Here is a 57,060-nt window from a genome sequence, read left to right on the forward strand (position 1 = left end):
CGAAGAACAGCGTGCCCGAAGCGACCCAGCGCGAATAGTCTGGCAGATCCATCGAATTCGCGTTCGGACCGGGCTTGATCGAAGTCTTGGTGTAGCCAAGGCCGCCGGTGAAGCCGAACCCTTCAAGCGCCGGGGTGATGACTTCGAACGGAAGCGTGCCGGCGAGTTCCACGCCATAGAGCTTGCCGCCCGAACCGTTGACCGCCGTATTGATCGTGCCGACGAAGTTCGTGATCGGAACCGGGGCAACGATGGGCAGGCCGGTGTAGTCGTAAGGAACGACATCCTTGTAGATGTAGTTGTCGAGCTTCTTGTAGAACATCTGCAGGCCGACATAGCCCTTGCGTCCGAAGTACTTCTCGATGTTCAGGTCAGCTGCCCACGCACGGTACGGACGCAGCTGCGGGTTACCGCCGTTTCCGGTGATCACGCCGCTGTTGACATTGTAGCTGTAGTCCAGGCTGACCTTCATGTCCTCGAAGCGCGGACGCTGGATCTCGCGGGCCGCAGCAAAGCGGACAACCCAATCACCCGGAATGCGGAAGTTGAGGTTGAGGCTGGGCAGGATGTCCCAATAACGCGCGCCGCGGGTGACAGGCACCAGCGATGCAGCTGCCAGGTTCACGAAGCCGCGCGACTTCTGCTCGGTGTTCTGGGCCAGAACGCCGATGTTGCCATCCATCTCGACATCGCCGAGCGTCGCCTTGAGGTCGCCCTTCAGGTAGATCGACATCACGCGCTCGGTGACCGAGTAGGCCTTGGCGGGCACGTCCTTCGAGGCATTGAGCGTCTTCACGTAGACGCCGTCCTCAAGCATCCTGAACGGATCGTAACCGATGATCGGACCAGCACCGATGAAAGACAGGTCGGTTGCGCCGGTACGGTACTTCTCGGGCACCACCAGCGACTTCACGCCACCGGCAAGGTTGAGGAAATATTCTTCCGGAGTCTTGGCCTTGGTGCGATCGACATAGGCCGAGCCAACAGTGATCTTCGAAAGAAAGCTGTCTTCCAGCTCCTTGCCGACTTCGATCTGGAAGCTCTTGATCTCGTCGTCGATGATGCGGTCGTTGTAGTAGCCTTCCTGCGAACCCTTGGGCGCACCACCACCCCAACCGAGCGGATCGGTCAGCACGATGGTGTTGTAGTTGCCGTAATCGAGCACGTGGCTGGTGAAGCTGGTGCCGGTCGGCCCGCTGACGAAAGTCAGTGTGTCCGCCGCGCCAACGCCCGCGCCCGGACCAGTGCCTGCGTTGGTTTCGAGGCTCAGTTCGTTGCGGTCCGTCTTCGAATAGCCGAAGTCGAACGAAGCCGACCAGCCATCTTCGCCAGCCCAAGCCGCGTTGAAGCCGCCCGAGAAGATGTCGGAGTTGCGCTCGTAGCCGTGGTTGTTGACGACAGCTTCGACGCCAGAGAACGTGCCCTTGGTGATCAGGTTGCCATTGGTCTCGATGCCGGTCGGCGACAGCTGCGCTCCGCTCCAGGCAAGCGGGAACTCGATGCCGCGCTTGATCTGCTTGTCCTTGAAATTGCCGTAGAAGCCGTCAACCGTCAGAGTCAGTTCGTCGACCGGCTTGAACTGCACGGTGCCCTGGATGCCGAGGCGCTTGAGCTGCGTGGAAACGCCAAACGGCTTCATGCCGCCGATGATCTTGGTGTTGTTCGGGCCGTCGGCGTAACCCCAGGCTTCGAATTCCTGAGCCTGGTAGGGCTCGTCGGTGTAGGCGGCCGACAGTGCCACGCCGAGACGGTCTTCCATGAACTGGCCGACGTAGGTCGCAGTTGCGCGATAGCCGAACTCGTTGCTGTCCTTGTTGACCTTGCCGAGGTCTGCATAAGTGCCGCGGCCGCCGAACGAGAGCAGGCTCTTGCCAAATTCGAGCGGGCGGATCGTCTTGATGTCGACGGTACCCACGAGGCCCTGGTGGACAAGGTTCGCCTGCGGTGTCTTGTAGACGTCAACGCGGCTGACGATTTCCGACGGGAACTGGTCGAACTCGACATTGCGCTGCTCGCCCGTCGAGGTCTGCGGGCGACCATTCAGCGTGGTCGAGGACAGGTCCGCGCTCGAACCACGGATAGCGATCGAGTTGGCGCGGCCGAACAGGCGCTGGGTGGTGAGGCCCGGAAGACGCGCGATCGATTCACCGATCGATGCATCGGGAAGACGGCCGATGTCTTCTGCCGAAACCGATTCCACGATGACCGGCGAGGTCTTCTTGACGTTCACGGCCGTGGCGAGCGCAGCGCGGAAGCCGGTCACGACGATGGCTTGTTCCTGAGCTTCAGGAGCGGTGTCAGCCTGCGCCTGATCCTGTGCCGGGGCAGCATCCTGCGCCATGGCCGGGGTCGCGGCGAGCGCAACCGTGATGGCGGCGAGCGATACGCCCGCAGCAGCGGATAATGTGCGAATTGCCATGTTGAAACTCACTCCCCCAAGCCGGACTGTCCCGGCCCTGAACCTTTTGCGAATACCTGTGCTCGAACTGGGCGGAGCCGCTGATCCCGGCCTTCCGCTCCATTTCGGTTTAAGGGAGCGATGAAGATTGGCGAATATGGCATACGTATACTATGCATGCGCCGGCACCCGGATTGGTTTCAGATGATGCTATTTGGCAACGCTCGAGCTGCGCGCAAAACGCTTAAAAAATGGGCGTTTTCCTTGCGATTCGACTGGCGCAGCCGCCACCCCATTGCATGACCGAAACATCGCGCATAAAGTCGGCGATGACCGACCACGGGACCACACCGGGCGGTGGGAGTGATCGGGATATGGGGCGCAGGCCTTCCAACAAACCAACCAGTTTCGACATTGCCTACCTTGCCGGCGTATCACAGCCCACTGTGAGCAGGGCGTTGCGCGGCAGCAAGTCCGTCAGTCTCGCAACGCGGCAGAAGATCGAGGCTATCGCTCGGCAACTCAACTACACGGTCGACAAGAACGCTTCGTCGCTGCGCTCGCAACGGTCAAACACGCTGGCTCTGCTGTTTTTCGAGGACCCAACGCCGGACGAATCCAACATCAACCCGTTCTTCCTCGCCATGCTCGGGTCGATCACGCGGCATTGCGCCCATCGCGGGCTGGACCTGCTCATTTCGTTCCAGAAACTGGATGACGATTGGCACAAGCGATACCAGGACAGCCATCGCGCGGACGGCCTGATCCTGCTTGGTTATGGCGACTATACGGCATACGAGCCGCGGCTACGCCAGTTGCTCCGATCCGGCACGCATTTCGTACGCTGGGGCTCGGTTGACGACGGCACAATCGGAGCCACGGTCGGGTCGGACAATTTCGGCGCGGGACGGCTTGCGGGCGAGCACCTTCTGGCACGCGGACGAAAGCGGATCGCGTTCCTCGGCCAAGCGGATTCGCACTATCCGGAATTCGAACAGCGCTATGCAGGCCTTGCCAAAGCTGTCGTGACAGCAGGCCTCTCACCAGACCCGGCCCTGCTCGTCGACGCCGTCTCATCGGAAGAAAACGGCTATCACGCCGCGCGCGAGCTCCTGTCGCGGGAGGCACCGTTCGATGCGATCTTTGCCGCCAGCGATCTCATTGCGGTAGGCGCCATGCGTGCACTTTCCGAAGCCGGACTTTCGGTTCCGGACGATGTCGCGGTCGTCGGCTTTGACGACATTCCGGCCGCGGCCTTCACGTCACCTCCGCTCACCACGATCATGCAGGATATCCGGCTGGCTGGCGAAGCACTGGTGGAAAGCGTTCTCGCGCAAGTCGAAGGCCGCCCGGGCAATCCCCGCGTGCTGCCGGCCCGGCTAGTGGTTCGCGCAAGCAGCGGTGGTTGATCCCCCGGCGGTCTTGGTATTCGTATGCGCATCGATTGCAGGAACGTCCGGTTTCTGCAACTTCGCACGGCCTGATTGCAATGCAATGGCCGCGCGAGACGGCCACCTGGCGCACGAATAGCGCCCCATGGAGAGCCGATGACCACCTCGATCCGCCAACCCGCAAGGGAGAAACCAAGGCAGAGCTTCTGGGGACTGTGGAACATCAGCTTCGGCTATTTCGGTATCCAGATTGCTTTTGCACTGCAAAACGCCAACGTCAGCCGCATTTTCCAGTCACTTGGCAGCTCCGTCGATGATCTCGCCTTCCTGTGGATCGCAGGACCAGTCACCGGCCTGATCGTGCAGCCGCTGATCGGGTATCATTCGGACCGCACATGGGGCTTCCTCGGCCGCCGTCGCCCCTATTTTCTTGCCGGTGCCGTTCTGGCCGGATTGGCGCTGATCGGCCTGCCCAACACCGGGCTGCTCCTGCTCGCCGCGGCCTTTCTGTGGCTCCTCGATGCCTCGCTCAACGTCGCGATGGAGCCGTTCCGCGCCTTTGCCGGAGACATGACGCCGGACGACCAGCGCGCGCAGGCCTTCGCCTTCCAGACCTGCTTTATCGGGGCTGGCGCCGTGTTGGGCAGCCTCGCGCCGGCGCTTTTCAACTGGCTCGGGATTGCCAACGTCGCTCCTGAAGGAGTGATCCCGCCGTCCGTCCGCTACAGCTTCTATCTCGGCGCGGCGGCAATGATCTTCAGCGTTGGCTGGACGGTGCTACGAGTGCGCGAATACTCGCCTGCGGAGATGGCAGAGTTCGATGCCGACTCCGACCACAGTCAGGGCGGAGAGCACCAGCCACTGATCTATCCGCGCCGTGGGCCGTTCTGGGTGATTGCCGGGATCGTCATGCTCGGCTTGGTCGAAACGCTCGCCCTCGACAAGCAACTCTATGTCCTTGGTGCCGGGCTGTGTGCCTTCGGACTGATCCAGATTGGCGTTCGTGCCACGTCGGCCAAGGGCGCGCTGGCGCACATCGTCAGCGATCTTGCCCAGATGCCCGTCCAGATGCGCCAACTGGCATTTGCGCAGTTCTTCACGTGGATCGGCTTCTTTATCGTCTGGATCTACACGACGCCGGTGGTCACCGCGCAGGCATTCGGCGCGACCGACACGACCAGCTTTGCCTATAACGCAGGCGCGGACTGGGTCGGCATCATGTTCGCGTTTTACAACGGCGTTGCCGCGCTTGCAGCGTTCCTGCTGCCCGTCCTGGCCCGCCGCATTGGTAATGCTGCGACCCACGCGGTCGGGCTGCTATGCGGGGCAGCGGGCTTCGTGGGGATTCTACTGATCCGCGATCCGAATGCGCTGCTGCTGCCGATGGTCGGGATGGGCATTGCCTGGGCATCCGTGCTGTCGATGCCCTACGTCATTCTGACGAGAGTGCTGCCGCCACGAAAATTTGGGATCTATATCGGCATCTTCAATTTCTTCATCGTCATACCGCAACTCGTAGTCGCTACACTGATGGGCGGCGTGATGCGCAGCTTCTTCCCCGGAGAGCCGCGTTGGACGATGTTGGTTGCAGCACTGATGATGACGGCGGCTGCAGCGGCCATGATGCTGGTGAAGGAAAATGCGAAAGTGACAAGCGAATGAGCGACAAAGGTCTGATCGGAGCGGTCGAAGCCGGCGGCACCAAGTTCGTGCTTGCCCTTGCCACGCATGAGGGTGGAATCCTCGCCCGCACGCGCATGCCGACCAATACGCCTGCCGAGACTTGGCCAGCGATGCAGGCTTTCTTTGAAGAAGCCAGCGCGCAACATGGTCCGATCGCGGCGTTCGGTGTGGCAAGCTTCGGCCCGATTGACATCGACCCGACGTCATCCACATACGGCACTTTCACCACCACGCCCAAGCCGGGCTGGTCAGGCGCACGGTTTCACGACGTGCTGTCCGGATTTGGCGCCCCGATCAAGGTAGACACCGACGTGAACGGCGCTGCGATCGGCGAATGGATGGCCGGGGCCGGACAAGGCTGTCGCACGCTCGCCTATACCACCATCGGAACAGGCGTTGGCACCGGCGTGGTGCGCGACGGGCAGTCGCTGATGGGCATTTCGCATTTCGAAAGCGGCCACATCCAGCCTCCGCGCGATCCGTCGCGCGATCCCTTTCCTGGCATCTGCCCCTATCACAGCGACTGCCTTGAGGGCCTGGCTTGTGGACCAGCCATTGAAAAGCGCTGGGGCACGAGCCTCGACAAGCTCGGGTCAGAGGAAGTGGGCATCGTGGCCGACTACATCGCCCACCTCGCCTCGACGCTCGTGCTGCTGCACATGCCGGACCGGCTGATCTTCGGCGGTGGCGTGATGAAGGCGCCCGGGCTGGTTGAATCTGTGCGCAAGGCCACGGCTGCCAAGATTAATGGCTATGTCCAGCACCCACGCCTCGACTCCGGGCTACAGGGCTACATCGTCACCCCGGGCCTTGGCGATGATGCCGGCATCACCGGCGCCATCGAACTGGGCCGTCAGGCGCTCGAGGCGAGGTAACGGGCAGAGAGCCTGCCGGTGCCACGCAGCGCCCATGCCTCACCGGCAAGGCGATGTTGCAAGGTGAGGCAGTCCGCCCCTGCCCCGGCGACGATCTCGATGCTGCCATAGTCGAGCCAGATCTCGACTGGCCCGACGCCGGTGAGCGCCATTTCGCTCCTGTGATCAAGCTGTGGCGTCACCGCGTCCTTGCGGATGACCTCGATCCTGCCTGCTTTGCAAGCGCAAGCGAGCGAGCGGCCCGCGTCATCGGAGAGCGTGAACGCCCAATCGCCAGCGTCCGCCGTCAGCATGGCGCAACTCGGCAGCGGAAAGCAGCCATGGTCCAGTTCGATCTTCTCGGCATCGCCGAACAATGCGCGGCATGATCGTTCGATCGACTGGACGAGCACGAAACCGCCCTCGCCGCGTCTGAAGGAAAGCCTGCGAGGCAGGCTCATCGCGCCGCGCCAGCCCTGCAGCGGCAAGTGCTTCTGCACGGCATGGTTACCCATCCAGCCAATCCACGTCGGCCGATCCAGGCGATCACGCGGTTCGATCCAGCCAATTGCAGCGTAGAACTCATCGCCATGGTCAGCCACCAGCCAGGCACTTTCGGCCGTGAACCGAACACCATCAAAGCTGCCGACCCGATAAAGAGCGCCCGATCCCGGTGCGCCTGAAAGCACATCGACCTTGAACAGCCAGCGCGTCTGATCCGTGCCTTCAACAGGCAATTCGACGAGGAATGGGCATTCCCACAAGTGCCCCGGAGCACCGTCCGTCGGTATCTCGGACAGCTCTTGCCATGATTTCAGGTCGTCCGATCCATAGAGCAAGGCGCGATTTTCGTCGGACAGAACCACGGCCATGATCCAGCGCCGCGTCGGCTCATGCCAGAACACGCTGGGGTCTCTGAAGTCTGCCATCTGGCGATCCAGCACCGGATTCGCTGCATACTTGGTGAAAGTCCGCCCCAGATCACTGCTTGCGGCAATGCATTGGAACTGGTGCTGTCGATCCGTTCTTGCGCCGGTGTAGATCGCGATTATCGCACCATGTCCCAAACCCGCACTGCCAGCATGATCGATCACAGCCGAGCCCGAAAAGATCATGGTCTGGGCTTCCTCCGCCAACGCGACCGGCAGTTCCTGCCAATGCGCAAGGTCGGGCGAAACGGCATGCCCCCACGACATGTGCCCCCATTCCTCGCCGAAGGGATTGTACTGGTAGAACATGTGCCACTCGCCATCCTGCCAGACGAGGCCGTTGGGATCGCTCAGCCAGTTGGCGGCGGGAGCATAATGATAACGAGGGCGCATCTCAGGCCTTTTCGGGCGAATTGGGGATCGATTGGGCGGGAACGACGTCAAAAGCGATGGTCATTCGCTCTCCGTCGGTGAACGGCACTGTGCCGTGCCACATGGTCGAGGGAAACAGCACGAGCCGGCCAGGCTTTGGTTCGACCGAGCCATAAGGCTCAAGCCCCAGCCCGAGTTCGGGCGGCGGGTTGCCGAATTGCAGGTAACCTGCCGGCGCCGGTCCCCGCTGCGACGCCTCCGGCGCGGTCACGTATAGCGCGGAGCTGATCCAGCCCATCGGGTGCGTGTGCGTGGCGTGATAGCCGCCGGGGCGCAGCTTCACTGACCAGCTGCCGGCGAACAGGAACCGGCCTCGCGGCGCGGCGAACAGTGGGTGTGCGGCGTCAGGCGGCGACAATTCATCAATGTAACGCGCGACTGCGGCTTCGATCTTGCTCCTTGCTGCAGCGATCACGGGATCGATCCGCAGGAGCAGCGGCCGTTCGGTCTGGGTGCCACCGCGAACGGACTGTTCGTGCCATGGCTCGTTCATTGTGTGCAACTGACGGAGCGTTCGTGCCAGTTCAGCCAGTTCTTCAGCGCTGAAGCCGAGATCGAACGAACGCACATCGCGCATCCCGCCGTCGAGCCAATCAACGCGGGCATCGCCGAGGAGCCGCCACGCGAGGGAGAGATAGGACCAGAAGGCCCGCATCGGCGGAGTGCCAGCGTGGCGCAGACAGACGTCGCGCGCGCGCTCGATCTGTCCGCCGCGCAGGAAGTGCCTCACGCGGGCGAGATCGAGTCCGACATCCTGAACATGCTCCACGCCGTCGAACAATGCCGCGTTCTCAGCCGCTTCACCGCTCTCGCTGGCAATGAACAGCTTGCCGAGCAGCGATGCCTGGCGTTCGCCCAATGCCGCTTCGGAGTCGGTGATGACAGCGCGGGCGTTTTCCCATTGCCGGGCCGTGGCCAGCACATGGAACCACGCCATCCTCAGGCCGAAGTTGGCCGGATCGCGCTCGATCGCGGCAGGAAAGCTGCGCGCAAAGTCCCGATCGCCGGCCGTCGCGCGCATTCCGCAAAGACAGCGATGGCCCTCGATCCAACCGGGATTGGCGGCCAGCACGGTTTCCAGTAGAGCTTCTGCTTCTGTCAGCCGTCCTTCCGCCGCCAAGGCTGCGGCGCGGCTGCGCTGAAGGTCTATCCGCTGGGGCTGCAATCTTGCAGCATCGGCATAGAGGTCCGCAGCATTCAGCCCGGCCTCGAACGAGATCTGCGCGAGCCCCAGCGCCACGTTTGGATCGTTCGGAACGGCCTTGGCTGCCAGCAGGATCGCGTCAAGCGCACCGCCAAGGTCCTGCACTTCGCGCAAGGCAATGGCGCGTTGGAACAGGGCTTGCGCCTCGCTCATGCTGCGCCGTTGGCCTTGATGAACTGCTCGTGGGTAGGCTGCTGAAGCGCTGCGTGGTGCATGGCGGCACGGAGCTTGCCCAGCCACTCGCGTCCGTCGATTCCGCGGTAGTCGGCGAGCGGATCGGTCCGCTCGGGAATGTTGCCCTGCCCGATATGCACCGCCAGCCAAGAAGGCGCGCCGAACAGGTCGGCATCGCGCTGCACAAGACGGCCGTAACGGCGGAAATGCTCGATCTTGGTGTTGAGCGTTTCGGGAATATCCATCGCTGCGCAGTAGCGCCAAAGCTCGGAATCATCGCGCGTGGTGAGCTTGTAGTGCAGGATCAGGAAATCGCGGATCCGCTCGTACTCGTTGATGGCGATGCGGTTGTACTCCTCGATCACCATCGGATCGAAGGTGCGGTCGGGGAACAGCGCAAGCAGCTTGGAGATGCCGGCCTGGATCAGGTGAATCGAGGTCGACTCCAGCGGCTCCATGAATCCACTCGACAGACCCACTGCGATCACGTTCTTCTCCCAGAACGACTTGCGCCGCCCGGTAACGAAACGCAGCGGACGCGGATCTGCCAGCGCCTTTCCATCAAGGCGCGACAACAGCTTCTCCGCCGCCTCGTCCTCGGACAGGAACTGGCTGCAGAACACATAGCCGTTGCCGGTGCGATGCTGCAGCGGAATGCGCCATTGCCACCCGGCTTCCCGCGCGGTCGACCGCGTGTAGGGCGTCAAGGGATAGGCATTCTCGCACGGCACCGCCATGGCCCGATCGCACGGCAACCAGTGCGTCCATTCCTCATAGCCGGCCTTGAGCGCACCTTCGATCAGCAGGCCGCGAAAGCCCGAGCAGTCGACAAACAACTCGGCCTCGATCTTGCGACCGTCATCAAGCGTCACCCCCGTGACGAAGCCGGTTTCGGCGTTCTGCTGCACGCTGGCAACCTTCCCCTCGATGCGCGTGACGTCCTTGGCTTCGGAGTACTCCCGCAAAAACTTCGCGTAGAGTCCGGCGTCGAAGTGATAGGCATAATCGAAGGTGGACAGCACATTGCGCTGATCCGGCATCGGCGGAGCAAAGCGGTTTTCCTTTGCCAGTGCCCAAGCCATCGAGTGTTCGTCCAACGGCGCAGTCTCACCGGCTTCGCGCGCCCGCAGCCAGTAATGGTGCAGGTTGACGATATCGAACGCCCGGCCGTGCGGACCGAACGGATGGAAATAGCTGTTGCCAAGGCTGCCCCAGTCGACGAACTCGATGCCCAGCTTGAAAGAGCCCTTGGTCTTGCGAACAAACTCGCGCTCGTCGATCTGCAGGGTCTCGTTGAAGGTGCGGATCGGCGGGATAGTCGCCTCGCCCACGCCGACAGTGCCGATTTCTTCGGACTCCACCAGCGTGATGCTGCAATTGTGCCGCAGCGCTTGCGCCAAGGCCGCAGCAGTCATCCATCCTGCGGTGCCACCACCAATCACGGCGACAGAGCGGATCATCAGATCAGGGTTGCTCATGCGATACTGCTCATTCCGGCATGCCTCTCGTTGGCGTCCCTTCTTTCCTATCGCTCTTGCGGCGATATTGGAACGGAAGGGCGGAACGCGAATTGCGCCCCGCCCCTCCCTCATGCGACCCGAAGTGGCTGGGAAGCGCGATACGCGCGCTCCCCCGCCAGCATCAGAAGTTGTAGCGGACCGAAGCCGAGACCGTACGGCCCAGTGCCGGAGCGCCACCGATGACGACCGGGTTGGTGGTCGGATCAGCAATGCCGCCGTTGCCGCGCAGGTCGAAGGTATCGAACACGTTGTAGACCTGCAGGCCGAGTTCGAGATCCTTCATCGGATAGACGCGCAGCGACGGGTTGAAGATCGCCTTGCCCGGATATTCGAACCCGCCATCGTCGATCGCGCTGGTCTGCCCGGTCATGGCAATACCGACAGTGGCAATATCGCCGATGTCGTAGTTGGCCGATGCCGTGTAGATCAGGTCAGGCAGGTTCGGCGAACGCGTGTAGGACGTGGCGCCCGCCGACTGCCGCTTGGCCTTCGAGTACGTGGCGTTGCCGACGAAGCTGAAGCCACCATTGCGATAAGTTGCGAAGAGTTCCGCACCGGTGGACTTGAACTTGGCGTCGATGACGCAACCGCCCGAACCGCCGGGGCAGCGCGTGGCCGAAAGCTCATAGGTCGATTGCTTGAAGTTGCCCTTGAGCAGCGTCATTTCCATCGTGAACTGCCCACCGAGCAGATCGCCACGGCTCTTGATGCCCAGTTCGTGCTGCGTGACGAAGTCAACCGAAGGCGTCACGCCATCTGCCGAGCAGCCATTCTTGCCGATGTCGCTCGCACGGCACAGAGCACCGTCGTTGCGGATCTTGCCGCCTAGGGTCTGGCGGTCGCTGTTGAAGCGGCCACCGCGAGAAGTGCGGGCAAAGATCGTCACGTTCGGCGTGACCTTGAACAGGCCGCCCACGGTCCACGAGGTGTAACTGCGGGTGTAGTTCAGGTTCTCGCGAACGCCATTCGCGGTGATCGCAGGGATGGTCACGCCGTTGCTGTTGATCGGGAACTCGGCCCCGCCGCCGATGGCATAGCCGGTCGACTTGATGCGCTCGAAGCGGACCGAACCGTCGAGCCCGAACTGATCGTGGTCGAAATCGAGCGAGAGGTACGGAGCCGTGTTTGCATACGACAGGTCGTAATCGCGAGCGCAGCATTCGCCCCAGTTGTTGTTATAGCCCGACGTACCGGCCTGGGTCAGCTTGTTGCCCGCGCTGTCGAACAGGTCGAGCTGCGAGGGGTTGTCACCGTTCAGTTCGCGCAGCGACTTGTTGACGTGCCAGTCCATCGCGATCTTCTGGTTCATGTAGAACAGACCGGCGCGGGTGGTCAGCTTGCCCGAGGCGACGTCGAACTTGCCAGCCAGGGTCAGGTCATTTGCAAAGCTGCCAATGTCGCGGATGTTGGTGCGGACGTTGACGTTGTTGTCGAGATAGCGGTCGGTAAACAGCTGCCCGGCCTTGGGTCCGCTGGCATAACGGATCGCAGCAACGGTGCTGCCGTTGACGGTCGAACCGAGCACCGACGAGGTGAGCGCAGTGTTGAGGAACGGCGAGGCAAACGCACCACTCATGTTGGTGTAGCGCATGTTGTTGTCGACAGTGATGCCGCCGTCGAAGTCGTAGTGGAACTGGCCACCGAAGGACTGCGCCTTGGTGGTGATCCCGTCCATCTTCACGCGCTCGAGGTTGCCCTCGCGATTGTAGATCAGGAAGTCCTGATTGTAGATCGAGTAGTTCGAGGAATCCCGACCATCAAAGCCCGGATAGGGGCGGATGTTCGTTACCTTCTTGCCGGTGATCGTGGCAAGTGCGGGTGCACCGGTGTAGTTCGGCTCCTGCGTATCGGCCACCTTGAAGTTCAGACGGAAATAGCCGCGGCCCTCGTTGAATTCCTTCGTCAGGTTGCCCTTGATCTGGAACGAGTCAGACACGGTATAGTCAGCCTTCAGCGGACCGCGGCCGTTCTTTACGTAACCACCAATGTGGAAGTACATCGTGTCGTTGATCGGACCGCCATAACGGAAGTCGGCGCGGGTTTCGTCGTAGCCGAGGCCGCGATTGATCGAGACGAAGCCGCCTTCCTGCTTGCCGGTGTGGCTGATGTAGTTGATGACCGCGCCCGGTGCCTGCGAAGCAAAGGTGCCGGCCGAACCACCGCGCACACCTTCGATATTCTGCACCGACCCATCGAAGCGGGTCCAGTAGTCGTTGTTGCCGAACTGGATGTCGCCGAACAGCACGGTCGGAAGACCATCCTCCTGGATCTGCACGAACGGCGAACCGCCAGTGGCGACCGGAAGACCACGCACAGCAATGTTCGAGTTACCGCCTGGGCCGGCGGTACCGGCAACCTGGATACCCGGGATGGCGCGGAACACTTCGGCTTCCGAAGTCGGACGGATGGCCTGAATGGTCTCCGACGAAATCGAGCTGACCGACACTGCACTGTTGAGCTGGGTCTTGTCGCGACCCGAAGCAGTCACGACGATTGCATCGAGACCGGTTGTCTCCGGTGCGGCTTCGGCGCTGTCAGCCTGCGCAGCGTCCTGTGCGAATGCGGGCATGGCCGTCATCGCGCTGCAGAGCGCGACAAGCGAGGCACAGCCGTAGAGGGGTGTAAGCTTCATATTTCCTCCCACCAAGATGCTCCTGCAGCGTCTGCAGGAATCAGTCACCCTCTCCCTAAGACCGACTACAATCGTTTGCAACACGAAATAGCAATCGATTGCATACTTGCAGAAACTTGTGCTCAATACGCCACACCATGCCCATCCTCACCGATCTCCAAGCCACCTAAATCATTGACACGCGCGCCGATAACATCGCATCAATCTCGCGAGGGGCGTTGCGCATGACCGCGCGCAGAAGCGCTTGTGCAGGACATGCAAACTACATGGACGATGTGAAAAAACCCGGCAAGATCAGGAACATTGCAGAGCTTGCGCGGATAGCAGGCGTCTCTGCCGGAACCGTTTCCCGCGCCTTGGCCGACAAGTCACTCGTCAACAAGGAGACGCGTGAGCGTATTCAGGCACTGGCGCGCGAGCACGGCTTTCGTCCGAACCAGATGGCGCGGCGGCTCCGAACGCAGCAAACCGGAGTGATCGGCGTGGTCATTCCGCTCGGTCACGAGCGGCGGCAGCACATTTCCGACCCATTCTTCATGACCCTGTTCGGCTACCTGGCCGATGAACTTACCGAAAGCGGCCATGACCTCATGCTGTCGCGCGTCATACCCGGTGACGACGAATGGCTGGACCGGATCGTCGATTCCGGCATGCTTGATGGCGCGCTGGTCATTGGGCAGTCCAACCAATTCGACGTGATCGAGCGCGTCGCGCAACACTACCGCCCTCTCGTTGTATGGGGCAGCCATCGTGAGGGACAGGCGCAATGCACAGTGGGCGTCGATAACGCGGCTGGCGGCGCGCTTGCGGCACGGAGATTGCTGGCGCGTGGGGCCAAGCGCCTGGCCTTTTTCGGCGATCCTAACGGTCCCGAGATCGCGGAACGCCAGCGCGGCGTGGAGCAGGAAGTCGCCAAGGCGCTTGACGCATCCCTGGTGTGCTTCCCCACCCATCTCGCCAGCGAGGAAATGGCAGCGCAGATCGCAAGCCACCTTGCCGACCTCGACGGTGCTGTGGATGGGATCGTGTGTGCGTCCGATATCATCGCGATGACGACGATTCGCATCCTCCATGAGCACGGGATCTCCGTGCCCGATCAGGTTGCCGTGACCGGCTTTGACGATCTTCCCATCGCCACCCGCATGGTGCCACAGTTGACGACCGTGCGGCAGGACATTGCTGCGGGCGCTCGCGCCATGGTCGATGCCCTGCGCCGACGCATCGCCGGGGAAGACGCGCCCTCCACCATCATGCAGCCGGAACTGATCCAGCGCGAAAGCGCCTGACGTTTCAGGCGACGGTCACGCTGTCGCCATCGAACCGCAGCTGGAAACGGGGCGCTGGCGTTCCTCCGAAGTTGCTGCGCAGCAACTCGGGGTTCGTGGCGGTGGTGCGGCCTTCCATGCCCCAGTAGTCCACGAAGCTCCACACCACGCCCTCGCCAGTAACCCACCAGCTGTAGGACTGCTTCGCCTCCGCGTCGGGGTTGGCGGCAACCAGACTGGTGCCGTTGATCGGTCGCCACGGCCCAGCCATGCTGTCGGCAACCATTCCATAAAGGCCGTTCGGTCCCGCCACCGCCTCGGGCGCGAAAGTATGCGTCTGGGTCGACCAGAAGAGATAGTATCGCCCGTCGCGCGCGATCACATGCGGTCTTTCGAGTTCGTTGTTCACGCCAACTGCATCGATCAGCGGATCACCGAGAATCCACTCACCCTCCTGCAACGTTGCGATCCCGATGTTCCCGTTGAAGGGGTGATCTGACCACGCCGCGCTGCCGGTGAACAGAATATGCGCCCTGCCCGTGGCCGGGTCGCGCAACCAGGCAGGGTCGCGGAAGCCCTTGATCTGGCCGGGTGCTCCCCTGTCCTGCCGGTCGAGCACATAACGGACCCCGTCGGCCACGACGATCTCGCGCGGCTCGCGCCATGATCCGGGGCCATCGGCGTTGAGCGTGCCCTCGCTTACGAACAGGCGCTGTTCGAAAGTTTCCTGTGGATCCCCGCGGCGGCCGGCGGCGGTAAAGAAGTGTTGTACGGTCTGCCCGTCGTCCATCAAAACGGCTGAGCCCGCCCACTCGCGGCTTCCCGGAGTGAAGCCGTCCGGAAAGGCATTTCCGTGATCGGTCCAGCCATCGTTACCGAATGAAATCAGACGGATACGCGCGTGGCCGTGTCGCTCGACCGGGTCAGCAAAGACCGGAGACGACAAGAAAAACCACCAGTTCCGGCCGTTGTGCTCAGCCGTTCGTCCGTCCTCATGTGCGAGCGGCCAGCAGTCCCACAGGTCGAGGTGATCGAACAGGCGGACGACATCGGATTTGCCGATCAGCGGAATCCGGGGCGGATTGCCGTAACCAGACGGCGCCCAGCGGCTTGCACCAAAGGCAGCATCAGTCTGAACCGGAACGGAAATTTGGGACATTGCAAGCTTTCTCGAAAAGAACTTCAGGCGCGTTTGCGCATGTGAAAGATGGACACGGTCTCTGCCTTTGACGGGGGCAAGGGCAGGCCGGCGTTGCTGAGCCAGCTGGCTGGCAGGCTCTGGGGCGTTGACTTCATGGCTTCGAAGAACGGTGCGCTGTGAGCCGCATGGCCACCCTCGCCACCGGCAATGCGGAGCAGCCGAACGTCCCAAGCCCCTGATTTTCCGCAAAAAGGCAGGGTAACCGGCTGAGGTCGGCGATCCGCTGGCGGCTCTGCGCGGATAACGAACAGGAGGAGTTCGTCCTCGCGGCCTTGCGCCTGCCAGAGGACTCCGTCTGAGCCCTCGCCCTGCCAGACGCGGCCTTGGTGGAGCAAGTCACGCCATTGTTTGTGAAAGGAAATCCAGTCCGCCAGTTCGGCGCGTTCGGTGTCGGAAAGGGTGCGCGGGTCCATTTCGACGCCGAGGTGGCCGGTCATTGCCATTGCGGCACGAAAGGCAAGCGAGTGACGACGACCGGTGGCGTGCGCCGGGCTCGCGGCGATGTGCGATCCCATCACTTCGGGCGGTAAAAACGAGAGAAATCCGCGCTGTATGCCGATCCGACTGACGGCATCGATGTTGTCGCTGGTCCAGTAGCGGTGGCAGAAGTCGGCCATTCCGGCATCATTTCGGCCACCACCGCCGGCGCAGGACTCTACCTCAACTCTCGGGTGCGAAGAGCGAACTCTCGCGAGCAGAGCATAGACTCCACGAAGCTGAGCGGCACCACCGGCAGGCGCAAGATCGCGGTTGTGATCCCACTTGAGGTAGGTGATCGGAAGCTCGGTCAACAGCCTATCGAGACACCCAAAAAGATAGTCGCGAACGTCCTCGCGTCGCAGATCCAATACCAATTGATTGCGCGCCGTTGGACTTGCCCTTCCCGGCAGCGACAATGCCCAGTCGGGACGTGCGCGGTAGAGGTCGCTGTCGGGATTGATCATCTCCGGCTCGACCCAGAGCCCGAATTCCATGCCCAAAGCATTTACCCTGTCAGCCAGAGGCTTGAGACCGTTCGGATACTTGCGAGGATCGGGCGTCCAGTCACCGAGGCCGGCAGTGTCGTCATCGCGATTGCGGAACCAGCCATCGTCGAGGATGAAGCGTTCCACGCCGACCGATGCAGCCGCTTCGGCGAGAGCGACGATGCGCTCTTCGTCATGATCGAAGTAGCAGGCTTCCCAGGAATTGAGGTGAACAGGGCGCGGCCGCATCGCGCCGTCCGGCCACTGCAGCCGAGCGCGTACCGCATCGTGAAATGCCGATGCTGCACCGTTTCGCCCGGTGGTGGAAACTGCGAAGATCGAATCGGGCGCTGTCCAGTTCTCGCCCGGCGCAAGGGTTACTTCCCCCGGCTGGAGCAAGGCGCCGGCGCTGAGGGTCCAGAAGCCCTCGTCGTCGCGCTCTATGGCGATGCGATTGTCGCCGGACCATGCCAGTTGCAGCGCGCGGACGGTGCCGGTGTGGAGTGTGGCGCCCTCGTCCAGAACGTAGACCCCGCCCGGACCGCCGTGCCCCGAGATACCGCGACGGACCTCGCGTGCCCAAGTCTGCTGCGGCATGGCTTCGCGGCACTCGACCAATTCCGCATTGTGGCGGCCGCGCCAGGACAGGATCTCGCGGGCAGTGGCAGTGAGTGGAAGCAGCGCGCTGGCCAGCCAGTCCACGGTGAAAGGTTCAGCGCCAGCGTTGTGAAGGCTGTTGCGGCATACGTATGCTGTGCCGGCGACCTCGAAAACCTGCCTCAGTTCGACACCGGCAATTTCGTCGCGGTGCCGCAGCGTGACCGCGTTCTGGCTTTCCGTGATTTCACAGAAGGTAAATGCCACCGGTAGCGCACTACCATTCCGGCTGATCCGCAGCAGTTCCGGCCCAAACCAACCCAAGCCAGAGACTGGTGCTACGCTTAGCGGCACTTCCTCGTCGAGCGAGTAGGATGCAGGGCCGCGGGTTTCGGCCAGCAGCGGCAGGCTATCGACCGCTACCGTGGGGCCAAAGTGGCGCCATACAGGAGACCCGCCGTCTGGCGCGTCCCAGACCAGCGAGCCGTCGCCCGCATTCAGGACAATCGGGCGCGTCATCAGGCTGCGGCTGCTGGCTGCGGCATCGCGCTGACCCGGCCTTCGCGGACCCACAGCACCGAGAGTCCCGCCAGCGCCAGCGACACACCGCAGAACATCAGCATATTTCGCGGATCGCCGCCGAGCGCGAGCTTGTAGGCATCGAAGCCGATGGACACGAAGCCGAGGTCGAGCCTGCTCATCACCACCGCAAACAGCAGCATCGGGATGACGATCATCATGTTGAATATACCCATGTAGACGCCGGTGCGCTGCGGCGGGATCGAGTTGGTGAGGATCGCATAAGGGTTGCCCATGATGCTGCCCCACGCCAGCCCGATGCCGATTGCCGGCAGGAACAGCAGGGCCTTGTCCGTGACGTTGGGCAGGAGGAACATCCCCACGCCGCCAACGAACAAACAGAGCGCGTGAAGCGGCCCCGGCCCGATCCGCTTGACCAGCGGCACCATTGCGAAAGCGGTGACGAACGAGATGGCGTTATAGAACGCCGCAACTTCGCCGTTGGTCAGGACTGCCGTGTGAAACGCGCTGCTATGGACATCGGCGGTGCCATAGACCGTGCGGCTGATCGAATAGACGGCGTATGTCCAGTAGCCGGACATTCCGACCCATTGAAACAGGCTCATCAGCCCGAGCTTGCGCATGGCCACCGGCATGTCGGCAATCGCCTCGCCGATTTCGCGCAGGGTGGCCCAGGCGCCCTTGGGCTGCGCCTTGATGTGGGCCACTTCCTCGGCAGTCAGGGGCAGTTCGGGAACACGGAGAACCGACCACAGGATGGTGGTCAGTGACAGCACAGCGCCGATCATGAAGACGATGCGCACGGTGTAGGGAATGCCGTGGCTGTCGACCCAGTCCTGATTCATGCCGAAGCCGACGAGGAGCGACGGCGTGAGGAAAGCCAGCATCTGGGCGAGACCGGTAAATGCACTCTGCGAAAGGAAGCCGGCCTGGCGCTGATCCGGGTTCAGGCGATCAGAGACATAGGCGCGATAGGGCTCCATCGTGATGTTGTTGCCGGCATCGAGGATCCACAGCAGCGACATCGCCATGAGGATCGAACTGGAAAGCGGCATGAAGAACAGGCCAAGGCAGCAGAGCACGGCGCCGATCAGGAAGTACGGGGTGCGACGGCCCCACTTGCTGGCTGTGCGATCGCTCATCGCGCCGATGATAGGCTGCACCAGGAGGCCGGTAATCGGGCCCGCGAGTTGGAGCATAGGTAGCTGGGATTCGTCAGCGCCGAGGTAGCTGTAGATCGGCCCCATGTTGCCCTGCTGCAGGCCGAAACTGAACTGCAGGCCAAGGAAGCCGAGATTCATTTCCAATATCCGCGCCAGTGGCAGATGCGGCCTGCGGATACTGTTTCCTTCGTGCATGCGCGAACTCTCCCGTCGGGTTCACGGACCCGTTGGAACAACCATGTCACATGCGCAGAGCAAAAACAACAATCGATTGCAATATGGGCTTGCCGAATGTCGCCACCGGGGAAATTGTGATTAAATCAGAACTGGAGGGCGCTTTCGGGCGTGGCCGCCAACACGGCCTCGGCGCGCTCGCGCATCCGATTTGCGAACTGGCCATGGGTGACGATGTAGAGATCGTTCGCGAGTATGGCATCCGCGACCATTTCGCCAACGAGATCAGGGTCCATCCAGTCGCTGCCGACGACGCGCTCTGCCAAGGCCTGTTCGGATGCAGCGAAACCGCTGCCCTCACGCAGATGCGCTGGCCGATTTCGGGCCGCCTCGTGAATGTTGGAGCGCACGAAGCCCGGACAGAGGACGCTGCTGCCGATGCCCTTGGCGGCAAGATCGGCCCGCATGTTTTCGGACAGATTCAGCACGGCCGCCTTGCTGGCGGCGTAGATCGCAAGGTGCCCCGGCATTACAACCGTTGCCGCGAGCGAGGCAGTGTTGACGACATGGCCGCCGCGCCCATGCGCGATCATCTGCGGCAGGACCGCCTGCAAGCCGTTGACCACGCCGCCGAGATTGACGCCAAGGCCGAAGTCCCAATCAGCATGAGTTGCCTCGAGCACCGGCCCTTCTACCCCGACACCAGCGTTGTTCACCAGAATGTCCACGCCGCCCAGTTCGTCGTCGAGACGCCGTGCTGCTTCGGCGTAAGCCTGGCGGTCGGTAACGTCGAGTTCCATGGCGATCACGCTTTCGCCGAGACCTTCGGACGCCAGTACCCTGAGGGCCTTACCGATGTGATCTGGCCGCAAATCGGCGATTATGATGAATGCGTCGCGTTTGGCGAGAGCCTTGGCAATCCCGAGGCCTATGCCGGAAGCCCCGCCCGTGATGAAGGCATTGCGGCCGGCAAAGGATGTGATTGCCATCGTCATAATCTCCTGCCCGACGCCTTATTCGCCGGGACTTATCAGCACCTTGCACTGATGCGTGCGCTTGCGCAGGCTTTCGAACACGTCGGGCGTTGCATCGAGCGAAATCGTGTCGGTCACCAGCAGGCGCGGTTCGGCGGCGCAGCGATCAAGCGCATCGAGCGCAGCTTCGTATTCCTGCCGCGTGAAGAAGGCGGACGTCACCAGCTTCACCTGCTTCGACAGCATGGCGAAGCTGTTGAAGCTGTCGGGACGGGTGCAGAGCCCGAGCAACGTGATCGTGCCATCGTTGCGGACCTGATCAACCGCCTGGGCGATCAGGCCGGGCATGCCGACGCATTCGAACACGACATCGGCCTTGCCACCCAGCGCCTTCTCAGCGCTAGCGACGGGGTCGGCGGGATCGACGACGAAATCGTGTGCGCCCATCTGTAGCGCCCGATCGCGCTGCCATTCGGCAAGGTCCTGCACGACCACGCGCCCTGCCCCGAACCGCCGTGCCCAGAAGGCGACAGCGAGGCCAATGGGGCCAGCACCGAGGACCAAAACACGGTCACCGATCTTCATTCGGCTGAGCGCGACGCCATGAAGCGCGACGGCCAGCGGTTCGACGATCGCGCCATCGGCGAGGCTGGCGCTGGATGGAAGACGCACGCACTGGTTCGGGCGGGTCAGGGCGTATTCGGCATAGCCGCCGCCCTGAAGCCCGAATTTCTCGCACCACTGGACTTCCCCAGCGCGGCAGGCGTGACACTGGCCACAGCTTTGCAGCGGGATGACCGAGACGAGATCGCCGGTCCGCAGGCCTTCCACGCCCTTGCCGAGAGCAACGACTTCGCCCGCGAATTCATGGCCGAGCACGGAACCGGCGCCCTGCCCGTAAGCCGGGTCCTCGGTCATGTGCAGATCCGAACCGCAGATGCCGCAGCGGCCGACCTTGACCACGACATCGCCCTCCCCCGGCGTGGGATCGGCGATGGTCTCGATTGCCAGGGGCTTGTGCAGCCCCTGCATCACGGCGGCGCGCATGGCGGTGTCCTTACTTGTACTTGCCGAGCATCATGCCGCCGTCGATCACCACGTGGCTGCCAGTCATATAGTCCGACGCATCCGAGGCGAGCAGAAGCGCAAGCGGCTTGAGCTGGTCCGTCTCGGCAACGGAGCCGAGCGGGACGATGGCGTCCCACGCGGCGCGGGCAACAGGATCCTTCTTGAGCCAGCCACCGCCGATGTTGGTGACGAAGGGGCCGGGGGCGATGGCGTTGATGCGAATCTTGAATTCGGCGAGTTCGAGGCCGAGGGCGCGCACCATGTGCAGCACGCCAGCCTTGGCGGGCATATAGGGCAGGCCGACGATCGGTTCGGTGACGAGGCCGGCATTGGAGGCGGTGGTGATGATCGAACCTCCGGTACGACCGTTGGCGCGGCCTTCCTTCTTCATGATCCGCACGGCATTGCTGACGGTGTAGAATACGCCGTTGAGGTTGATCTGGATCGAACGGTCCCAACGGTTATGGTCGTAAGTGTCGACCTGTCCGTCCTCGTTGCGGTGCCCTGCAGGATTCCAGAAGCCGGCACCCGTATCGATGCCGGCATTGGCGAAGCAGATGTCGAGACCGCCATAGGCGCGGTCGTGGGCGTCGAAGGCAGCGACGACATCGTCCCAGCTGGACACATCGAGCCGGTCGGCGCGGACCTCATAGCCTTCGGCGCGCAGGCGGGCGGCTTCGCGGGCGGCACCATCGGCGTCGATGTCGGTCAGGGTGACGGCAGCGCCGGCTTCAGCCATGGCTTCGGCATAGGCGAGGCCGATGCCCGATGCGGCGCCGGTGACGAGCGCTGAGCGGCCCTTGATGTCAAACCTGTCGAGCGTTCTCATTGGCATCCTCTTGTATTGATTGTTGTTCGCGATCGATCAGGCGCTGCAGCATGCGGCGGGCGCGGACGCCGCCGCCGTCGCCATTCAGGATCAGCGGGCGCAGATCCCAGAAGTCTGCCCCGCGCATGAGGCGGTGGCTGTCGCGAATGATCGGCATGTCTTCCTGCTCGAACGCGAATTCGAGCGCGCCACGCATGGCGGCGGTGAACTCGGCATCGCCCAGCTTGTAGTCGCGGGCGGTGGCCCAGAAGTAGTGCGTGGTGTCGGGCGTTTCCGGCGTGAAAGCATGGAGCGAGGGCAGCAGCGTGCATTGCTCGCGCGGGGTGCCGGGATCTCCGGCGCGGAAGTCAAAGTAGAGCACGGCGGGCGCGTGCCATTGGACGAGGCCGTAGAAATCCTGCCTGCGTCCTTCGGTGCCCATGACCGCGGCAATGCCGACCGAGAGATGGTCGTTCAGGCGGACGTATTCGGCGAAGACACTATTGCCATCCTGCCAGAACTTGCGCTCGCCCTCGGTGAAAGCGCTGGCGACAAGTGCGGGATGGACGAAGTTGGCGTGGCTGAGATCGAGGATGTTGTCGCTGTAGAGCTCGTAGTGCCCCTCGGCGACGGTTGTGCCGCGTACGGCCTCCCACCTCGGGTCCGAGAGCCATGAGAAGTCCGGGATCAGCGACGCGTCGGCCTTGGCCGTGTCACCCATCCAGATCCACAGCAGGGCATGGCGCTCGACCAGCGGGTAAACCTGCAGGTTTGCGTCGGGCAGCTGGCCGCCGGGGTGCGGATTGTGGACGCAATGGCCCGCACCGTTGAAGCGCAGGCCGTGGTAGGGACACATCAGCGCGCCATCGACCACCGTGCCATGACCGAGCGGCGCAAAGCGATGCGGGCAGCGACCGGTGATCGCGTGCGCTACCCCTTCCGCGTCACGAAACAGGGCGACCGGCTCCTCGAGGAACGTGCGCTGCTTCGGTTCTGCACCTAGATCGCTCGCCCAGCCAGCCACATACCACGTGTTGCGGAGGTACGTCCCCCGTGGCTCCTGCCCGAGCCGTGGAACCGGTGCCCTCTCCTCGCCCACGATCGCCGCGTCAGAGATAGAGGGCGGGGTTGATCGCGATATCGTGCTCGCGGCAGTAGCTTTCGTAGTGGTTCATGAACCACCACACGTCGAGCGTCTCGACGTGGTTGCCCTGCTCGTCGAAGAACTCGTTCGCGCCCTGCATGTGGAACAGCGCCTTCATGCCATTAGGGTCGTCGGTCACGAGGGTGTGTGCCGTGCCGGGCGTTTCGGTGATGAAATCGCCGGGGCGGCAAACCCAGTCGTATTCGAGGTAACGGAACGAGCCCTCAAGGCCGATCGCCCAGACCTTGCCGCGGTGCTTGTGCGTACCGATGACACCCGGCCCCTTGATCCACAGCACGTTGACGTAGACATTCTCGCGCACGTCGAACGCAAGGTGACGGATTGCGGCGTTGTCGCCGAACGGAACCCACGGGCTCTCGATCTCGGACGATCCGACGTAAGTGCCTTCGACGCCCTTGGCGCGGATCAAGTCACCGTAGAGTTCGGGGACATTGACGATCTTGTAGGCGCCCGAGGGGGGCGCAGTCATGGTGCCCATGGCGTCCTCAGAGATAGAGCTTGGGGTTGATGGCGATGCCGTTCTCGCGGCAGTAGGTCTCGTAGTGGTTGATGAACCACCAGACGTCGGTGGTATCAACGAGCACGGCGTTCTCATCGTAGAATTCGATCGGGCCCTGCATCCATCCGAACAGCTTGCAGCCTTCCGGATGGTCGGTGACGAGCGTGTGGCTCTCGCCCGGCGTTTCGAGGATCAGGCCGCCGGGGGTGGCAACCCAATCGTACTCGAGGTAGCGGACGCTGCCTTCGAGGCAGACCATGGTGATGGTGCCGCGGTGGAAGTGGGTGCCGATTACCCCCGGCCCCTTCACCCACAGGATGTTCGAGAACAGGTTCTGGCGCACGTCGAATGCGAGGTGCTTGATCGCGGCGTTGTCACCGAACGGCACCCACGGGCTGTCGACGTCGGTCTGCGCGTCAATGTAACGACCGCCGGGGCTGAGGCGCTGGACCAGCTCCTTGTGTGCGAAAGGAACGTCGACAATCTCAGCCTTGTCCGAGGGCGGCGCTGTCATCACGGTGGCGGTGCTCATTGTACAGGTCCTCTCAACGGATCAGCGTGTCAACGTAGTCGGCACCAATGCCGACCTTTTCGTAGTGTTCGCGCGCTGCCTTCATGTAATCGAACACGTCGTAGTGGCCGACAGTGTTGCCCTCTTCATCGAGCCACATCAGCGGGCCGGAGACGACGAAGAAGACCTTCATCGGGTCCTCGTGCTCGTAGCAGACCAGGGTATGGCTCTCGCCCGGGGTTTCATAGACGAAGTCCCCAGCCGTGGCGGTCCAGCTGTGCTCGAGGTAGGCCCACTTGCCGCTGATGGTGTAGGCCCAGATCGGGTGCGGGTGATAGTGGCGGTTGACGAGACCCGCCTGCTTGCTCATCAGGACATCCGCCCACATGTTCTTGGCCGGGCTGATCCAGACGGGCTTGGAAAATACCGTTTCGGAGATCGGCACCCAGTAGCGTTCGTCGCCCTCGGCTATCTTGGGCATGTAGACTTCCGGCAGGCCGCCTTCGCGGAAGACCTTGTCGACCGGCTTGATGTCCTTCCAGAATTCCGTGTGCGCCGCTTCAGGCATATGCTCTCTCCGTAAGGATCAACGCGGGCGAAGCCGAAGGGGTGACGACCCCGCCCGCGCAAATCGTTAAGCTTGTCAGAACTCGAAGCCGAGCCTGACGTACCATTCGGCCGGACGGCTGTAAGTGCCGTAGATCTGGCCGCCCGCGATCTGTGCCTGACCGGTCACGAGATAGCGTTCGTTGGTGATGTTGGTGCCGCCGACCGTGAGGTTCCACTGGTTTTCCGGCGCCTGGTACTGCAGGCTGGCGTTCACGATGTCGGTCGTCGGACGCAGCAGCAGGATCGTGCCCTCGGTGTCGTTGCGCATGCCGGTGGTGTGGGTCCAGTCAGCCAGCGCGACGATCTTGCCATCGCCAACGGCCATCTCGAAGCGGGGCGCGACGTTGAACTTCCACGAAGGTGCCTTGGGCAGGTCCGATCCCTTCAGCACGCCGAGCTGGAACGGATTCGGTGCAACCTGCGCCGGAGCCAGCACGTTCGTGTAGTAGGCATCGAGATGACCTGCCGACGCAGTGATGGTGAAACCATCGGCGGGGGCTGCAACCATTTCGATTTCGAAACCCTTGATGCGAGCATCGCCGGCGTTCTGGATGGTCGGCGAGACGCCCTGCTGGAAGTTCAGCTGGATGCCCTTGTACTTCGTGGTGAACACTGCAGCGTTCAGCTGCAACCTGCGGTCCAGCAGCGTCGACTTCACGCCGGCTTCGAAGGTCTCGGCGATTTCTTCGCCAAAGGTCGGAGCGACCGGAAGCGGATTGGACAGACGGGTTGTCCAGCCACCGGTCTTGTACCCGCGCGAGAACGAGCCGTAGGCCATCACGTCTTCGGTCGGATGCAGTTGCAGGCCGAGCTTGTAGGAGAAGTCGTCAAACGTCTGCTTGTTTGGCGCAGTCGGATAGTAGCGGAAGGGTTGCGACGGGATCGGGAAGCCGACAGCCGTGGCGCAGGCCGCGGTTGGATTGCCGGTTGCGGGATCGGTGGCAAGGCAGTTGAACAGCTTGTAGTTGAAGCCGTTCACGTCAGCCTGTGCGCCGTCGTACTGCTTGTTCTCCTTGGTGTAGCGGGCACCAACCGAGATGCCGATCAGGTCGCTGACGCGCCAGTCGATCTGGCCGAAGCCGGCGTAGGCTTCGGTATCTACCTTGCCGGGACCATCAACCTGCAACAAGCCGGCCGAGAAGGTCACGAAGTCGCGCAGATCACCCTTTTCCTTGAACCCATAGCCGCCAAGCACGAAGTTCAGCGCCCCGTCCATCGCCGAACCGGTCAGCTGGACTTCCTGGCTGAACTGGTACTGATCGACGATGAAGCTGGTCTGCAGCATCGGCAGCGGGGAGTTGTCTAGGTCGACACCTGCCTTGAAATCGACTTCGCGATACGAAGTGATCGACTTGAGCATGACGTTGTCGGATAGGTCATACTCAAGGTTGAGGCCAAGGCCCCACTGCTTCAGCTTCGAGAAGTTGTTGCCGTTGGCGTAAGTGGTGTCCTTGTCGGTGTTCACCCAGCGGCCGTCGTAGGGCAGCAGATTGTTGAACGGATCGCCGTCGACATTGCGGCTGGCGAGACCGGGGATGGTATTGTAGCCGCTTACGCTGGAACGCGGGCCACAAAGAGCGGTGGCGTTGCGTGCTGCGATCTGAGCTGCAGTGGCGCCGATGCAGAAATTGTAGAGGCCAGCAAACAGGAAGCCCGAGCTGCCCGTCACGACGTCAAGTGCGGTGCCGGGGATGTTGTTGGCAGCAACACCAGCGAACGGTCCGGGAATCGGCGTGACGGCCAGGACGGTGTTCGCAGTCGAGTCCTGATCGATGTTGGTGTAGTCACCGCTCAGCGTTGCGCGGAAGCTGGTGCCATTGTCCCAGCGCAGCTTGCCGCGCAGGTTCCAAGAATTGTCGCCGCCCTGGCGGCTGCGGGTTTCATAGCCCGAGGCAGGGAACTGTGTGAAGCTGTCGTTCGCGCCGGCATTAGGATAGGGGATGCGCTTCTGGAACCCATCGCGCTTGTGAATGCCGAATGCGACCGAGGAGCTGAGACCTTCAGTCAGCGGAATGTCGACAAGGCCACGGGCCTGAACGCGATTGAAGCGGCCGACGGTCACGTCGCCTTTGACGTGGAATTCCTTGCCCGGCGTGTGCGTCACGATCGAGATCGCGCCGCCGATGGTGTTACGGCCGAACAGAGTCCCCTGCGGTCCCTTGAGGACCTCGATCCGTTCGACGTCGAGCAGGTCCTGGTTGGCACCAATGGAGCGGCCGAGATAGACGCCATCGAGATAGACACCGACGGCAGGGTCGATGTTGAACGCGAAGTCGGACGAGCCGATGCCACGGATCGTCGCACCCAGCACGGCACTCGAACCGGAGAACGGGGTTGATGCGTCAAGGGTGACGTTGGGGGTGATGCCGGAAAGCGCCGAAACGTCGCCCACTGCGCGTTCCTGGAGAGCGCCGGCGGTAAATGCAGTGATTGCGATTGGCACGTCTTGGACGTTTTCCGCGCGCTTCTGTGCGGTCACCACGATCTGTGCGATGCCGCCGGTGTTGTCTTCGGCCTGAGCCTGATCCTGCGCAAACGCTGGCGCGGCAAGAGCCGCGGCCATGGCTGCAATGGAAACCGATGCTATTCTCATGGTTTTCCTCTCCCTGTTTTTTCGGAGCGGGGCCCCTGCCCCGGAATCTCGCCAGCTTGATAGGCACTGGCGAAAATGGTCGCTTGCACTCACGCGCAAGCTGATAAGGACTGCTGCGCAAAAATCATGCTGCGCAGCATTCCGTTACGTCATGCTGGCGTCTTTCTGCCCATCCGCCAGTCGCGCGGAGCTGCGCCGAACTGCTGACGGAAGCAGCGCGTGAAGTAGGCGCTGTCGTTGAAACCCAGCTCGAATGCGATCTCGGTAATGCTGGCATCGGGCCTTGCCATCAGCCTGTCGGCCGCGCGGCGCAGGCGCTGATCGAGAATGTACGCCGTTGGCGTGGTCCCCATCGCCGCGAAGATGTTCTGCACCGTACGAACCGATACACTGCAGGCATCTGCCACGGATGTTGTGCGCAAGGCCGGGTCCTCAAGGTTGGCTGCAACCATGGCCAACACGCGACGGCGCAGATCGGCCTCGCCTGCGTCGGTCGATGGACGCTGCGCTCCACGCATGGCCATGGCGGCAAGGTCATAGAATACGGCGTTGACGCCGATTTCCCATTCCGGATCCTCTGCGGCGCGCTCGCCCTGCTGCCACAATGACAACAGGAAATCGTGGAACACGCGCCCGCCAGGTGTCGCGCCGCACATGCGCTGCATCAGCGCATCGTCGATCCCCGAAAAGCGCTCGGCCAAAGGCGCTCGCGGGAACTCGACCACGAGCAGTTCGTGGCCGGTGAGACGGATCGAATAGGGCTGATGAGGACTTGCCAGAACGAAGTCACCCGGCAGGAGCGTGCATTCCTGGCGCCCCTGCGTGTGCTCGCTGTTGCCGCGGCATTGCAGGTGGAGGATCAGGCGCTCGTCATCCTGCGGCAGAGGATTGCGACCTACTGCCGAATGGGAAGAATCCGTGCGGATCATGTCGAGTTCACCGACGCGCCACGACAGCATCTTCCCCGCGAAGTCTTCTCCGGGCACGTTGACGAATGTGCCGGTGAAGGCCCGATCCGCAATCTCGTTCCAATATCGCGCCCGATCAGGTGGAGCGACGTCGGCCGTGTGAAACTTGAGAAGCGCACCCATGGTTCTTCTCCGTTGTGTCAGGCGATCGAGGGGATCGCGTTGCCAGAGCGCCGCGCAACAACGCGCGGAGCGGATTCGATAAGTCCAAGTGTCAGGAAACCTGCCAGCACGGTGCAGCCGAGCATCAGCCACAGCGGTGCGGCAAGGCCGTAAGCGTCAGCCAGCGTCCCGGCGAGGAATGGCGACAGAACCCCGCCAAGGACTTCGCCGGTGCCCATCACGACGCCGGTCAGCGTCGCAGTCAGACGAGGGTCGACCGACTCCGAAGGGATCGTGGCCATGAACATCGGGAACAGCCCGTTGAGGCCCCAGCCGAAAAAGAAAATCGCGGCGAGAACCCAGGCCGAGCCTTCGTAATACAGGCCGCCCAGAGGCAGGATCACGCCGAGGAACGAGAAAAAGATCATCACCGGGCGGCGGCCAATAACGTCGGAGATTGCCGGTACGGCAAAGCTGCCCAGGCCCGCCGAAATACCCAGCGTTGCCATCAGCCAGCTCATTGTGTCGGGATCAAACCCGCGCGCCTTCGTCAGGAAAAGCGGCATGAAGGCCCAACATACGACCAGGTAGGAAACCAGCAGGATCGAGATCAGGGCGCAAAGGATGACATTGCGGTGCCCGAACGCTTCACGCAGCGTGACTTTGGGCGCAGCGTCATCATGCGTCTCAACCGGCGGCTCGCGCAGCGTGAACCAGATGAGGGCCGCGGTGACGAGTCCGGGCAATGCAGCCAGGTAAAAGCCCGTCCTCCACCCTACGGCAACGGCTACGGGCACCAGCAGCAAGGGCGCAAGACCGGAGCCAAGAAGATTGGACCCCAGATTCTGCGCGACCCCCATGGCGAGGCCGCGGCGTTCAGGCGCGACCTCGGCGACGATCATCGAATGGCTGACCGGCATGACCCCGCCCTCGGCAGCACCCATCAGGAGGCGCGCGCCAAGGAGCATCAGGAATGAAGATGCAGCACCCGAGATGAATGAGCACAGGCAAAAGGCGATGGTGGCGATGACCACCACTGGTTTGCGGGAACCCAGCTTGTCCGAGATGCGCCCGACTAGCAGGCCCGACAGCGCCCATGTGAGCGACAGGGCGGAGCTGAACATGCCGACTTGCGTATTGCTCAATTGCAGGTCCGGCTGGACGAACGGCATCAGGAAGTTGAGCGCATTGCGGTCGAAGAAGAGGATGCCGAAATTGAGGCTGAGGAGCGCGGTAACCCACACTTGGTAGCCGCTGCTTCTGGCCTTTCCGGCATTCATCTTCGCAGTCGCCAACATTTACCTCTCCCATCTTCCACTTGCCGATCCCATGCCGACATTGTTCTCATTCTAGGTCGCTATCGTTGCCCTCTCTTGGATTGCCGCGCAGCCCGACCGGGACCAGAGCGCACGGGGTCAGATAAATGGTCGTACAGGGTCGGCGCCGTCCCATCCTTGCGATGCCTGCCACATCGCTGTGAAGTGCGCGTCCATTCCTGGTGTTGCAGGGATAAGTTCCAGAAACCCCGGGGCCGCAGCAGTCCCGCCTTCGAGATAGGCGACGCTCCCTCCGGTAGGCACCGCGGCTTTGAACGCGAGCCTGTAGCCCCGTGAGAGGTATGCCGGCAGCTCCGCCTCAACATCTTCACAAGCGATGCCAAAGTGATGGAATCCGTACCCGCGCTTCTCAATCGTTTCGCGATAGACTGAAGAATTGCCGTCAAGAGGTTGGATCAGTTCGACCTGCATGTGGCCGATAAAGCCCATCGCAATCATGACATCGGCAGTCGATGGCGCGCCACGGTAGAACTGGTCAGGACCGAGGAAATGGTCGAGCAGGAAGAACGGCCCAGCGGCGCAATCCTTCTGGAAGTGCGCGATCGACGCGTGAACGTCCTCGACCACAAACGCAGTCTGCATGACGCCACCGAACGGCTGGCCGAAGCCGAGCATTCTTGCCATTTCTGTCCTCTCCGCACGCCCCGCCTCTAGCGGACGGAAGCGCGCCACATTCTGCTAGAGCGTTATCGCAACCTTGCCGAACAGGCCGGCTGATGACTGGTACGCGTAAGCGTCGCGGGCGTTCTCGAGCGGGAAAGCCTTATCTACCACTGGCTTGATCCCGTGCTGGTCGATGAAAGCATTGAGCCGCTGGGCCATGCCCTTCGATCCGACGAAGATGCCGCGGATCGATGCGCCCTTGAACATCAAGCCGTGGGGGTTGGTGTCACCCTCGCGCGTCAGCACGCCGATCAGGGCGATTTCGCCCGCAAACCCGACGGCGGCAATGGATTGCTTGAGCGTGCCAGCGCCGCCAACCTCGACGACCTTGTCAACGCCGCCACCAGCTAGCCGGGCCGCCTCTGCACCCCACTCGGGCGTGGTGCGGTAATTGATCACGTGATCGGCGCCGAGCGCTTTCACCCGCTCAAGCTTTTCATCCGACGACGACGTGGCAATGACGGTGACGCCCGCAGCCTTGGCAATCTGCAGCGCGAGCAGCGACACGCCCCCAGTGCCGAGAACCAGGACAGTGTCTCCCGCCTTTACCGGGCGCGGCCCTTCCATAAGGGCGTTCCACGCTGTGACACCGGCGCAGGGCAGACAGGCGGCGTGCGTAAAATCCAGAGTCTCGGCCAGCGGGACTACGCCATGCTCAGGCAAAACAACATATTCCTGCAGCATGCCCGGCGCGGGCGGCGCGCCAAGGGCGACGCCCATGCCGGGGTTGGGCGGACCGTCCATCCAGTTCTGGAAGAAGATGCCGGCCACGCGGTCACCCACCTTGAGCGAGGAAACGCCCTCGCCCACTGCAGCAATCTCCCCCGCACCATCGGACAGCGGCACGGTGTCCTGCTGCACCACGCCGCCCATATAAAACCCGAGCGGAATGATCTGGTCGCGGTAGTTCAGCGAGCACGCACGAACGCGCACCAACACTTCGCCCGGACCCGGCTGCGGAATGTCGGTCTCGTCCAGTCGCAAATCATCGAGCGACGTCGAGCCTGCGGCAATCACCCACTGGCGCATCGGCATTTTCTCCCTGTGGAAGGATCATCACCGATTCAGCGGCACAAATTAATCAGTTGGACAAACCGATTTCACCTAATGAAACCTAATTGGGGTTCGCTTCGAGTGCAGCGGCAATGGCACGCGCCGTAGCCTTCAGTGCTTCGAGATGACGCTGGACAACCGCTTCGTCCGCACCGCGACGTCCCGGCCACGTGACATTGATTGTCGCGATGGGCGACCCGCCGACCATGATCGGCACCGCCATGGAGCGGCGGCCGTCGCGCAAGACCAGCTGCTTGGAGCGATCCGGCCACGGCAGCAGAGGATCACGAGTTGCATAACCGCGCTGCCTGACCTGTTGCAGCATTTGCCGCAGTTCGGCCTCGCTGCCTTCCGGCGGATTAGCGGGCCGCAGGCGGTCGATGATCGAATCCCGCTCGGCATCGCCACAGGCTGCGAGATAGGCACGGCCTGTTGCCGTATGGATGTAGGACAGCTTGACCCCGACCGGACCGAGGATGGCGGAGTCGAGCCGGAACAGCGGACTGTTGGTCTCAAGAATTTCCATGTGATCGAGTCGCGGCGCTGCCAGCACCGACGGCCATGCCACTTTCGTGGACAACGCCTTCATGTACGGCGAGGCAATTTCAGCAATGTGGGCGGAGGAGGTGAACGACGCGCGCTCGATCCGGTCCACATGCGGGAGGTACGCGCCATCGGCAAGACGCTGCCACACAAGTCCCTTCTGCCCCAACGTTACCAGCATTCGCAGCAAAGTCGCCTTGGGCAGACCTGTGGCCTGATGCAGCTCGTGCAAGCTTGCCGCCTTGCGCGTCTGCACTTCGATCAGCACGTCCAGCCCACGCTCCAACGCGCGCACGGTCTTGACCCTGCGTTCCAGCATCCATCCTGCTCCGGCAAATTCTGCGTTTCACCTTATGCAACGCAAAATCACGAAACCCCCGTGCAAAGTCAACCGCACTGTCGCAGCAATAGGGGACGGAGAGGAAAACCAGACGATGACGAAGCCAAGCGTTCTGTTCATCTGCACGCAGGATACCAAGGAAGAGGAAGCCCGCTTCACCCGGGCCGCGCTGGAGGCGGCGGGCGTTGACGTGGTCCACCTCGATCCCAGCGTCCGCCGCACTGTCGGCGGCGCCGAAATCTCGCCCGAGATGGTTGCGGAGGCAGCCGGCATGACCATTGAGCAGGTCCGAGCGCTTGGCCATGAAGGCAAGTGCCAGAATGCAATGATCGGTGGCGCAATTGCTGCGGCCCATGCGTGGGACGCCAAGTCGCCCGTCTCGGGAATTCTGGCAGTTGGCGGCTCGATGGGCTCGGCGCTTGCCGGGGCGCTAATGCAGAGCTTCCCCTACGGCCTGCCCAAGCTGATCGTTTCGACCATGGCTTCGGGTTTCACCAAGCCGTACATGGGCGTGAAGGACATCGCGATGATGAACGCGGTGACCGACATATCGGGCATCAACACCATCAGCCGGGACGTTTTTCGCAACGCCGCCAACGCTGTTGCCGGCATGGCCAAAGGTTATGATCGCGACAAGGGCCCGGAAAAGCCGCTGGTCCTGATCACCACTCTGGGCACCACCGAAGTCAGCGTGAAGCGCATCCGCCAGGCTCTGGAGAGCGATGGCTGCGAAGTCATGGTGTTCCACTCCTCCGGCGCGGGCGGGCCGACGCTGGATGGCCTCGCCACCGACAAGGACGTGGCGCTGGTCCTCGACCTTTCGCAGACCGAGATCCTCGATCATCTTTTCGGCGGGCTGGCAGACTCCGGCCCCGATCGCGGCCGCGCAGCGCTGCGCAAGGGCATCCCGACGATCCTGGCACCGGGTAATGCTGACTTCATCATCGGCGGACCGATCGATGCGGCAGAGGTGCAGTTCCCCGGCCGCCGCTACCATCAGCACAACCCGCAGCTTACTGCAGTGCGAACCAAGGTGGACGATCTCAAGAGGCTGGCCGATCACCTTGCCGCCAACGTGCGCGAAGCCAAGGGCCCGGTGCGGGTATTCACTCCGCTCAAGGGCTTTTCCAGCCACGATAGCGACGCCGGGCACCTGCAGGACCTCAGTGTGCCCGGACCCTTCGCCGAATACCTTGCGCAGGTCATGCCCGACCATGTGCCTGTCACGGCGATCGATTCCCATTTCAACGACGAAGCCTTCTCAAGCGCGGTGATCGCCGCGGCGCGAGAATTGCTGGCCGCAAAGAACTGATCCGAAGATGACCGACGACATTCCCCTGACTCACGAAGACATCGCCGAGATCGCCGCGATCCTGGAGAAGTCCGGCTACCGCGAACTCGATCTTTCGACGCGCCGCTTTCGCCTGCGCGTGGCCAAGGGCGCCGACGCACAGGGCGGCGTGATACAGGAATGGCAATGGGCTGGATCGGCGCCGGAAGTCTCAGCCGAGGCAAGCGCGACAACGGTTGACCCCAACGCAATCTGCTCGCCCCTGCCCGGCACATTCTATCACGCCCCCCAACCCGGCGCGCCGCCCTTCGTCCAACCGGGAGATGAAGTCGGCCCGGAGACGGTGATCGGCATCGTCGAGACGATGAAGCTGATGAACCCGGTGCACGCCGGCCGCAGCGGCATCATCGCCGAGATCCTTGCTGCGAACGGGACCTTGGTCGCCAAGGGCGAAGCCTTGGTGCGGCTGACCTGACATGATCCGCAAGCTGTTCATCGCCAACCGCGGGGAAATTGCGCTCCGCGTCATCCGCACCGCGCGCGCCATGGGGATCGAGACCGTCCTCGGTGCTTCCGAAGCCGACGCTGCATCGCTTCCGGCGCAGCTTGCGGACCATGTCGCAATCGTCGGCCCCGGGCCATCGTCGCAGGGCTACCTGGCCATCGATCGCGTGGTCGATGCGATGGTGAAGTCAGGCTGCGATGCGGTGCATCCGGGGTACGGCTTCCTGTCGGAGAACGCCGCGTTCGCTCGCGCTGTGAAAGCGGCGGGCATCTGCTTCGTCGGGCCTGACATCAAGACGCTCGAAGGCATGGGCGACAAGCTCGCAGCCCGCGCGCTCGCCGTTGAAGCGGGCCTCCCCGTGCTACCGGGGGGCGAGGCTGCAACGCGTGGAGACGTCCATTCCCGCGCTGCGCAAACTGGCTATCCGTTGTTGCTCAAGGCCGTGGCCGGTGGCGGTGGCAAAGGCATGCGCCGCGTGGATCGGCCTGAAGATCTCGACAGCGCACTCGACATGGCTCAGGCCGAAGCGCAGGCCGCGTTCGGCAACAGCGCAGTCTATGTCGAGCGCTTCGTTGCGCGGGGACGCCATGTTGAAGTGCAGCTTCTTGGCGATGGCACCAATGCCATTCACCTCGGGACGCGCGATTGTTCGATCCAGCGGCGCTTCCAGAAGCTGGTCGAAGAAGCCCCTGCCCCCGCGATGCCTCTGGAGGCCCGCGCAGGCATCGAACAAGCCGCCGTCCAGCTCGCCCACCACATTGGTTACCGCGGCGCCGGAACGGCCGAGTTCCTGGTCGATGCCGAGGACTTCTCGTTCTACTTCCTCGAACTCAACGCGCGCATTCAGGTCGAGCACCCCGTGACCGAGGCAATTACCGGCGTCGATCTTGTCGAACAGCAACTGCTGGTCGCCATGAGCAAGCCGCTATCCCTGACGCAGGCGATGGTACGTCCTCACGGCCACGCCATCGAAGTGCGCATCAACGCCGAGGACCCCGAGGCCGATTTTCGCCCTTCCCCGGGATGTGCAGTTCGCGCTGCCTGGCCTGCTGGCGAGGGCGTGCGCGTGGACACGCACATCGGCATCGGGGGCGAAGTGCCACCGTTCTACGATTCGCTCATGGGCAAGCTGATCGTGCACGGCGAGACGCGCGAGCAGGCCGTGGAATGGCTTTCCGACGCGCTGCGCTCGCTGCACATCGAGGGACTGCCCACCACCGCTTCACTCCATCGCCGTATTGTCGCCGATCCGCGCTTTGTTGCTGGCGGCGTTGATACCGGCTTCCTCACGGGACTTGCCCAATGACCGAGATCCGTCTCGTCGACGTCACCATGCGCGACGGCAACCAGAGCCTGTGGGGCGCGACCGGCCTCAATACCGCGCACATGCTGCAAGCTGCCGCGCTGACCGAAGCCTGCGGGTTCAGGGCCATTGATTTCACGTCGTCGAGCCACATGGCCGTGGCCGTGCGTTACTTCCAGAACAATCCCTGGGAACGCCTCCGCCGCATGTCGGCGGCCATGCCGACAACGCCGCTTCAGTTCATCACCACCGGCTTGCGCTTCATCGCCTGGCAGCAGGCCGATCCCGAGTTCATGCGTCTGGTCTACCGCGCCTTGCAGGCCAACGGCGTGGGGCGTTTTGTCCTGCTCGACCCGATGCACGAGGTGCCCGCGGTGATCGAGGCGGCGAAGCTGGTGAAGGAAGAGGGCAACGCCGAAGTGATGGCGGCGCTGACCTTCACGCTTTCCGAGATCCACACCGACCAGTTCTATGCCGATTTCGCGCGTGCCGTCGGGCAGAGCCCGAACATCGACCTATTCTATATCAAGGACCCGGCGGGCCTGCTCTCGATGGATCGCGCTCGCACGCTGGTCCCGGCGGTGAAGGCCGCGATCGGCAACCGCCCGCTCGAGATCCATGCCCATACCACTGTTGGCCAAGGCATGTTGGCGAGCCTTGAGGCGACAAAACTCGGCATTTCCGCGATCCATGTTGGCGTCGGCCCAGGTGGCGACGGCTCTTCTCTGCCGGAAGCCAATCGCATGGTTGCCAATCTCGAAGAGGCCGGTTTCTCGGTTGGCATCGACAAGGCTGCGCTCAAGCGCCTGACGTCCTACTGGCAGAGCGTCGCGCTGGCTGAGGGGCTTCCGCCGGGCACGCCGCAGAACTTCGACGCCAGCTTCCTGCGTCACCAGATCGCCGGTGGCGTGATGACCACGATCGCGCGCCAGCTCGAAGAGCTTGGCCTGTCGGACCGGATGAACGCGGTGATCGAAGAGACCGGGCAAGTCCGCGCCGACCTCGGCTTTCCGATCATGGTCACGCCTTTCCCGCAGATGGTCATGACCCAGGCCCTGTTCAACGTGATCGGCGAGCGGCGCTATGCGCAGGTATCGGATCAGGTCATCCGCTATTGCATGGGCAAGTTCGGCAAGCCCACTTCACCGGTCGACCGGGAAGTGCTCGCCACCATCATGGATCGCCCTCGTGCGCGTGAACTGGAGAAGGAACCAACCTTCCCTGCACTCGGCGATCTGCGCCGCCAGTTTGGCTACCACATGCCCGACGAGGAGTTCCTCCTTCGTGCAGTCATGCCCGCCGAACAGGTTGACGCCATGCTCGCGGCAGGTCGCTCCCGCGCGACCTATTCTCCCAAAGCCGCGCCAATCATTTCACTGCTGCGCAAGCTGGCGGCGAAGCCAGACGCACGTGACATCGTGATCGAACGCGGATCTTTCCGCCTTGCCCTCCATGCCGGAGCAGCGCTTTGACCCTTACTTCAGATTTCAAGGCTCGCCTGCGGGATGCAGCGGGCTTCATCTTCGACATGGACGGCACAATTGCACTGGGAGACTCCAAGAGCGGCGGTCACCGCGCCCTTCCCCATGCAATCGAAGTGCTGGGCACACTGAAAGATAGCGGGAAGCCGTTCGTCGTCTTCACCAACGGGACCGCCAAGCCGCCGGTGGCCTATGCAAATTCGCTGCGCAACGCGGGCTTCCCGGTGGACGATGACCAGATGCTGACACCATCGTCGTCGGCAGCGGTCTGGTTGGCGAAAAGCGGGATCGAGAAGGTTCGTGTTCTCGGTAATCCCGGGTGTGCAGCACCGCTGATCGATGCCGGGCTGAACGTGGTCGGCCCGGCAGAAGAGGCCGACGGGGTCGAGGCGGTCTATACCGGCTGGTTCCGGGAGTTCGACTTCACTTCGCTTGAGGCGGCCTGCCATTCGCTTTGGCACGGAGCGCGTCTGGTTACCGCCAGCAACGTCCCGTTTTTCGCGACCGAGAATGGCCGCGCGATCGGTGCAAGCTTCCCGATCAACGCCATGCTGACCGCGATGACCCGCAAGCGCCCGCGCATCCTGGGCAAGCCTTCGAAGGTCGCTTTCGAGACGGCACTGACCATCATGGGCTTGCCTCGCAGCGCTTCGCAACACGTCGTCGTCGTCGGAGATGATCCGGCGCTCGAGATGCGCATGGCCAACGCCGTAGGTGCGCATTCTATTGGCTTGGCGACCGGCATCATGGGCGGCGATGTGGCCCTGCCCGAGAAGGATCGCCCAACAGTGCTGCTGAATGACCTCAAGCCTCTGCTCGACGTGCTCTAGCGCTTTCTTGCTGCGGTGGGCGCGTGAAAATCCGGGTCCTTGTTCGCTACCCACACCAGAAACCGCGCGATGTCAGGATTGGCCGTAAGAGCTTCGCGGTCAGCGCCAATGCGTCCAAGCTCGCTGTTCGAAAAGGTCGCATGGAGCGTCCGATGGCAGATCGGATGGACTGCTTCGGTCAGCCGACCGCCCCGGCTCTTGGGAACGGGATGATGGAACTCCACGCGCTTCCCCAAGCGCCGCCCGCAAAGCCAGCAGGACCTGGAAGGCCCATCCATCAATCGGTCATGGCCGGTTCTGAAGGTGGCTTGCCAGCGCGCCACAGGTACAGCCCCGCGCCGACGATGACCAACGCTCCGAAAGCTGCCACGAAATCAGGGCGTTCGCCGAACAGTACCCAGCCGAACGCGCCGGCAAGCAGAAGCTGCACGTAAGTCATCGGTGCGATCGATGCAGGCCCGGCCCGCGTGGTCGCAACGTAGATGAGGGCGTGCGCGCAACTCGCCGAAACCGCGATCACCGCGCACTTGATGAGGACGGACGTTGGCAGCGCCGGTATCTGGAAGAAGTGGATGCCGCTTTGGTGGCCCGCCCACGTGCCAAGGCATAGGAAACCCGCGCCGATCAGGGCCACGTTGAACTGCATCGACAGCAAACTGCCGGTGCCGGCAACCTTGCGGTTTGCAACCATGAGCAGGGCCATGCCGCTGGCTGCGACGACCGGCAGCAATGCTACCGGTCCCAGCAGCGAAAGGTTGGGGCGCAGGATTACCAACACGCCCGTGAACGCTACCCCCGTTGCGATCCAGGTTTCCTTGCGCATTGGCTCGCCCAACAGGATTGCCGAGAGGAGGGCCGTGATCATCGGGCTGGTAAACGAGATCGCGGTCGCCTCACCGATGGGCATCAGGTGGACTGCGCTGAAGAAGCTCATTGCCGATACCGCTACGCTCAAGCCACGCAGGATCTGCCAGCGCAGTCGCGGGAAGGCAAAACCCTTCGGCCCCTCTTGAACGAGGAGGATAACGCCAAGCCCCAGTGCTCCGAAGACATAGCGCAACGCGCCAATGGCGGTCCCCGGCCACGCCCCGGCCATGCTCTTTACCAGCACATCGCCCAGCGAAAGCAGAGCGAAACCGCCCAGGGCAAATAGCAGTCCGGACCTGTGACTATCCTGCAAGATGCGAAATCCTGTTGCCCTTCAAGGAGCGGTTATTGATCATAACCAAAGTCCTAGCGGTATGGACGCGACACCTCCAGTGCCAAGTGCGGCACTTTACCCGCAGTTAACCATGGCAGCTTAGAAATACGGAGCTGCAGGGCACCGGGGGGCCCGCGCAAGGACGGAAACGGGGCCCATGACCAAGCTTATCATCCAGATACCCTGCCTTAACGAGGCTGACAGTCTGCCTGACACACTGGTCGCCCTGCCCCGGCGCATCCCCGGCATAGACAAGATCGAGATACTGATCATCGATGATGGCAGTACCGATGGCACGGCCGAAGTGGCGCGGCGCTTCGGGGCGCATCATGTTGTCAGCCACCGCCGCAACCGCGGCCTCGCCGCCGCCTTCCAGAGCGGTCTCGACGCTGCCCTTGCCGCTGGCGCCGACATCATCGTCAACACCGATGCCGATGGGCAATACGCAGGTGAGGACATCGCCAAGCTCGTTGCGCCGATCGTCGCAAACGAGGCCGATCTGGTCATCGGTGATCGTGGCGTAGGGCGAAATGAGCATTTCGGACCGATCAAGCGCCGCCTTCAGCGCCTTGGCAGTGCCGTCGTGCGAAACCTCTCGGGCACCGAAGTCACTGATGCTGTAAGCGGCTTCCGTGCGATCAGCCGGGCGGCAGCGCAACGCATCACCATCACCACCGAGTTCAGCTACACGACCGACATGCTGATCCAGGCAGGCCGCAAGCGATTCAAGATCGTGAGCGTGCCGATCCGGACCAATGCCACCGAACGCCCTTCCCGCCTGTTCAAGTCCATTCCGCAGTTCATCATGCGCCAGCTGATGACCATGGGCCGGGCATACGCAACCTACAACCCGCTGCGCACGTTCGCCATGATTGGCGGTACCATTGCGCTTATCGGCCTGCTCCCGATCCTGCGGTTCCTGGCCCTGTGGACAATGGGCGACGGTGCCGGCCACATCCAGTCGCTCGTACTTGGCGGAGCACTGATCGTCCTGGGAACTCTGACGGGACTCCTCGGCGTCCTGGCCGAACTCATCGGCGCCAACCGCAAACTCCTGGAGGCGGCACTGGGGCATATCCGCAGACTTGAACAGGATATCGCGGCGCTCAAGGACCGTACCCCACCGCATCCTGACTGGTCTTCAAACAATGTCTCGGACAAGGAAGCGGCATGACTGCCGTATTCCAGGCGGCCACCTCTCTCAAACCGGCCGTGAAGAACGGTGACAGATCCCATTTGATCGCACTTGGCACGGTCCTCATCGTTCTGGTTCTTCAGCTCCAGATTGCGCTCTCTCGCGCAATCAACTGGGACGAGTTTTGGCACTATAGCCTGACCGTGCTGGCGATGAAGGGTGAACTAGACCAGCCACTGCAGACGTTTTTCACGCGGGCGTTCATGTGGGTGCCAGCCTTGCCCGGCAATGCAGTGGACCATGTGGTTCTGATCCGCCTCTTCATGTTCGGCTGCGAACTGGTCACTCTGGCCTGCATTGCAGGCATCGCGGCGAGGTTCAGCGACAAGACGACCGGCTTGCTATCCGCGCTGGCCTATCTGTCGGCTGGGTATGTCCTGCAGCACGGCACGTCGTTCCGCTTCGATCCGCAGGCAACCGCGCTGCTCATGGCCAGTCTGTGGGTCCTGCTGTGCGGTCCGGCAAGCCTGTCATGGATGTTGTCCGCAGGCGTTCTTGGCGGACTGGCAAGCCTCATCACGATCAAGGCGGTCCTTTACGCACCCGCTTTTGCTGGCGTTTTCTGGCTTCGTTGGAGCGAAGCCGGCAAGGATCGTGCCTACATCAAAGCAGTCACGGCAATGCTCATTGCAGCGGCGCTGACGTTCGCGGTTGCCTATGCGCTCCATGCCAGCCACATCATCGCGGCGAGCGGGCGCGGAGCAAAAGACATCGTCGGCGCATCGGCGGAAAAGATGTTCAGCCTTACGAGCCATCCTTACTGGCGGCACAACCTCAAGGGCGCAATTTTTTCACCTGCCACTACCCTGTTGGTGCTCGCAGTACCCCTTGTCCTGCTGCGGAGCGCTCGTCCCGGCGCAGAGCGCGTCGCCCTTGCGGGACTTTGGTTTCCTCTTACGACGCTGGGTTTCTACCACAATACCGCGCCCTACTATCACGTCTTCATGCTGGCACCGGTGACGGCATCGGCATGCGTCGTGATCCGGCTTGCCACCAGACGCTACGGCACCGGGATGGTCGCCCTGTTCCTGATGGCCGGCGCGGCAATAACCATGAGCCGCGAGGAGACCGGTACGCTGGAAAAGCAGCGCCAGCTGGTTGCGGCAGCGAACGAGATCTTCGGCACACCGGTGGGCTACTTCGACAGCTGCGCCATGCTTGGCCAGTTCCTGAAAGCAAACGGCTTCATGACGCCATGGGGCACCGAGCGCTACTTGCGCGGGGAATTGCCGAGCCTCGAGCAGATCCAGCGCGAACGCGTGGTACCGCTGGTGGTGAACGACGACCAGATGTTTGCCGATGCCTTCAACTCGAAGGCAGACGTTCAGCAGCTTTTGCCTTCCGATCTTGCGATGTTGCGCAAGAGCTATCTGCACTTCTGGGGTCCATTCTGGATCGCGGGTTTCGACCTTTCACAAAATGCAGTGCCGTCAATCCTCAATGTGGTGGTACCCGGTCCCTATACCGTTGCCTCCGGCAAAAGCATCGTCATCGACGGTGTGCGTCATGAAGCCGGTGCCGTAGTCGAACTGGGCCGGGGGCCGCACAAAGCATTTGCTGACTCCGGAGCCGCGCGCCTTCTCTGGGGACGAAGCCTTCGCACGCCCACGCAACCGGCGCCGTCCGCACCTTACTTCACGTCGTTCTGAAAAGATGAAGCTGACCTCTTCTCTCAATCTCCAGATCGAGTGGCTGACCGACTTGCGCGCACGGATGCAGGACCTTGTCACGCGCCACCGAATGCCACTGCTTCTGGCAGCAACCGGGCTTTTCGCGAGCGGCAGCTGGTACGCCTTTCGGGCGCTTGGCCTGTCCCCACGCGATCTTGATCCGCAGGCGCTTCTGGCAACTGTACTGCTCATGCCGCTCTCGCTGCTCTACTCCGGACTGGGGCTTGCCCTGCTTTCACGCTGCGCGGGAGCACACACCAACCTTGGACAGGCCACGATGATCGCTTCATACGGCACCTTGGCCGAGGCCCTGCCCATACCGGGCGGGGCAATGGTCCGGGTTGGCGCGCTGATGGCGGCTGGAGCCAGCGCTGCGCAAAGTTCGCTATTGGTGCTGATGACGGCGGTCTTGTGGATTGCGCTTGCGAGCCTGGGATGCAGCTTTGCCCTATGGCTTCATCAGGCCTCTGCCAGCTGGATGCTTGCCGTGGCGGGCTTGGCGGGAGTCTTGACAACGATCTTGTGGCTGTTGCGGCATGTCGGGGTAAAGTTGACCGTGTTGACGGTCGGCCACCGCCTAGCCGGATTGGCCTTGATCGCATTGCGCCTTCATTATGCACTACTGTGTCTCGGATTGATCGTACCTCCGCTACATACGCTCCCGTTTGCCCTGGCCAACATTGCCGGCTCTGCCGCTGCCATTGCTCCGGCAGGACTTGGCATCAGCGAGAGCCTTGCCGCGCTTGTTGCGAATTCCGTCAAAGTAGCGCCAGCGGCGGCGTTTCTTGCCGTAGGGCTTGATCGCCTTGCCTGCCTGACAGCAAGCGCCCTTGCCGTACTGGCAAACCTGACGTCAAAAACACCGAGCCGACAATCCTTGGGCGATGACAGATGAATGGCAGGACGATCGTCTGGGGTACATTCGATTGCGGCAAGCCACGCGTGCGGATCATGCTGGAAGCCTTGCGCTCGCTTGAGCCAGACCTTGTCATCTGCCACCGCTCCCCATGGAACGGGATCGAAGACAAGTCGGTGTTGCCCCCCCGTGCGCGCCTGATCGTCCTCCTGCGCTGGCTGGCAGCCTATCCTGCGTTGCTGTTGGCCTATCTGCGGATACCGCAACATGACCGCGTGGTTGTGCCTTATCCCGGAATTCTCGATGTTCTGATCCTCTACCCTTTTGCCAGATTGCGCGGTGCGCGGATCTACTGGGACATGTTCCTTTCCGCCTATGACACAATAGTGATCGACCGTCAGATGCTTCGGAAAGGCAGCCTGCTAGCCAAGCTCCTCTATTCGACCGAATGGTTGGCCACTCGCGCCGCCGGAACCATCCTGCTCGATACCTGCGAGCACGCCCGCTACATAGCAGCGCTCTATCGCCTGCCTTTGGCCAAGACGAAATCTGTGTGGGTTGGAGTTGAAAGCGACGTCTTCACGCCTGTCAGTACCCCTCCGACCGGGATGCCTGTCAAAGTCCTGTTCTACGGCCAGTTCATCCCACTGCACGGCCTGCCGGTCATCATCGAGGCCATCCGCGAGATCGCCTCTCGCCCCGAAGCGCCAGCCATGGAATTTACCATAATCGGCACCGGTCAGGAACAGCTCGCCATCGATGCCATGATCAAGCAACATCAGTTGGAAAATTTGGTGCGTATACCTTGGGTGGACTACCGGCTCCTAGCGCAGAAAATCGCCAACGCCTCGATCTGCCTCGGCGTATTTGCCGCCGAAGGGAAAGCTGCTCGCGTGATCCCGAACAAGGTCTTTCAGATCCTTGCTGCAAGGCGGCCGCTTGTCACCATGGATTGTCCGGCAATTCGGGAAATCATCGCGTCTGGCCGATCGATCCGACTTGTTCGCCCCGGAGATCCATCCGACCTTGCCAACGCCCTGATCTCACTGGCACAAGAAATGTGCGATCCGGCAAGGACCATCGAAATTCACGAGGCGGCCCAGACGGAAATGACCACGGTCGGCGTGACGGTGGTTCGAGATCAACTCGCAACCGCGTTGGTGACACTGTGAATACCTCCACGATGCTCCACGCCCTGCCCGGCACACAAAAAGGCCTGTTTCGTAAGGACAGGCAATACGGCCCGATGCTGGAAGGATCTTGGGTCCCCGCCCCACGCTACGTACTTCGACGGGCGCGCATCCTGACAGCTCTGGCCGGACATGCGCCGGGACGTGTTCTGGAAATTGGCAGCGGTGCAGGCGCGTTGCTGCGAGAACTGGCCGATCTCGGACACGAATGCACCGGCCTTGAATCCGCACCCGCCGCAGCGTCGGTGGCAAGAGCTATGACAAATGGCGCCGGCGCCACCCAGATTGTCAGCGAACCTGCTTCTGACTGGCAGGAAAGCTTCGACACGCTACTGGCCTTCGAGGTCCTCGAACATATCGAACGGGACGCGCAGGCGCTTCGGCAATGGCTGACATGGTTGAAGCCCGGCGGTCTGGTCATGCTTTCGATGCCTGCCCACATGCGTAGCTGGAGCAGGCGTGATGAATGGGCGGGCCATGTACGCAGGTACGAGCGTACCGATATCCAGCGACTGGCTGCGGAGTCCGACCTGTGCCTGGAAGTCGTGGAATGTTACGGTTATCCGCTGGCGACCTTTACCAACTGGCTCGCAAACAAGCGCTTCCGCAACAGGGACAGAGCTGGCGGAGCAGACGATCCGCTCGCCGCCACGGCAGCCAGTGGAACGGATCGGTCTGTTGATCTCGCCTATTTTGGCATGCAACAAAGCTGGCTCGGTCGCCTCGCCATGGCACTTGCCTGCCAGATCCAGCGTATATTTTGCAGGACCGATTTCGGCGACGGGTACATCATTATCGCCCGCAAGTCCTGAAGTGGCACGCATTAGGAAATCTTCAAAGTTTCAAGTCTATTCACCATTCTTGAAGACGGATCACTGACCAGACTGGCCGGATGACCCTCGGGACATTGACGGGAAACTGCGAATGAGCGCTTTCGGGCGGAAGAACGGTATTGCAGGCAACACCGCCGGGGGACGCCCCTCGTTCGGTGTCGCACGGCCAATGCGCAGTGGCGAATCTGCAGCGCCGGTGCCTGCCGCACCTGCGACGGTGCCGATGCCCATGGGTGGTGACCAGTTCCCGCCGCTGCCACCGCTCGATCCTGTCGATACTCCAGTCAACGCCGCATCTCTCAAGGCTGACGCCCTCACGCGCCTTGCCGACCGTGCCAATGGCGTGAACGAAGGCGGATATCAGGCCGAGGGCTTTGAAGCGTCGGTCCACAAGATCAAGGAACAGGTGCTGCCGCGCCTGCTCGAGCGCGTCGATCCGGAAGCGGCTGCCACGCTGACCAAGGACGAGCTTTCGGAAGAATTCCGCCCGATCATCCTGGAAGTGCTGGCCGAACTCAAGGTCACGCTCAACCGGCGCGAGCAGTTCGCGCTGGAAAAGGTGCTGATCGACGAGCTGCTCGGCTTCGGGCCGCTGGAAGAGCTGCTCAACGACCCTGACGTTTCGGACATCATGGTCAATGGCCCTGAACAGACCTACATCGAAAAGAAGGGCAAGCTCCAGCTCGCCCCAATCCGCTTCCGCGACGAAAGCCACCTGTTCCAGATCGCTCAGCGCATCGTCAACCAGGTCGGCCGCCGCGTTGACCAGACGACGCCATTGGCCGACGCCCGCCTCAAGGACGGTAGCCGCGTCAACGTGATCGTTCCGCCGCTGTCACTTCGTGGCACGGCCATCTCGATTCGTAAGTTTTCCGAAAAGCCGATCACGCTCGACATGCTGCGCGATTTCGGTTCGATGTCGGACAAGATGTGCACTGCGCTGAAGATCGCGGGTGCCTGCCGCATGAACATCGTCATCTCGGGCGGTACCGGTTCGGGCAAGACGACGATGCTCAACGCCCTGTCAAAGATGATCGACCCCGGCGAACGCGTGCTGACCATCGAAGACGCCGCCGAACTTCGCCTCCAGCAGCCGCACTGGCTGCCGCTTGAAACGCGCCCGCCGAACCTCGAAGGCCAGGGCGCAATTACCATCGGCGACCTTGTGAAGAACGCTCTGCGTATGCGTCCTGACCGCATTATCCTGGGCGAAATTCGTGGTGCGGAGTGCTTCGACCTGCTCGCAGCGATGAACACCGGCCATGATGGCTCGATGTGCACGCTTCACGCCAACTCCCCGCGCGAATGCCTCGGCCGTATGGAAAACATGATCCTGATGGGCGACATCAAGATCCCCAAGGAAGCGATCAGCCGCCAGATCGCCGAATCGGTCGACATCATCGTCCAGGTCAAGCGCCTGCGCGACGGTTCGCGCCGCACCACCAACATCACCGAGGTGATCGGGATGGAAGGCGACGTGATCGTGACCCAGGAACTGTTCAAGTTCGAATACCTGGACGAGACCGAAGACGGCAAGATCATCGGCGAATTCCGTCCCTCGGGCCTGCGCCCCTACACGTTGGAAAAGGCGCGCCAGTTTGGCTTCGACCAGGCCTATCTGGAAGCGTGCCTCTGATATCGGATCAGGCCGCGAACCATTCCCTCGCGGCAAGGCCGAGGAATACGCATGCTGCCAGAAACGCGATCATGTAGATCACGGTCCACGGCATGAAACCCACCGCGTCTAGGTTGACGCGGCGAAAGCGCCGACGCTCGGCCCAGACCGATGTCGTCGCGACGACGAGCGCCAGTGCTCCGGCTGCGAAGTGAAATTGCCAGATATGCGGGAACCAGTCTTCCATTGCTCGCCAGATGGGCAACGAAGGGGTTGATCGCAAGGGGCAATGGCCTATTGCCCGGGTCATGTCCGAGCCGATGTCCACCGCGCGTGACCGCCCCATGTTGGCCCTCGGCCTGAGGCTGGTTGCGACGGTCCTGTTCTCGGTCATGCTGCTGCTGGTCAAACTCACTGGCGAGCGAAACATCGCGCTGCCCGAAACGCTGTTCTTCCGGCAGGCCCTGCCGGCGCTGTCCATCTTCGGGTGGCTGGCGGCGCGCGGGCAGATCGGGCGGTTACGGACGCAGCGGCCGTGGATTCACGCCCGGCGCGCACTTATCGGCGGCACCGGCATGTTCCTGACGCTGGGCGTGGTCCGGCTGCTGCCCCTGGCCGAAGCGACCATACTGGGCTTCACGACGCCGATCTTCGCCGTGATCCTTTCTGCGTTGTTCCTCAAGGAAAAGGTCGGTCCGTGGCGCTGGACCGCGGTCATCATGGGCCTGATCGGGGTAGTTGTCATTGCCGGGCCTGACACCACCAGCCTTCCGCCGTTCGGCGTTGCAGTTGGCATCGGCGCCGCCTTCATGGTTGCCCTGGTGACGATCCAAGTTCGCGACCTTGGCCGCACCGAGGAGCCGATCACGGTCGTGTTCTACTTCTCGGCGTTCAGCGCCCCGGTCCTCGCGCTGGGGCTGATCGGGCAGGATCTTGGCCATGACGCCATCGGATGGGCGATGCTGGCCGGGATCGGCATCTCCGGGTTGTTTGCGCAGATCGCGATGACCGCATCGCTCCGCTTCGGCTCGGTATCGAGCGTCATCGTGGTCGACTATATCCAGCTGGCTTGGGCGACATTCTGGGGTTGGCTGATCTTCAATCACCTTCCGCCAGCAACAACCTGGCTGGGCGCGCCGATCATCATCGGGGCGAGCCTGCTGATTGCCTGGCGCGAGCATTTGCTGGCGCGCGCCCGGGAACGTGCCCCTTTGGCTGCGTAACGGAACCGGCCTCGAATTCCGGCGTTCTCCCTTTCGTCAAATCGTGAGGTTTCCTTCTCCTCACTCTAAAGTTCGAAAGGTGAAAGCCATGATCCGCAAGTTCGTATTTGCCACCATGATGGGTGGCCTTCTGCTTGGTGCGACTGCCTGCAACACCGTCCGCGGCGCGGGTGACGACCTCAAGTCGGCCGCCAATGAAACCGAAGAAGCGATCAACTGATCGCCCAGTTAATCGGAAAAAAGGGCCGCTCCGGCGTACCGGGGCGGCCCTTTTTGCATTCTCAGTCCTGGTAGACCAGCTTGGGCTTGCGCGCCGCCAGGGTCTCGTCAAGACGGCGCCGCGGTGCCAGATGCGGCGCGGACTTGAGCATTTCGTCCCCTGCCCTCGCCCGCTGTGCGAGCGACCGCATCGCGCCGATGAACTGGTCGAGCCCGGCCTTGCTCTCGGTCTCGGTCGGCTCCACAAGCATCGCTCCGTGAACGACCAGCGGGAAGTAGACTGTCATCGGGTGATAGCCCTCGTCGATCAGCCCCTTGGCAAGATCGTTGGTCGAGAACCCTTCGGCAAAGCCATCGTCCGAGAACAGTGCTTCGTGCATGCACGGTCCGGCACTGCCGAACGGTGCATCGAGCACATCATCGAGGCTGCGCAGAACGTAATTGGCGTTCAGCACGGCATCGCCCGAGACCTGCCGCAACCCATCCGCACCGTGGCTGAGGATGTAGGCCAGCGCGCGGGTGTACATGCCCATCTGGCCGTGAAACGCGCACATCCTGCCGAAGGCCTGCGGATGCTCTTCATGCGCCTGCTCTTCCTCGATCAGCTTGATCGAGTCATCGGCCTGCCGCGCGGTGAACGGCAGCGGACCGAACGGGGAAAGCGCTTCGGACAGCACGACCGGCCCGGAACCCGGACCACCACCGCCATGCGGGGTCGAGAAGGTCTTGTGCAGGTTGATGTGCATGGCATCGACGCCTAGATCGCCGGGGCGCACCCGCCCGACGATGGCGTTGAAGTTCGCTCCGTCGCAATAGACGTAGCCACCTGCGGCGTGGACGGCATCGGCGATGATCTTCAGGTCGCGCTCAAAGAGGCCGCAAGTGTTCGGGTTGGTGATCATCACGCCTGCAACGTCAGGCCCGAGCCGCGCGGTGAGCGCAGCGGTGTCGACGCGCCCGTCCGGGGTGGCCGGGATATTCTCGACCTTGAACCCGGCGAAGGCAGCCGTTGCAGGGTTGGTGCCATGGGCACTTTCCGGCACAAGAATGACATCACGCGGATCACCCTTGGCTTCCAACGCAGCGCGTATGCAAAGCAGGCCACAGAGTTCGCCATGAGCACCAGCCTTGGGCGTCATCGCCACACCGTGCATGCCAGTCAATTCGATCAGCCAGTGCGCCAGTTCGTTGATCACGCCCAATGCGCCCTGCACGGTATGGACCGGCTGCAGCGGGTGCACGTCGGCAAAGCCGGGCATACGCGCAACCTTCTCGTCCAGTCGCGGGTTGTGCTTCATCGTGCACGAGCCGAGCGGGAACAGGCCGAGGTCGATGGCATAGTTCTGGCGTGACAGTCGCGTATAATGACGCACGGTCTCCGGCTCCGACAGGCCCGGCAGATCGGGACGTTCGGCCCGCGCCATCGGCCCCAATGCCGATAGGTCGATCGCGTCAGTCTCAGCGAAGTCCACGCCTGAGCGATCGGCATTGCCAAGTTCGAACAGCAGCGCTTCCTCAAGCTGGAGCGCGCGGTTGCCGGTGAAGGTCTGGATGCCGCTTTCGGGCGCGTTCTCGCCAATCGAGGGGCGCCATCCCGTTGGATTGATCGCGTTCATGCCAGCACCTCCCTCAGCGCCGCGACCAACGCGGCGATGTCTTCATCCGTCGTGCATTCGGTCGCAGCCACGACCATGCCATTCGCAAGGCTATCTTCCTTCGGGTAGAGTCGGCCGAGCGAGATGCCTCCAAGCACTTGGCGGTCAGCCAGTTCGCGCACGATCTGGCGCGCGTCGCGCGGCAGGGTCACGGCGAACTCGTTGAAATAGTGGCTGTTGACCACCGTCACGCCCGGAACTTCGGCCAGCGCCGCCGCCGTCTTGCGCGCGGCGAGATGGCTGAGCTTGGCCATGTCCGACAGACCCGAACCGCCGAGCAGCGTCATGTGGATCGAGAACGCCAGCGCACATAGTCCTGAGTTGGTGCAGATATTGCTGGTCGCCTTCTCGCGGCGGATGTGCTGCTCGCGGGTCGATAGCGTCAGCACGAAACCGCGCTTGCCATCGGCGTCCACAGTCTCTCCACACAGGCGGCCGGGGATCTGGCGCAGGTACTTCTCGCGGCAGCCGAACAGGCCGAGATAGGGGCCCCCGAACTGGAGACCGACGCCGAGGGACTGCCCCTCACCCACGACGATATCGGCACCAAGGCTGCCTGGGCTTTGGAGCACGCCGAGCGCGACCGGCTCGGTCACCACCGCGATCAGCAGCGCGCCCGCGCCATGGGCGGCGGTGGCGATCTTTGCCAGATCGGGAATGCGGCCAAAGATGTCGGGGTACTGCACGACGACGCACGAGGTTTCAGCGTCGATCTTGGCGATCAGCGCATCATCGTCCGGCGCGGCCTCCAGAACCGGCGCGCTGGTGTCAAGCACGTCACCGGTGAACTTGGCCATCGTGCGCGCGGTTTCGACGTAGTGCGGATGCACGCCGCCCGAAAGCACGGCCTTGCCGCGCTTGCTGATCCGCCCAGCCATTGCGATCGCTTCCCAGCACGCCGTCGAGCCATCATAGAGCGAGGCGTTGGCCACGTCGGTCCCGAATAGTCTAGCAACCTGTGTCTGAAATTCGAACAGCACCTGAAGCGTGCCCTGCGCAATCTCGGGCTGGTAGGGCGTGTAGGCCGTCAGGAATTCGCCACGCTGGATCATGTGATCGACCGTGGCGGGCACGTGGTGGCGATAGGCCCCCGCACCGAGGAAGAACGGCACAGATCCGGCCGTGGTGTTGTTCGCCGAAAGCCGCGCCATGTGGCGTTCGACAGCCATTTCGGTCGCATGGTTAGGCAGGCCCGCAATCGGAGCGGAGAGACGCGCTTCGGCGGGTACGTCGGCGAAAAGCTCGTCGATCGAACCTGCGCCAATGACCGAGAGCATCGCGCTCCGGTCGGCGTCGGTCAGGGGAAGATAGCGCATGGGATCACAACTCCGCGACGTAGGCCTGGTAAGAGGCCTCATCCATCAAACCATCGAGTTCCGCCGCATCCGACAGGGTCATCTTCCAGAGCCAGCCCTCGCCCTCGGGGTCTGAGTTGACCAGTTCCGGCTGATCTTCCAGCGCCGCATTGGCGACGGTGACCTTGCCCGAGACCGGCGCATAGACGTCCGAGGCAGCCTTCACGCTGTCGACTACCGATGCGCTGTCGCCCTTGCCGACTTCGCTGCCTTCACCGGGCAGTTCGACGAAGGTGATGTCACCCAACTGGCTTTGCGCGTAGTCGGTGATCCCGACTGTCGCCTCATCGCCATCGACCGCAATCCATTCGTGTTCCTTGGTGAAATAGCGGGTCATCAGGCGGCTCCTTTGCGATGGTAGCGATGGGGAACGAAAGGCATGGGAACGACGCTGGCGGCGAGTCTACGGCCGCGCACATCGATGGAAAGCGGGGTGCCGGGGGCGGCGAGATCGACCGGCACATAGGCCATGGCGATGGGGCGCTCGAGACTGGGCGAGAAACCACCCGAGGTGATGGTGCCGACTTCGGCATCGCCAGTCAGCACCTTTGCCCCTTCGCGGGCAGCCATGCGGCCTTCGATGGCGAGACCGACCCGGCGCATCGCTGCACCCGACGTGATCAGCGGCAAGACTTGCTCCGCGCCGATGAAGCCGCCGCCGCTGCGGCGGCGCTTGTTGATGCCGAACAGAAGTTCGGCGCTGACCGGATCGATGGTTTCGGTCATGTCATGGCCATAGAGCGGAAGGCCTGCCTCAAGCCGCAGACTGTCGCGCGCGCCGAGGCCGATTGGCTTCACCTGAGACTGGGCACAGATCAGATTCGCCAGCTCCGTTGCGTTCTCGGCGGGAACCGCGATCTCGAAGCCGTCCTCGCCGGTATAGCCCGAGCGGCTGATCCAGGCGTCTACTCCGCCCAGCTTGAACGATCCGCCGCGCATGAAAGTCAGCGCCGAAAGCGGATGCTCGCCCGTCACCAGCGGCTCGAGCGCTTCAAATGCCTTGGGACCTTGCAGCGCGAACAGTGCGCTGTCTTCAAGGTGGTTGAGGTTGACCGCATCGGGCAGATGCTCGCGCAGATGGCCGATATCGTCCCACTTGGTCGCACCGTTGACGACGAGGTAGAAGCCGGTGCCCCAACGCGTGACCATAAGGTCATCGAGAATGCCACCTTCCTCGTTCAGCAGCAGCGAATAGCGCACGCCGCCAACGGGCAGGGTCGAAAGGTCGATCGGCAGGACGGCTTCAAGCGCCGCTTCCACGCCTTCGCCCGAGACGTAGAGCTGGCCCATGTGCGAGACGTCGAAGAACCCTGCACTTTCGCGGGTCCAAAGGTGTTCTGCGATGATGCCTTCAAATTGAACCGGCATCCAGTAACCGGCGAAGTCGACCATCCGGCCGCCGCGAGCGCGGATCCATGCGTCAAGCGGAAGCGTCAGCGGGCCGACCGCCACGTCAGGATCGAAGTCGGCAATTTCGCCAGAATTTTCGTATGTGTCGCTCACAAATATCATTCCCGTGCAGTTCAGGCGCCATTCGGCGCCCCCTCTGTCACGGAAACCTGAGAGCTTTCCCCCGCCCGCCTCTCCAGACGGGTTTGGTTGGGGTTACCCCTTCGGCGGCCCTTCCCTTTGCGGGAAGCGGCACTTTCCAGAGTGTCGCTATCGACCAACGCGGTCCATTTGCCTGAGAGATTCCGGGGCGGTTGCTCCTTCGGCGTCTCTCGACCCTGAACGAATCGAAAGAGCTCTCCCGCGCGATCAGCGACAGCTCCTCATCGTTGCACTGCAGCGTGAAGTCAACCGGAGTGAGCTCAGCTTATCCCCGGCGCAGGATGCGCTGCATCTCGTCATGCTGATGAACGACGCGCCCGCGCTGTTTCGTGCCGGCGAGCCTGAGGATCACGCGGGCAACGTCGCCGGCCTTAGCTGAACGGTACTTTCTCCGGCTTCCAACCATCAGCAAGTCTACGAGAGGACTCAGGATCATCCCGATCCGTTCCGCCGGTCGTGCCGCACCTTCGCGCTTACCGCGCAAAAGGCCGGGCCGGATCAGGTCGAGGCGATCGAAATGCAGCTTTGCCAGCTTGTCCTCGACCTCGCCCTTGACCGAAAGGTAAAAGTTCTTCGACGAGAACTGCGCACCGACCGAGGATACCACGATCAGCTGCCTCGCCCCCGCAGCCTTTGCTGCCGCAGCGCACTCCAGCACCAGATCGTGATCCACGGCGCGGAAGGCCTGCTTGTCACCTCGCACGGCCTTGATCGTGGTGCCAAGCGCAATCACCACGGTGTCCGGCCGCCCTGCAGCGATGGCATCAGGCCAATGCCCTGTATCGGACAGCAGCATTTCCATCCGCGGGCCTTTGGGCAACGGCACTTCGCGTCGGGCCACGGCAACGAGGTGAATGTCTGGCCGCCCGACAGCCTCGGCCATCACCGCACGGCCAACCAGCCCGGTCGCGCCGACGAGAACCACCCTCGTCTGCTCAGACATTGCGCAATCCTTCTGGTGCCTGTCCAAACAGCCTGGCGTAGCTGTCGATCGCATAGCGATCGGTCATCCCTGAAATGAAGTCCGCAATGTGCCGCGTTCGCGCCGGTTCGGCATGGGGCAGCGTGTTGCGCCAGCTTTCGGGCATCTGCGCAGGGTCACCAGCATAGGCCTTGAACAGCAGGGCAATCACGTTCTTGGCCCGGTCTGCCGTCTGGCATTGCTCTTCGTGCAGATAGAGCCGATCATACATGAACTGCTTGAGCGCCCGCTCTTCCTCGCCCATCGCTGGGGAAAACGTGGCCAGCGCACGGCCGGCCGCACGCACGTCTTCCACGCTGGCCACGCCGGTTTCCCTGATGTTCGCTTGCGCCGTGGCGATCACGTCATTGACCATGCGCCCGATCTGGCCTCGCACCAATTCGCGCAACAGCCGGTCTTGCGGAGCACCCGGAAACCGTCGCTCGATGGCGCGCCATTGCTCGGCCAGCGAAGGCAACTGCAGCAGCTGGTCAAGGCACAGGAATCCTGCACGAAGACCGTCGTCGATATCGTGATTGTCGTAGGCAATATCATCCGAGATTGCCGCGACTTGTGCCTCGAGCGAGGCGAACGAGCTGAGGTCCATTGGAAGCGCAGCGTCCAGTTCCTCGAGCGCCCAGGTCGGCTTCAGGATCGGTCCGTTGTGCTTGGCCAAGCCCTCCAGCGTCTCCCAGGAAAGGTTCAACCCCTCGTGCCCGCAATAAGGGCTTTCGAGCCGCATCAGCACTCGCAGGGTGTTGGCGTTGTGATCGAAGCCACCAGCCTCGGCCATGGCCTCCTCCAGAGCATCTTCCCCCGCGTGGCCAAAGGGAGGATGGCCTATATCGTGCGCCAGGCACAAAGCCTCGGTCAGATCCTCGTCAAGGCCCAGCGCCCGCGCGATCACGCGCCCGATCTGCGCCACTTCCAGGCTATGCGTCAGTCGCACCCGATAGTGGTCACCATCGGGCGCGATGAACACTTGCGTCTTGTGGCGCAGACGCCGGAACGCAATGGAATGGATGATCCGGTCGCGGTCGCGCTGGAACGCGCTGCGTGGGCCGCGTGAAGCCTTGTCGTCCAGCCCGAACTCCCGCCCGCGCGTGCGCGCAGGGTCGCTGGCATAAGGAGCGCGGCCCTCGATCACGCTGCGGTCAACCGAGAATCCAGTCGACTGCGGCCTGCGCGTGGATGCGCGTGCCATCGAAGATCGGCAGGACGTTGGCGTCCACGTCGATCACCATGTCGAGCTCGGTACACGCCAAAACCGCGCCCTTTGCGCCGCGCTGGCCCATGTTGGTCAGCATGGTCTTGAAGGTCCGCTCAGCCGACCGCGATGCCTTGCCCAGCATCAGTTCGTCGTAGATGATCTTGTCCATCGCCTCGACTTCCTCGACCACCGGGGGCAGGAGGCTGACGCCATGCGCGACGAGGCGCTTGCGGTAGAAGCTCTCCATCACGACGTTGCGGGTGCCGATCAGCGTGGCGTTGCTGACGCCCGCTTCCTTCATCTTCGCGCCCACCGCGTCGGCAATGTGGATGACCGGCACCGACACTGCTGCCGCCACATGATCATAGACCTTGTGCATCGAATTCGCGCCGATCAGCAGCGCAGTCGCTCCCGCCTGTTCGAGCCTGCGGGCGCTGTCGGTCAGCACCTCGGCGGCATGGTCCCACTGCTCTGGCGTCGAGAGGCGGATCAGGTTGGTGAAGTCGAGGCTTTCGATCAGCAGCGGCGCACTGGCCGTCTTCGAGGTGCGCGCCTGCACCAGCTGGTTGATGTCTTCGTAGTAGGTGCGGGTCGAAACCCAGCTCATGCCGCCGATAAGGCCGATCTTGCGCAAAACGATAACTCCCCGGGCTTGGATGACAGGCCCCTGTTTGCACCGGCCTTACGAAAGGCCGCGCGGGAGGTCCAGAGCGCTAGCGCTTCTTCTCGGGCGCCAGACCGCTCGCACAGAGCGCTGCGGCGCTTGTCGTAACGCCCAGCAGTTCGGCGTCGCCAAGGCGCTTCACCGTCGCCACATAATCCGCCAGCCCGCGCTTGGTGCCCTGCAACGCCTGCAGGCGCTGCAACTGTCCGATGCTCAAGCGATCGGTCATGCGCTCCGCCATGCAGGCGGCATTGGAATCGGAAAGGCCCGCATCGACAAGCGCCGAGCGGACCTTTCCATAAGCCAGTTTCGATGGCGCACAGGACGCCGCTACCAAGGCAATCGCGATGACGGCAGCGTCTTTGCGCATCAGTGCTGCAGCGCCTTGACGATGTCCTCGACCATCTTCTTGGCGTCGGCCAGGAGCATCATGGTCTGGTCCATATAGAACACGTCGTTGTCGACGCCGGCATAGCCCACGCCGCCCATCGAGCGCTTGACGAAGAAGATCGTCTTGGCCTTGTCGACGTCGAACACCGGCATGCCGTAGATCGGTGAGGACTTGTCGGTCTTGGCGGCCGGGTTGACCACGTCGTTCGCGCCGATGATGAAGGCCACGTCAGCCTGCGCGAACTCGCTGTTGATGTCTTCCAGCTCGAACACTTCATCGTAAGGCACGTTGGCTTCGGCCAGCAGCACGTTCATGTGGCCGGGCATGCGGCCCGCCACCGGGTGGATGGCGTACTTGACGTTGACGCCTTCCTTCTTGAGCACGTCGCCCATCTCGCGCAGCGCGTGCTGCGCCTGGGACACGGCCATGCCGTAGCCGGGGATGATGATGACGTTCTCGGCTTCCTTCATCATGTAGGCTGCGTCTTCGGCAGACCCGCGCTTCCACGGGCGCTGCTCCTTGGCAGCACCGCCACCGGCAGACGCTTCTGCGCCGAAGCCGCCCGCGATCACCGCGAGGAACCCGCGGTTCATCGCCTTGCACATGATGTACGAAAGGATCGCACCCGAGGAACCGACCAGCGCGCCGGTGACGATCATCGCCGTATTGTGCAGCGTGAAGCCCATCGCCGCCGCAGCCCAGCCCGAGTACGAGTTGAGCATCGAGACGACCACCGGCATGTCCGCGCCGCCGATCGGGATGATCAGCAGGAAGCCGATGATGAACGACAGTACGGTGATCGTGGTGATCACCCAGGCCGACTGGTCCTGCGTGAAGTATGCCACCAGGCCGATGATCGCGATCAGCGTGCCAAGGTTGAGCACGTGGCGCCCCGGCAGCAGGATCGGCGATCCGCTCATCTTGCCGGCTAGCTTGAGGAAGGCGATGACCGAGCCGGAGAAGGTGATCGCACCAATGGCGATGCCGAGACCCAGCTCGATCCGGCTTACCGGGTTGATCTGGCCGTCCGGCAGCATGATCCCGAAGGCGTCGGGGTTCAGGTAGGCCGCAAGGCCCACCAGCACGGCGGCAAGGCCGACCAGCGAGTGGAACGCGGCGACTAGCTGCGGCATGTCGGTCATCGCGATCTTTCGCGCGATGACGAAGCCGATGCCGCCACCGATGGCGAGAGCCACGATGATTTCCGGCAAGCTGGCGATCTCATGCGTCAGCAGCGTGGTGGCGACCGCTATGGTCATGCCGATCATGCCATAGCGGTTGCCCGCACGGCTCGTCGCCGGGCTGGAAAGCCCGCGCAGCGCGAGGATGAACAGGACGCCCGAGACCAGATAGGCCAGCGCGACCCAGGGAGAGACAGCGACGTGCTCCATCACTTCTTCTCCTTCTTCTTGTACATCGCCAGCATGCGCGCGGTAACGGCGAAGCCGCCGAAGATGTTGACCGAAGCCAGCACCACCGCACCCAGCCCCAGCCACTTGGCCGAAG

General features: G+C 62.6%; 51 protein-coding genes and 2 riboswitches (2 of these 53 cut by a window edge). Of the genes, 17 read left to right on the forward strand and 34 right to left on the reverse strand.

Features of this window, described 5'->3' with window-relative positions; translation table 11 throughout:
* A protein-coding gene (locus ACZ1JY_RS03620) for a TonB-dependent receptor (protein WP_465130384.1) crosses the window boundary here: on the reverse strand, window positions 1–2,419 show its 5' portion. Its footprint begins 299 nt before the window's first position; only the first 2,419 of its 2,718 coding nucleotides appear in the window; its start codon is at window positions 2,417–2,419; its stop codon lies off the left edge, out of view.
* 353 nt (window positions 2,420–2,772) lie between these two features.
* Here ACZ1JY_RS03620 and ACZ1JY_RS03625 point away from each other — a divergent pair, with 353 nt between their 5' ends.
* From ACZ1JY_RS03625 to ACZ1JY_RS03635, 3 genes are all read left to right on the forward strand, one after another.
* Window positions 2,773–3,807, forward strand: a complete 1,035-nt coding sequence (locus ACZ1JY_RS03625; RefSeq protein WP_168903497.1) for a LacI family DNA-binding transcriptional regulator — start codon at window positions 2,773–2,775, stop codon at window positions 3,805–3,807.
* A 138-nt stretch (window positions 3,808–3,945) separates the two neighbouring features.
* Complete coding sequence (locus ACZ1JY_RS03630; RefSeq protein WP_465130385.1) at window positions 3,946–5,451, forward strand: MFS transporter; 1,506 nt, start codon at window positions 3,946–3,948, stop codon at window positions 5,449–5,451.
* The gene (locus ACZ1JY_RS03635; RefSeq protein WP_465130386.1) at window positions 5,448–6,347 is read left to right on the forward strand and encodes an ROK family protein; all 900 of its coding nucleotides are present in this window, start codon (window positions 5,448–5,450) and stop codon (window positions 6,345–6,347) included. Before ACZ1JY_RS03630 ends, ACZ1JY_RS03635 begins: the two co-directional genes overlap by 4 nt.
* On the opposite strand, the gene ACZ1JY_RS03640 is transcribed toward ACZ1JY_RS03635, so the two are convergent.
* The 4 genes from ACZ1JY_RS03640 to ACZ1JY_RS03655 form a co-directional block, all read right to left on the reverse strand.
* A complete protein-coding gene (locus ACZ1JY_RS03640; protein WP_168903428.1) occupies window positions 6,326–7,648 on the reverse strand; it encodes a glycoside hydrolase family 32 protein in 1,323 nt (440 codons plus the stop codon). The two genes, ACZ1JY_RS03635 and ACZ1JY_RS03640, sit on opposite strands and share 22 nt — an antisense overlap.
* A 1-nt stretch (window position 7,649) precedes the next feature.
* Window positions 7,650–9,044: a 2OG-Fe(II) oxygenase family protein gene (locus ACZ1JY_RS03645; RefSeq protein ID WP_465130387.1), complete on the reverse strand. Its 1,395-nt coding sequence runs from the start codon at window positions 9,042–9,044 to the stop codon at window positions 7,650–7,652.
* Window positions 9,041–10,543 (reverse strand): tryptophan halogenase family protein, encoded by a 1,503-nt coding sequence (locus ACZ1JY_RS03650; RefSeq protein WP_465130388.1) that lies wholly within the window; start codon window positions 10,541–10,543, stop codon window positions 9,041–9,043. The genes ACZ1JY_RS03645 and ACZ1JY_RS03650 overlap by 4 nt, the downstream gene beginning before the upstream one ends.
* Before the next feature lie 163 nt (window positions 10,544–10,706).
* Window positions 10,707–13,217 (reverse strand): TonB-dependent receptor domain-containing protein, encoded by a 2,511-nt coding sequence (locus tag ACZ1JY_RS03655; protein ID WP_118073748.1) that lies wholly within the window; start codon window positions 13,215–13,217, stop codon window positions 10,707–10,709.
* A 224-nt stretch (window positions 13,218–13,441) separates the two neighbouring features.
* Between ACZ1JY_RS03655 and ACZ1JY_RS03660 the strand changes: the two genes are divergently transcribed.
* Window positions 13,442–14,503 carry a LacI family DNA-binding transcriptional regulator gene (locus ACZ1JY_RS03660; protein WP_465130389.1) on the forward strand — a complete coding sequence of 354 codons (1,062 nt, stop codon included), beginning with the start codon at window positions 13,442–13,444 and terminating at the stop codon, window positions 14,501–14,503.
* A gap of 4 nt (window positions 14,504–14,507) precedes the next feature.
* Here the strand turns inward: ACZ1JY_RS03660 and ACZ1JY_RS03665 are convergent, their stop codons facing one another.
* The 16 genes from ACZ1JY_RS03665 to ACZ1JY_RS03740 all read right to left on the reverse strand — a co-directional run bounded on the left by ACZ1JY_RS03665 (window position 14,508) and on the right by ACZ1JY_RS03740 (window position 32,334).
* Entirely contained in the window at window positions 14,508–15,641 is a 1,134-nt protein-coding gene (locus ACZ1JY_RS03665) for a glycoside hydrolase family 68 protein (protein WP_168903433.1), read from the reverse strand.
* A 23-nt stretch (window positions 15,642–15,664) separates the two neighbouring features.
* Window positions 15,665–17,764, reverse strand: coding sequence for an alpha-galactosidase (locus tag ACZ1JY_RS03670; protein WP_465130390.1), 2,100 nt, complete (start codon window positions 17,762–17,764; stop codon window positions 15,665–15,667).
* A complete protein-coding gene (locus ACZ1JY_RS03675; protein WP_240344626.1) occupies window positions 17,764–19,086 on the reverse strand; it encodes an MFS transporter in 1,323 nt (440 codons plus the stop codon). Before ACZ1JY_RS03675 ends, ACZ1JY_RS03670 begins: the two co-directional genes overlap by 1 nt.
* Window positions 19,087–19,268: 182 nt before the next feature.
* On the reverse strand, window positions 19,269–20,111 hold the full coding sequence (locus ACZ1JY_RS03680) for an SDR family NAD(P)-dependent oxidoreductase (RefSeq protein WP_465130391.1): 843 nt from the start codon (window positions 20,109–20,111) through the stop codon (window positions 19,269–19,271).
* 24 nt (window positions 20,112–20,135) lie between these two features.
* Complete coding sequence (locus tag ACZ1JY_RS03685) at window positions 20,136–21,143, reverse strand: zinc-binding dehydrogenase (RefSeq protein ID WP_465130392.1); 1,008 nt, start codon at window positions 21,141–21,143, stop codon at window positions 20,136–20,138.
* A 10-nt stretch (window positions 21,144–21,153) separates the two neighbouring features.
* Complete coding sequence (locus tag ACZ1JY_RS03690; RefSeq protein ID WP_465130393.1) at window positions 21,154–21,993, reverse strand: SDR family NAD(P)-dependent oxidoreductase; 840 nt, start codon at window positions 21,991–21,993, stop codon at window positions 21,154–21,156.
* The gene (locus tag ACZ1JY_RS03695) at window positions 21,971–23,071 is read right to left on the reverse strand and encodes a Rieske 2Fe-2S domain-containing protein (protein ID WP_465130394.1); all 1,101 of its coding nucleotides are present in this window, start codon (window positions 23,069–23,071) and stop codon (window positions 21,971–21,973) included. Before ACZ1JY_RS03695 ends, ACZ1JY_RS03690 begins: the two co-directional genes overlap by 23 nt.
* A gap of 10 nt (window positions 23,072–23,081) precedes the next feature.
* Window positions 23,082–23,615 carry a 2,4'-dihydroxyacetophenone dioxygenase family protein gene (locus ACZ1JY_RS03700; RefSeq protein WP_465130395.1) on the reverse strand — a complete coding sequence of 178 codons (534 nt, stop codon included), beginning with the start codon at window positions 23,613–23,615 and terminating at the stop codon, window positions 23,082–23,084.
* A gap of 7 nt (window positions 23,616–23,622) precedes the next feature.
* Window positions 23,623–24,168: a 2,4'-dihydroxyacetophenone dioxygenase family protein gene (locus tag ACZ1JY_RS03705; RefSeq protein ID WP_118073738.1), complete on the reverse strand. Its 546-nt coding sequence runs from the start codon at window positions 24,166–24,168 to the stop codon at window positions 23,623–23,625.
* A gap of 13 nt (window positions 24,169–24,181) precedes the next feature.
* A complete protein-coding gene (locus ACZ1JY_RS03710) occupies window positions 24,182–24,715 on the reverse strand; it encodes a 2,4'-dihydroxyacetophenone dioxygenase family protein (RefSeq protein WP_118073737.1) in 534 nt (177 codons plus the stop codon).
* A 75-nt stretch (window positions 24,716–24,790) separates the two neighbouring features.
* A complete protein-coding gene (locus ACZ1JY_RS03715) occupies window positions 24,791–27,349 on the reverse strand; it encodes a TonB-dependent receptor (RefSeq protein ID WP_465130396.1) in 2,559 nt (852 codons plus the stop codon).
* 149 nt (window positions 27,350–27,498) lie between these two features.
* On the reverse strand, window positions 27,499–28,440 hold the full coding sequence (locus ACZ1JY_RS03720; protein WP_118073736.1) for a helix-turn-helix domain-containing protein: 942 nt from the start codon (window positions 28,438–28,440) through the stop codon (window positions 27,499–27,501).
* Window positions 28,441–28,457: 17 nt separating this feature from the next.
* Complete coding sequence (locus ACZ1JY_RS03725) at window positions 28,458–29,717, reverse strand: MFS transporter (RefSeq protein WP_465130397.1); 1,260 nt, start codon at window positions 29,715–29,717, stop codon at window positions 28,458–28,460.
* A gap of 117 nt (window positions 29,718–29,834) precedes the next feature.
* A complete protein-coding gene (locus tag ACZ1JY_RS03730; RefSeq protein ID WP_465130398.1) occupies window positions 29,835–30,380 on the reverse strand; it encodes a VOC family protein in 546 nt (181 codons plus the stop codon).
* A gap of 54 nt (window positions 30,381–30,434) precedes the next feature.
* Window positions 30,435–31,454, reverse strand: coding sequence for a zinc-dependent alcohol dehydrogenase family protein (locus ACZ1JY_RS03735; RefSeq protein WP_465130399.1), 1,020 nt, complete (start codon window positions 31,452–31,454; stop codon window positions 30,435–30,437).
* Between the two features lie 79 nt (window positions 31,455–31,533).
* Window positions 31,534–32,334, reverse strand: coding sequence for an IclR family transcriptional regulator domain-containing protein (locus ACZ1JY_RS03740; RefSeq protein WP_465130400.1), 801 nt, complete (start codon window positions 32,332–32,334; stop codon window positions 31,534–31,536).
* Between the two features lie 115 nt (window positions 32,335–32,449).
* Here ACZ1JY_RS03740 and ACZ1JY_RS03745 point away from each other — a divergent pair, with 115 nt between their 5' ends.
* The 5 genes from ACZ1JY_RS03745 to ACZ1JY_RS03765 are packed head-to-tail and all read left to right on the forward strand — an operon-like array spanning window position 32,450 to window position 37,765.
* Complete coding sequence (locus ACZ1JY_RS03745; RefSeq protein WP_465130401.1) at window positions 32,450–33,667, forward strand: Tm-1-like ATP-binding domain-containing protein; 1,218 nt, start codon at window positions 32,450–32,452, stop codon at window positions 33,665–33,667.
* A 7-nt stretch (window positions 33,668–33,674) separates the two neighbouring features.
* Window positions 33,675–34,121 (forward strand): acetyl-CoA carboxylase biotin carboxyl carrier protein, encoded by a 447-nt coding sequence (locus ACZ1JY_RS03750; RefSeq protein ID WP_465130402.1) that lies wholly within the window; start codon window positions 33,675–33,677, stop codon window positions 34,119–34,121.
* A gap of 1 nt (window position 34,122) precedes the next feature.
* A complete protein-coding gene (locus ACZ1JY_RS03755) occupies window positions 34,123–35,457 on the forward strand; it encodes an acetyl-CoA carboxylase biotin carboxylase subunit (RefSeq protein WP_465130403.1) in 1,335 nt (444 codons plus the stop codon).
* On the forward strand, window positions 35,454–36,926 hold the full coding sequence (locus ACZ1JY_RS03760; protein ID WP_118073731.1) for a biotin carboxyl carrier protein: 1,473 nt from the start codon (window positions 35,454–35,456) through the stop codon (window positions 36,924–36,926). The genes ACZ1JY_RS03755 and ACZ1JY_RS03760 overlap by 4 nt, the downstream gene beginning before the upstream one ends.
* The gene (locus ACZ1JY_RS03765; protein WP_118073730.1) at window positions 36,923–37,765 is read left to right on the forward strand and encodes an HAD-IIA family hydrolase; all 843 of its coding nucleotides are present in this window, start codon (window positions 36,923–36,925) and stop codon (window positions 37,763–37,765) included. Before ACZ1JY_RS03760 ends, ACZ1JY_RS03765 begins: the two co-directional genes overlap by 4 nt.
* Here ACZ1JY_RS03765 and ACZ1JY_RS03770 read toward each other — a convergent pair.
* Together ACZ1JY_RS03770 and ACZ1JY_RS03775 are read right to left on the reverse strand one after the other, a co-directional pair.
* A complete protein-coding gene (locus tag ACZ1JY_RS03770) occupies window positions 37,762–38,043 on the reverse strand; it encodes an HNH endonuclease family protein (RefSeq protein WP_465130404.1) in 282 nt (93 codons plus the stop codon). The genes ACZ1JY_RS03765 and ACZ1JY_RS03770 overlap by 4 nt on opposite strands.
* Window positions 38,043–38,945, reverse strand: a complete 903-nt coding sequence (locus ACZ1JY_RS03775; protein WP_168903449.1) for a DMT family transporter — start codon at window positions 38,943–38,945, stop codon at window positions 38,043–38,045. The genes ACZ1JY_RS03770 and ACZ1JY_RS03775 overlap by 1 nt, the downstream gene beginning before the upstream one ends.
* Before the next feature lie 178 nt (window positions 38,946–39,123).
* Between ACZ1JY_RS03775 and ACZ1JY_RS03780 the strand changes: the two genes are divergently transcribed.
* From ACZ1JY_RS03780 to ACZ1JY_RS03805, 6 genes are all read left to right on the forward strand, one after another.
* Entirely contained in the window at window positions 39,124–40,140 is a 1,017-nt protein-coding gene (locus ACZ1JY_RS03780; protein ID WP_465130405.1) for a glycosyltransferase family 2 protein, read from the forward strand.
* Window positions 40,137–41,810, forward strand: coding sequence for an ArnT family glycosyltransferase (locus tag ACZ1JY_RS03785; RefSeq protein WP_465130406.1), 1,674 nt, complete (start codon window positions 40,137–40,139; stop codon window positions 41,808–41,810). Before ACZ1JY_RS03780 ends, ACZ1JY_RS03785 begins: the two co-directional genes overlap by 4 nt.
* A gap of 4 nt (window positions 41,811–41,814) precedes the next feature.
* Window positions 41,815–42,726: a hypothetical protein gene (locus ACZ1JY_RS03790; RefSeq protein WP_465130407.1), complete on the forward strand. Its 912-nt coding sequence runs from the start codon at window positions 41,815–41,817 to the stop codon at window positions 42,724–42,726.
* Complete coding sequence (locus ACZ1JY_RS03795; protein ID WP_465130408.1) at window positions 42,723–43,859, forward strand: glycosyltransferase; 1,137 nt, start codon at window positions 42,723–42,725, stop codon at window positions 43,857–43,859. The genes ACZ1JY_RS03790 and ACZ1JY_RS03795 overlap by 4 nt, the downstream gene beginning before the upstream one ends.
* Before the next feature lie 11 nt (window positions 43,860–43,870).
* Window positions 43,871–44,689: a class I SAM-dependent methyltransferase gene (locus ACZ1JY_RS03800; RefSeq protein ID WP_465130409.1), complete on the forward strand. Its 819-nt coding sequence runs from the start codon at window positions 43,871–43,873 to the stop codon at window positions 44,687–44,689.
* 112 nt (window positions 44,690–44,801) lie between these two features.
* Window positions 44,802–46,346, forward strand: coding sequence for a CpaF family protein (locus tag ACZ1JY_RS03805; RefSeq protein ID WP_465130410.1), 1,545 nt, complete (start codon window positions 44,802–44,804; stop codon window positions 46,344–46,346).
* 7 nt (window positions 46,347–46,353) lie between these two features.
* Here ACZ1JY_RS03805 and ACZ1JY_RS03810 read toward each other — a convergent pair whose 3' ends face one another.
* Window positions 46,354–46,572 (reverse strand): hypothetical protein, encoded by a 219-nt coding sequence (locus ACZ1JY_RS03810; RefSeq protein ID WP_118073721.1) that lies wholly within the window; start codon window positions 46,570–46,572, stop codon window positions 46,354–46,356.
* A gap of 61 nt (window positions 46,573–46,633) precedes the next feature.
* Between ACZ1JY_RS03810 and ACZ1JY_RS03815 the strand changes: the two genes are divergently transcribed.
* Together ACZ1JY_RS03815 and ACZ1JY_RS03820 are read left to right on the forward strand one after the other, a co-directional pair.
* Entirely contained in the window at window positions 46,634–47,548 is a 915-nt protein-coding gene (locus ACZ1JY_RS03815) for a DMT family transporter (RefSeq protein WP_465130411.1), read from the forward strand.
* A gap of 88 nt (window positions 47,549–47,636) precedes the next feature.
* The gene (locus ACZ1JY_RS03820; protein WP_255355086.1) at window positions 47,637–47,768 is read left to right on the forward strand and encodes a hypothetical protein; all 132 of its coding nucleotides are present in this window, start codon (window positions 47,637–47,639) and stop codon (window positions 47,766–47,768) included.
* Between the two features lie 61 nt (window positions 47,769–47,829).
* On the opposite strand, the gene gcvPB is transcribed toward ACZ1JY_RS03820, so the two are convergent.
* From gcvPB to ACZ1JY_RS03870, 10 genes are all read right to left on the reverse strand, one after another.
* Window positions 47,830–49,383, reverse strand: coding sequence for an aminomethyl-transferring glycine dehydrogenase subunit GcvPB (gene gcvPB / locus ACZ1JY_RS03825; protein ID WP_465130412.1), 1,554 nt, complete (start codon window positions 49,381–49,383; stop codon window positions 47,830–47,832).
* A complete protein-coding gene (gcvPA, locus tag ACZ1JY_RS03830; RefSeq protein ID WP_465130413.1) occupies window positions 49,380–50,738 on the reverse strand; it encodes an aminomethyl-transferring glycine dehydrogenase subunit GcvPA in 1,359 nt (452 codons plus the stop codon). Before gcvPA ends, gcvPB begins: the two co-directional genes overlap by 4 nt.
* Window positions 50,739–50,742: 4 nt before the next feature.
* A complete protein-coding gene (gene gcvH / locus ACZ1JY_RS03835) occupies window positions 50,743–51,114 on the reverse strand; it encodes a glycine cleavage system protein GcvH (protein WP_465130414.1) in 372 nt (123 codons plus the stop codon).
* Window positions 51,114–52,280, reverse strand: coding sequence for a glycine cleavage system aminomethyltransferase GcvT (gene gcvT / locus ACZ1JY_RS03840; protein ID WP_465130415.1), 1,167 nt, complete (start codon window positions 52,278–52,280; stop codon window positions 51,114–51,116). The genes gcvH and gcvT overlap by 1 nt, the downstream gene beginning before the upstream one ends.
* 33 nt (window positions 52,281–52,313) lie before the next feature.
* Window positions 52,314–52,439, reverse strand: a riboswitch (glycine riboswitch).
* Window positions 52,440–52,540, reverse strand: a riboswitch (glycine riboswitch).
* A gap of 53 nt (window positions 52,541–52,593) precedes the next feature.
* Complete coding sequence (locus tag ACZ1JY_RS03845; RefSeq protein WP_465130416.1) at window positions 52,594–53,271, reverse strand: NAD(P)H-binding protein; 678 nt, start codon at window positions 53,269–53,271, stop codon at window positions 52,594–52,596.
* Window positions 53,264–54,493: a deoxyguanosinetriphosphate triphosphohydrolase gene (locus ACZ1JY_RS03850; protein WP_465130417.1), complete on the reverse strand. Its 1,230-nt coding sequence runs from the start codon at window positions 54,491–54,493 to the stop codon at window positions 53,264–53,266. The genes ACZ1JY_RS03845 and ACZ1JY_RS03850 overlap by 8 nt, the downstream gene beginning before the upstream one ends.
* Window positions 54,444–55,106, reverse strand: coding sequence for an aspartate/glutamate racemase family protein (locus ACZ1JY_RS03855; RefSeq protein WP_465130418.1), 663 nt, complete (start codon window positions 55,104–55,106; stop codon window positions 54,444–54,446). Before ACZ1JY_RS03855 ends, ACZ1JY_RS03850 begins: the two co-directional genes overlap by 50 nt.
* Window positions 55,107–55,212: 106 nt before the next feature.
* Window positions 55,213–55,533, reverse strand: a complete 321-nt coding sequence (locus ACZ1JY_RS03860; protein WP_465130419.1) for a hypothetical protein — start codon at window positions 55,531–55,533, stop codon at window positions 55,213–55,215.
* Window positions 55,533–56,945, reverse strand: a complete 1,413-nt coding sequence (locus ACZ1JY_RS03865; protein ID WP_465130420.1) for an NAD(P)(+) transhydrogenase (Re/Si-specific) subunit beta — start codon at window positions 56,943–56,945, stop codon at window positions 55,533–55,535. Before ACZ1JY_RS03865 ends, ACZ1JY_RS03860 begins: the two co-directional genes overlap by 1 nt.
* Window positions 56,945–57,060 carry the 3' end of an NAD(P) transhydrogenase subunit alpha part 2 gene (locus tag ACZ1JY_RS03870; protein WP_011445494.1) on the reverse strand. 169 nt of this gene lie beyond the right edge of the window, so 116 of the gene's 285 nt are visible here — the last part of the coding sequence; the start codon falls outside the window, past its right edge; its stop codon occupies window positions 56,945–56,947. Before ACZ1JY_RS03870 ends, ACZ1JY_RS03865 begins: the two co-directional genes overlap by 1 nt.

The organism is Novosphingobium sp. BL-A-41-Hi4B-X5A (assembly GCF_055521705.1).

Coding starts and splice junctions, on each gene's coding strand:
- ACZ1JY_RS03625 (WP_168903497.1), top strand. CDS start 2,773: ATGGGGCGCAGGCCTTCCAACAAACCAACCAGTTTCGACATTGCCTAC.
- ACZ1JY_RS03630 (WP_465130385.1), top strand. CDS start 3,946: ATGACCACCTCGATCCGCCAACCCGCAAGGGAGAAACCAAGGCAGAGC.
- ACZ1JY_RS03635 (WP_465130386.1), top strand. CDS start 5,448: ATGAGCGACAAAGGTCTGATCGGAGCGGTCGAAGCCGGCGGCACCAAG.
- ACZ1JY_RS03640 (WP_168903428.1), bottom strand. CDS start 7,648: ATGCGCCCTCGTTATCATTATGCTCCCGCCGCCAACTGGCTGAGCGAT.
- ACZ1JY_RS03645 (WP_465130387.1), bottom strand. CDS start 9,044: ATGAGCGAGGCGCAAGCCCTGTTCCAACGCGCCATTGCCTTGCGCGAA.
- ACZ1JY_RS03650 (WP_465130388.1), bottom strand. CDS start 10,543: ATGAGCAACCCTGATCTGATGATCCGCTCTGTCGCCGTGATTGGTGGT.
- ACZ1JY_RS03655 (WP_118073748.1), bottom strand. CDS start 13,217: ATGAAGCTTACACCCCTCTACGGCTGTGCCTCGCTTGTCGCGCTCTGC.
- ACZ1JY_RS03660 (WP_465130389.1), top strand. CDS start 13,442: ATGACCGCGCGCAGAAGCGCTTGTGCAGGACATGCAAACTACATGGAC.
- ACZ1JY_RS03665 (WP_168903433.1), bottom strand. CDS start 15,641: ATGTCCCAAATTTCCGTTCCGGTTCAGACTGATGCTGCCTTTGGTGCA.
- ACZ1JY_RS03670 (WP_465130390.1), bottom strand. CDS start 17,764: ATGACGCGCCCGATTGTCCTGAATGCGGGCGACGGCTCGCTGGTCTGG.
- ACZ1JY_RS03675 (WP_240344626.1), bottom strand. CDS start 19,086: ATGAATCTCGGCTTCCTTGGCCTGCAGTTCAGTTTCGGCCTGCAGCAG.
- ACZ1JY_RS03680 (WP_465130391.1), bottom strand. CDS start 20,111: ATGGCAATCACATCCTTTGCCGGCCGCAATGCCTTCATCACGGGCGGG.
- ACZ1JY_RS03685 (WP_465130392.1), bottom strand. CDS start 21,143: ATGCGCGCCGCCGTGATGCAGGGGCTGCACAAGCCCCTGGCAATCGAG.
- ACZ1JY_RS03690 (WP_465130393.1), bottom strand. CDS start 21,993: ATGAGAACGCTCGACAGGTTTGACATCAAGGGCCGCTCAGCGCTCGTC.
- ACZ1JY_RS03700 (WP_465130395.1), bottom strand. CDS start 23,615: ATGGGCACCATGACTGCGCCCCCCTCGGGCGCCTACAAGATCGTCAAT.
- ACZ1JY_RS03705 (WP_118073738.1), bottom strand. CDS start 24,168: ATGAGCACCGCCACCGTGATGACAGCGCCGCCCTCGGACAAGGCTGAG.
- ACZ1JY_RS03710 (WP_118073737.1), bottom strand. CDS start 24,715: ATGCCTGAAGCGGCGCACACGGAATTCTGGAAGGACATCAAGCCGGTC.
- ACZ1JY_RS03715 (WP_465130396.1), bottom strand. CDS start 27,349: ATGAGAATAGCATCGGTTTCCATTGCAGCCATGGCCGCGGCTCTTGCC.
- ACZ1JY_RS03720 (WP_118073736.1), bottom strand. CDS start 28,440: ATGGGTGCGCTTCTCAAGTTTCACACGGCCGACGTCGCTCCACCTGAT.
- ACZ1JY_RS03725 (WP_465130397.1), bottom strand. CDS start 29,717: ATGTTGGCGACTGCGAAGATGAATGCCGGAAAGGCCAGAAGCAGCGGC.
- ACZ1JY_RS03730 (WP_465130398.1), bottom strand. CDS start 30,380: ATGGCAAGAATGCTCGGCTTCGGCCAGCCGTTCGGTGGCGTCATGCAG.
- ACZ1JY_RS03735 (WP_465130399.1), bottom strand. CDS start 31,454: ATGCCGATGCGCCAGTGGGTGATTGCCGCAGGCTCGACGTCGCTCGAT.
- ACZ1JY_RS03740 (WP_465130400.1), bottom strand. CDS start 32,334: ATGCTGGAACGCAGGGTCAAGACCGTGCGCGCGTTGGAGCGTGGGCTG.
- ACZ1JY_RS03745 (WP_465130401.1), top strand. CDS start 32,450: ATGACGAAGCCAAGCGTTCTGTTCATCTGCACGCAGGATACCAAGGAA.
- ACZ1JY_RS03750 (WP_465130402.1), top strand. CDS start 33,675: ATGACCGACGACATTCCCCTGACTCACGAAGACATCGCCGAGATCGCC.
- ACZ1JY_RS03755 (WP_465130403.1), top strand. CDS start 34,123: ATGATCCGCAAGCTGTTCATCGCCAACCGCGGGGAAATTGCGCTCCGC.
- ACZ1JY_RS03760 (WP_118073731.1), top strand. CDS start 35,454: ATGACCGAGATCCGTCTCGTCGACGTCACCATGCGCGACGGCAACCAG.
- ACZ1JY_RS03770 (WP_465130404.1), bottom strand. CDS start 38,043: ATGGATGGGCCTTCCAGGTCCTGCTGGCTTTGCGGGCGGCGCTTGGGG.
- ACZ1JY_RS03780 (WP_465130405.1), top strand. CDS start 39,124: ATGACCAAGCTTATCATCCAGATACCCTGCCTTAACGAGGCTGACAGT.
- ACZ1JY_RS03785 (WP_465130406.1), top strand. CDS start 40,137: ATGACTGCCGTATTCCAGGCGGCCACCTCTCTCAAACCGGCCGTGAAG.
- ACZ1JY_RS03790 (WP_465130407.1), top strand. CDS start 41,815: ATGAAGCTGACCTCTTCTCTCAATCTCCAGATCGAGTGGCTGACCGAC.
- ACZ1JY_RS03795 (WP_465130408.1), top strand. CDS start 42,723: ATGAATGGCAGGACGATCGTCTGGGGTACATTCGATTGCGGCAAGCCA.
- ACZ1JY_RS03800 (WP_465130409.1), top strand. CDS start 43,871: ATGCTCCACGCCCTGCCCGGCACACAAAAAGGCCTGTTTCGTAAGGAC.
- ACZ1JY_RS03805 (WP_465130410.1), top strand. CDS start 44,802: ATGAGCGCTTTCGGGCGGAAGAACGGTATTGCAGGCAACACCGCCGGG.
- ACZ1JY_RS03810 (WP_118073721.1), bottom strand. CDS start 46,572: ATGGAAGACTGGTTCCCGCATATCTGGCAATTTCACTTCGCAGCCGGA.
- ACZ1JY_RS03815 (WP_465130411.1), top strand. CDS start 46,634: ATGTCCGAGCCGATGTCCACCGCGCGTGACCGCCCCATGTTGGCCCTC.
- ACZ1JY_RS03820 (WP_255355086.1), top strand. CDS start 47,637: ATGATCCGCAAGTTCGTATTTGCCACCATGATGGGTGGCCTTCTGCTT.
- gcvPB (WP_465130412.1), bottom strand. CDS start 49,383: ATGAACGCGATCAATCCAACGGGATGGCGCCCCTCGATTGGCGAGAAC.
- gcvPA (WP_465130413.1), bottom strand. CDS start 50,738: ATGCGCTATCTTCCCCTGACCGACGCCGACCGGAGCGCGATGCTCTCG.
- gcvH (WP_465130414.1), bottom strand. CDS start 51,114: ATGACCCGCTATTTCACCAAGGAACACGAATGGATTGCGGTCGATGGC.
- ACZ1JY_RS03845 (WP_465130416.1), bottom strand. CDS start 53,271: ATGTCTGAGCAGACGAGGGTGGTTCTCGTCGGCGCGACCGGGCTGGTT.
- ACZ1JY_RS03850 (WP_465130417.1), bottom strand. CDS start 54,493: ATGGCACGCGCATCCACGCGCAGGCCGCAGTCGACTGGATTCTCGGTT.
- ACZ1JY_RS03855 (WP_465130418.1), bottom strand. CDS start 55,106: ATGAGCTGGGTTTCGACCCGCACCTACTACGAAGACATCAACCAGCTG.
- ACZ1JY_RS03860 (WP_465130419.1), bottom strand. CDS start 55,533: ATGCGCAAAGACGCTGCCGTCATCGCGATTGCCTTGGTAGCGGCGTCC.
- ACZ1JY_RS03865 (WP_465130420.1), bottom strand. CDS start 56,945: ATGGAGCACGTCGCTGTCTCTCCCTGGGTCGCGCTGGCCTATCTGGTC.